At 63.5% G+C, this 57,530-nt stretch carries 47 protein-coding genes, 1 tRNA gene and 5 pseudogenes (1 of these 53 running past the window's edge); 24 read left to right on the top strand and 29 right to left on the bottom strand.

Annotated features, from left to right (window positions below; genetic code table 11):
- The 3 genes from treS to PQR02_RS18970 form a co-directional block, all read right to left on the bottom strand.
- Positions 1-1,146, bottom strand: partial view of a maltose alpha-D-glucosyltransferase gene (gene treS / locus PQR02_RS18980; protein ID WP_408234069.1) — the beginning only. The gene continues 2,328 nt to the left of window position 1, outside the view; the window shows 1,146 of its 3,474 coding nt (coding positions 1-1,146); its start codon is at positions 1,144-1,146; its stop codon lies off the left edge, out of view.
- A complete protein-coding gene (locus tag PQR02_RS18975) occupies positions 1,143-4,598 on the bottom strand; it encodes a maltotransferase domain-containing protein (RefSeq protein ID WP_408234066.1) in 3,456 nt (1,151 codons plus the stop codon). Before PQR02_RS18975 ends, treS begins: the two co-directional genes overlap by 4 nt.
- A gap of 441 nt (positions 4,599-5,039) precedes the next feature.
- Positions 5,040-5,702: a DUF1345 domain-containing protein gene (locus tag PQR02_RS18970; RefSeq protein ID WP_408234063.1), complete on the bottom strand. Its 663-nt coding sequence runs from the start codon at positions 5,700-5,702 to the stop codon at positions 5,040-5,042.
- Between the two features lie 378 nt (positions 5,703-6,080).
- Between PQR02_RS18970 and PQR02_RS18965 the strand changes: the two genes are divergently transcribed.
- The 4 genes from PQR02_RS18965 to PQR02_RS18950 all read left to right on the top strand — a co-directional run bounded on the left by PQR02_RS18965 (position 6,081) and on the right by PQR02_RS18950 (position 10,821).
- The gene (locus tag PQR02_RS18965) at positions 6,081-6,707 is read left to right on the top strand and encodes a sugar dehydrogenase complex small subunit (protein WP_408234060.1); all 627 of its coding nucleotides are present in this window, start codon (positions 6,081-6,083) and stop codon (positions 6,705-6,707) included.
- A 113-nt stretch (positions 6,708-6,820) separates the two neighbouring features.
- Positions 6,821-8,422 (top strand): GMC family oxidoreductase, encoded by a 1,602-nt coding sequence (locus tag PQR02_RS18960; RefSeq protein ID WP_408234057.1) that lies wholly within the window; start codon positions 6,821-6,823, stop codon positions 8,420-8,422.
- Between the two features lie 20 nt (positions 8,423-8,442).
- Entirely contained in the window at positions 8,443-9,885 is a 1,443-nt protein-coding gene (locus tag PQR02_RS18955) for a c-type cytochrome (protein WP_408234054.1), read from the top strand.
- Positions 9,886-10,083: 198 nt separating this feature from the next.
- Complete coding sequence (locus PQR02_RS18950) at positions 10,084-10,821, top strand: metallophosphoesterase (protein WP_408234051.1); 738 nt, start codon at positions 10,084-10,086, stop codon at positions 10,819-10,821.
- 34 nt (positions 10,822-10,855) lie between these two features.
- On the opposite strand, the gene PQR02_RS18945 is transcribed toward PQR02_RS18950, so the two are convergent.
- Positions 10,856-11,557, bottom strand: a complete 702-nt coding sequence (locus tag PQR02_RS18945) for an RES family NAD+ phosphorylase (RefSeq protein WP_408234048.1) — start codon at positions 11,555-11,557, stop codon at positions 10,856-10,858.
- Positions 11,554-11,991 (bottom strand): MbcA/ParS/Xre antitoxin family protein, encoded by a 438-nt coding sequence (locus tag PQR02_RS18940; protein ID WP_408234046.1) that lies wholly within the window; start codon positions 11,989-11,991, stop codon positions 11,554-11,556. Before PQR02_RS18940 ends, PQR02_RS18945 begins: the two co-directional genes overlap by 4 nt.
- Positions 11,992-12,103: 112 nt before the next feature.
- Here PQR02_RS18940 and PQR02_RS18935 point away from each other — a divergent pair, with 112 nt between their 5' ends.
- On the top strand, positions 12,104-12,688 hold the full coding sequence (locus tag PQR02_RS18935) for a hypothetical protein (RefSeq protein ID WP_408234043.1): 585 nt from the start codon (positions 12,104-12,106) through the stop codon (positions 12,686-12,688).
- A gap of 85 nt (positions 12,689-12,773) precedes the next feature.
- Here PQR02_RS18935 and PQR02_RS18930 read toward each other — a convergent pair whose 3' ends face one another.
- Positions 12,774-13,625 carry a LysR family transcriptional regulator gene (locus tag PQR02_RS18930; protein WP_408234040.1) on the bottom strand — a complete coding sequence of 284 codons (852 nt, stop codon included), beginning with the start codon at positions 13,623-13,625 and terminating at the stop codon, positions 12,774-12,776.
- Between the two features lie 100 nt (positions 13,626-13,725).
- On the opposite strand from PQR02_RS18930, the gene PQR02_RS18925 reads away from it, so the two are divergent.
- Positions 13,726-14,109, top strand: a complete 384-nt coding sequence (locus PQR02_RS18925; protein ID WP_408234037.1) for a tautomerase family protein — start codon at positions 13,726-13,728, stop codon at positions 14,107-14,109.
- A 349-nt stretch (positions 14,110-14,458) separates the two neighbouring features.
- Positions 14,459-17,251: a winged helix-turn-helix domain-containing protein gene (locus PQR02_RS18920; protein WP_408234034.1), complete on the top strand. Its 2,793-nt coding sequence runs from the start codon at positions 14,459-14,461 to the stop codon at positions 17,249-17,251.
- A 320-nt stretch (positions 17,252-17,571) separates the two neighbouring features.
- Here the strand turns inward: PQR02_RS18920 and PQR02_RS18915 are convergent.
- The 6 genes and pseudogenes from PQR02_RS18915 to PQR02_RS18890 all read right to left on the bottom strand — a co-directional run.
- Positions 17,572-17,850, bottom strand: a pseudogene (locus PQR02_RS18915) (MerR family transcriptional regulator); the annotation flags it as partial.
- 20 nt (positions 17,851-17,870) lie between these two features.
- A complete protein-coding gene (locus PQR02_RS18910) occupies positions 17,871-18,257 on the bottom strand; it encodes a hypothetical protein (RefSeq protein WP_408234031.1) in 387 nt (128 codons plus the stop codon).
- A gap of 295 nt (positions 18,258-18,552) precedes the next feature.
- A complete protein-coding gene (locus PQR02_RS18905) occupies positions 18,553-19,053 on the bottom strand; it encodes a hypothetical protein (RefSeq protein ID WP_408234028.1) in 501 nt (166 codons plus the stop codon).
- Positions 19,054-19,180: 127 nt separating this feature from the next.
- Positions 19,181-19,603 (bottom strand): ACT domain-containing protein, encoded by a 423-nt coding sequence (locus PQR02_RS18900; protein WP_408234025.1) that lies wholly within the window; start codon positions 19,601-19,603, stop codon positions 19,181-19,183.
- Between the two features lie 172 nt (positions 19,604-19,775).
- Positions 19,776-20,204 (bottom strand): VOC family protein, encoded by a 429-nt coding sequence (locus PQR02_RS18895; RefSeq protein ID WP_408234022.1) that lies wholly within the window; start codon positions 20,202-20,204, stop codon positions 19,776-19,778.
- 290 nt (positions 20,205-20,494) lie between these two features.
- The gene (locus tag PQR02_RS18890) at positions 20,495-21,289 is read right to left on the bottom strand and encodes an SDR family NAD(P)-dependent oxidoreductase (RefSeq protein WP_408234019.1); all 795 of its coding nucleotides are present in this window, start codon (positions 21,287-21,289) and stop codon (positions 20,495-20,497) included.
- A 218-nt stretch (positions 21,290-21,507) separates the two neighbouring features.
- Between PQR02_RS18890 and PQR02_RS18885 the strand changes: the two are divergent.
- Positions 21,508-22,343, top strand: a pseudogene (locus tag PQR02_RS18885) (TOBE domain-containing protein).
- 60 nt (positions 22,344-22,403) lie between these two features.
- On the opposite strand, the pseudogene PQR02_RS18880 reads toward PQR02_RS18885, so the two are convergent.
- The 4 genes and pseudogenes from PQR02_RS18880 to PQR02_RS18865 all read right to left on the bottom strand — a co-directional run bounded on the left by PQR02_RS18880 (position 22,404) and on the right by PQR02_RS18865 (position 24,925).
- Positions 22,404-23,111: pseudogene (locus tag PQR02_RS18880) on the bottom strand (ATP-binding cassette domain-containing protein).
- Between the two features lies 1 nt (position 23,112).
- Entirely contained in the window at positions 23,113-23,721 is a 609-nt protein-coding gene (gene modB / locus PQR02_RS18875) for a molybdate ABC transporter permease subunit (RefSeq protein ID WP_408234173.1), read from the bottom strand.
- 99 nt (positions 23,722-23,820) lie between these two features.
- Positions 23,821-24,162, bottom strand: a pseudogene (modA, locus tag PQR02_RS18870) (molybdate ABC transporter substrate-binding protein); the annotation flags it as partial.
- Between the two features lie 58 nt (positions 24,163-24,220).
- On the bottom strand, positions 24,221-24,925 hold the full coding sequence (locus tag PQR02_RS18865) for a phosphatase PAP2 family protein (RefSeq protein ID WP_408234016.1): 705 nt from the start codon (positions 24,923-24,925) through the stop codon (positions 24,221-24,223).
- A gap of 376 nt (positions 24,926-25,301) precedes the next feature.
- On the opposite strand from PQR02_RS18865, the gene PQR02_RS18860 reads away from it, so the two are divergent.
- Together PQR02_RS18860 and PQR02_RS18855 are read left to right on the top strand one after the other, a co-directional pair.
- Positions 25,302-26,486 (top strand): extracellular catalytic domain type 1 short-chain-length polyhydroxyalkanoate depolymerase, encoded by a 1,185-nt coding sequence (locus PQR02_RS18860; RefSeq protein WP_408234013.1) that lies wholly within the window; start codon positions 25,302-25,304, stop codon positions 26,484-26,486.
- A 119-nt stretch (positions 26,487-26,605) separates the two neighbouring features.
- Positions 26,606-26,782: a DUF3563 family protein gene (locus PQR02_RS18855; protein ID WP_408234010.1), complete on the top strand. Its 177-nt coding sequence runs from the start codon at positions 26,606-26,608 to the stop codon at positions 26,780-26,782.
- A gap of 162 nt (positions 26,783-26,944) precedes the next feature.
- Here PQR02_RS18855 and PQR02_RS18850 read toward each other — a convergent pair whose 3' ends face one another.
- The 6 genes from PQR02_RS18850 to PQR02_RS18825 form a co-directional block, all read right to left on the bottom strand.
- Positions 26,945-28,444, bottom strand: coding sequence for a cryptochrome/photolyase family protein (locus PQR02_RS18850; RefSeq protein ID WP_408234007.1), 1,500 nt, complete (start codon positions 28,442-28,444; stop codon positions 26,945-26,947).
- 208 nt (positions 28,445-28,652) lie between these two features.
- The gene (locus PQR02_RS18845) at positions 28,653-29,072 is read right to left on the bottom strand and encodes an organic hydroperoxide resistance protein (protein ID WP_408234004.1); all 420 of its coding nucleotides are present in this window, start codon (positions 29,070-29,072) and stop codon (positions 28,653-28,655) included.
- A gap of 199 nt (positions 29,073-29,271) precedes the next feature.
- Complete coding sequence (locus PQR02_RS18840) at positions 29,272-29,724, bottom strand: MarR family winged helix-turn-helix transcriptional regulator (protein ID WP_408234001.1); 453 nt, start codon at positions 29,722-29,724, stop codon at positions 29,272-29,274.
- A 169-nt stretch (positions 29,725-29,893) separates the two neighbouring features.
- Positions 29,894-30,703 (bottom strand): BPSS1780 family membrane protein, encoded by an 810-nt coding sequence (locus PQR02_RS18835; protein ID WP_408233998.1) that lies wholly within the window; start codon positions 30,701-30,703, stop codon positions 29,894-29,896.
- Positions 30,694-31,689: a homoserine kinase gene (locus PQR02_RS18830; RefSeq protein WP_408233995.1), complete on the bottom strand. Its 996-nt coding sequence runs from the start codon at positions 31,687-31,689 to the stop codon at positions 30,694-30,696. Before PQR02_RS18830 ends, PQR02_RS18835 begins: the two co-directional genes overlap by 10 nt.
- A gap of 183 nt (positions 31,690-31,872) precedes the next feature.
- On the bottom strand, positions 31,873-32,268 hold the full coding sequence (locus PQR02_RS18825) for a hypothetical protein (protein WP_408233992.1): 396 nt from the start codon (positions 32,266-32,268) through the stop codon (positions 31,873-31,875).
- 200 nt (positions 32,269-32,468) lie between these two features.
- Between PQR02_RS18825 and PQR02_RS18820 the strand changes: the two genes are divergently transcribed.
- Positions 32,469-33,995 carry an AMP nucleosidase gene (locus tag PQR02_RS18820; RefSeq protein ID WP_408233989.1) on the top strand — a complete coding sequence of 509 codons (1,527 nt, stop codon included), beginning with the start codon at positions 32,469-32,471 and terminating at the stop codon, positions 33,993-33,995.
- 87 nt (positions 33,996-34,082) lie between these two features.
- On the opposite strand, the gene PQR02_RS18815 is transcribed toward PQR02_RS18820, so the two are convergent.
- The 3 genes from PQR02_RS18815 to PQR02_RS18805 all read right to left on the bottom strand — a co-directional run bounded on the left by PQR02_RS18815 (position 34,083) and on the right by PQR02_RS18805 (position 36,092).
- Positions 34,083-34,613: a chromate transporter gene (locus tag PQR02_RS18815; RefSeq protein WP_408233986.1), complete on the bottom strand. Its 531-nt coding sequence runs from the start codon at positions 34,611-34,613 to the stop codon at positions 34,083-34,085.
- Complete coding sequence (locus PQR02_RS18810; protein WP_408233983.1) at positions 34,610-35,179, bottom strand: chromate transporter; 570 nt, start codon at positions 35,177-35,179, stop codon at positions 34,610-34,612. Before PQR02_RS18810 ends, PQR02_RS18815 begins: the two co-directional genes overlap by 4 nt.
- A gap of 169 nt (positions 35,180-35,348) precedes the next feature.
- Positions 35,349-36,092 (bottom strand): LOG family protein, encoded by a 744-nt coding sequence (locus PQR02_RS18805; RefSeq protein ID WP_408233980.1) that lies wholly within the window; start codon positions 36,090-36,092, stop codon positions 35,349-35,351.
- Position 36,093: 1 nt separating this feature from the next.
- Between PQR02_RS18805 and polA the strand changes: the two genes are divergently transcribed.
- The 3 genes from polA to PQR02_RS18790 all read left to right on the top strand — a co-directional run bounded on the left by polA (position 36,094) and on the right by PQR02_RS18790 (position 41,304).
- A complete protein-coding gene (polA, locus tag PQR02_RS18800; RefSeq protein ID WP_408233977.1) occupies positions 36,094-38,835 on the top strand; it encodes a DNA polymerase I in 2,742 nt (913 codons plus the stop codon).
- Positions 38,836-38,993: 158 nt separating this feature from the next.
- A complete protein-coding gene (locus PQR02_RS18795) occupies positions 38,994-40,349 on the top strand; it encodes an NAD(P)/FAD-dependent oxidoreductase (RefSeq protein WP_408233974.1) in 1,356 nt (451 codons plus the stop codon).
- Between the two features lie 82 nt (positions 40,350-40,431).
- Complete coding sequence (locus tag PQR02_RS18790; protein WP_408233971.1) at positions 40,432-41,304, top strand: dienelactone hydrolase family protein; 873 nt, start codon at positions 40,432-40,434, stop codon at positions 41,302-41,304.
- 53 nt (positions 41,305-41,357) lie between these two features.
- Here PQR02_RS18790 and PQR02_RS18785 read toward each other — a convergent pair.
- A pseudogene (locus PQR02_RS18785) lies at positions 41,358-42,212 on the bottom strand (sulfurtransferase); the annotation flags it as partial.
- A 178-nt stretch (positions 42,213-42,390) separates the two neighbouring features.
- On the bottom strand, positions 42,391-43,497 hold the full coding sequence (locus tag PQR02_RS18780) for an aromatic ring-hydroxylating oxygenase subunit alpha (protein WP_408233968.1): 1,107 nt from the start codon (positions 43,495-43,497) through the stop codon (positions 42,391-42,393).
- A 286-nt stretch (positions 43,498-43,783) separates the two neighbouring features.
- On the opposite strand from PQR02_RS18780, the gene PQR02_RS18775 reads away from it, so the two are divergent.
- The 4 genes from PQR02_RS18775 to folE2 all read left to right on the top strand — a co-directional run bounded on the left by PQR02_RS18775 (position 43,784) and on the right by folE2 (position 48,061).
- A complete protein-coding gene (locus PQR02_RS18775) occupies positions 43,784-44,092 on the top strand; it encodes an exodeoxyribonuclease VII small subunit (protein ID WP_408233965.1) in 309 nt (102 codons plus the stop codon).
- Complete coding sequence (locus PQR02_RS18770) at positions 44,089-44,970, top strand: polyprenyl synthetase family protein (RefSeq protein ID WP_408233962.1); 882 nt, start codon at positions 44,089-44,091, stop codon at positions 44,968-44,970. The genes PQR02_RS18775 and PQR02_RS18770 overlap by 4 nt, the downstream gene beginning before the upstream one ends.
- 87 nt (positions 44,971-45,057) lie before the next feature.
- Complete coding sequence (dxs, locus tag PQR02_RS18765; protein WP_408233959.1) at positions 45,058-46,965, top strand: 1-deoxy-D-xylulose-5-phosphate synthase; 1,908 nt, start codon at positions 45,058-45,060, stop codon at positions 46,963-46,965.
- A gap of 289 nt (positions 46,966-47,254) precedes the next feature.
- Positions 47,255-48,061: a GTP cyclohydrolase FolE2 gene (gene folE2 / locus PQR02_RS18760; protein ID WP_408233956.1), complete on the top strand. Its 807-nt coding sequence runs from the start codon at positions 47,255-47,257 to the stop codon at positions 48,059-48,061.
- 85 nt (positions 48,062-48,146) lie between these two features.
- On the opposite strand, the gene tsaD is transcribed toward folE2, so the two are convergent.
- Entirely contained in the window at positions 48,147-49,175 is a 1,029-nt protein-coding gene (tsaD, locus tag PQR02_RS18755) for a tRNA (adenosine(37)-N6)-threonylcarbamoyltransferase complex transferase subunit TsaD (RefSeq protein ID WP_408233953.1), read from the bottom strand.
- Positions 49,176-49,297: 122 nt separating this feature from the next.
- On the opposite strand from tsaD, the gene PQR02_RS18750 reads away from it, so the two are divergent.
- The 6 genes from PQR02_RS18750 (at position 49,298) to PQR02_RS18725 (ending at position 56,128) form a co-directional block, all read left to right on the top strand.
- The gene (locus PQR02_RS18750) at positions 49,298-50,515 is read left to right on the top strand and encodes a BaiN/RdsA family NAD(P)/FAD-dependent oxidoreductase (RefSeq protein WP_408233950.1); all 1,218 of its coding nucleotides are present in this window, start codon (positions 49,298-49,300) and stop codon (positions 50,513-50,515) included.
- Between the two features lie 68 nt (positions 50,516-50,583).
- Complete coding sequence (rpsU, locus tag PQR02_RS18745) at positions 50,584-50,796, top strand: 30S ribosomal protein S21 (RefSeq protein WP_408233947.1); 213 nt, start codon at positions 50,584-50,586, stop codon at positions 50,794-50,796.
- A 224-nt stretch (positions 50,797-51,020) separates the two neighbouring features.
- The gene (locus PQR02_RS18740; protein ID WP_408233944.1) at positions 51,021-51,467 is read left to right on the top strand and encodes a GatB/YqeY domain-containing protein; all 447 of its coding nucleotides are present in this window, start codon (positions 51,021-51,023) and stop codon (positions 51,465-51,467) included.
- Positions 51,468-51,546: 79 nt separating this feature from the next.
- Positions 51,547-53,412, top strand: coding sequence for a DNA primase (dnaG, locus tag PQR02_RS18735; protein ID WP_408233941.1), 1,866 nt, complete (start codon positions 51,547-51,549; stop codon positions 53,410-53,412).
- A gap of 92 nt (positions 53,413-53,504) precedes the next feature.
- A complete protein-coding gene (gene rpoD / locus PQR02_RS18730; protein ID WP_408233938.1) occupies positions 53,505-55,892 on the top strand; it encodes an RNA polymerase sigma factor RpoD in 2,388 nt (795 codons plus the stop codon).
- A 148-nt stretch (positions 55,893-56,040) separates the two neighbouring features.
- A tRNA-Ile gene (locus tag PQR02_RS18725) sits at positions 56,041-56,128 on the top strand.
- 625 nt (positions 56,129-56,753) lie between these two features.
- Here the strand turns inward: PQR02_RS18725 and PQR02_RS18720 are convergent.
- A partial coding sequence (locus PQR02_RS18720) for a galactose oxidase-like domain-containing protein (protein ID WP_408233935.1) occupies positions 56,754-57,530 on the bottom strand: 777 nt, incomplete at its 5' end.

Raw genomic sequence — 57,530 nt, 5'->3', positions numbered from 1 at the left:
TGCGAGGCGGCGGCGAATGCCGAGATTCAGGCGTGCGCGGCGATCGCTCGCGTACGTATTCCACAGATAGTCGCGCTCGGAGTCCGTGACCATCTCCAGCGTCAGTTCGTCGTGATTGCGCAGGAAAATCGCCCACTGGTTCGACTCGGGAAGGTCCGGTGTCTGCTTCATGATGTCGGTGATCGGAAAGCGGTCCTCGCTCGCGATCGACATATAGATGCGCGGCATCAGCGGGAAGTGGAACGCCATGTGGCATTCGTCTTCGTCGCCGAAGTACTCCTTCACGTCTTCCGGCCACTGGTTCGCTTCGGCGAGCAGCATCCGGTTCGGATACTCGGCGTCGATGGTCGCCCGGATCTTCTTCAGCACCGCATGCGTTTCCGGCAAGTTCTCGTTGTTGGTGCCCTCACGTTCGACCAGATACGGCACGGCATCCAGACGCAACCCGTCGATACCCAGGTCGAGCCAGAAGCGCATCACCTGCAGCACTTCTCTTAGCACCGCCGGGTTGTCGAAGTTCAGGTCGGGCTGGTGCGAGTAGAAGCGGTGCCAGTAGTACGCGCCCGCCACCGGATCATGCGTCCAGTTCGACGGCTCCGAGTCGATGAAGATGATCCGCGTTTCCGGGTACTTCTTATCGGTATCGGACCACACGTAGTAGTTGCGATGATTCGAACCTGGCTTCGCGCGGCGCGCCCGCTGAAACCACGGGTGCTGATCCGACGTGTGATTGATGACCAGTTCGCTAATCACGCGGATGCCGCGCGCGTGCGCTTCCTGAATGAAGCGTTTGACGTCCGAAATCTGACCGTAGTCCGGATGCACGCTGCGATAGTCGGCGATGTCGTAGCCGTCGTCACGCCGTGGCGACGGATAGAACGGCAGCAGCCAGATCGCGTTCACGCCGAGTTCGGCGATGTAGTCGAGCTTCGCGATCAGGCCGGGGAAGTCGCCTACGCCGTCGTTGTTCGCATCGAAGAACGATTTGATGTGCACCTGGTAGATGATCGCGTCCTTGTACCAGAGCGGATCGTCGCTCAAGGCCGCCGGCTTGCCGCGCCGCTGCGAGCGTGCTTTGGCCGCGCTGCCCGTGGCTGCGCCCGTGTGCCCCGACGACGTGGTTTGGGCTGGATCGTCACGCTTCATATCGCACCTTCCGTTGGGGTTGGGTTGCCAGCGTCCGCGTGATAGGCGCTGTCGGAATCGCTGTCGGCTTCATCCGGGCGCTCGGCGGGCAGGCCGCCGAGCGGCGCGATACGCCAGATCGAGAAGGGCCGGCCCGACCCGAGTCGCACGTGCTGCCAGCGGCCATGCCATTCGAAGCGCGCGCCGGTCATCTGGTCGGTCACTTCCAGCGCGCCATGATCGTGCAGATGCCAGCGCTGGAACGTGTCCCACGACAGTTCGATATCGGCGCCCTGTTCGTTGAACGGATCGAGGTTGATCGCGACGACGATCACGTTGTCGCGCGCCTCGGTCGCTTTCTCGAAAAGCAGGATGTGATCATTGTGCGCGGTGAGGAAGGTCAGGCCGAGATGCGTCTGCAGCGCCGGGTTCGAGCGTCGAATCCGGTTCAGCGCCGTAATCTCGCCGACGATGTTGCCCGGCCGGTTCCAATCCCACGCGCGCAACTGGTACTTCTCGGAGTTCAGATATTCCTCGCTGTTGGGCAGCGCGGCGGCCTCGCACAGTTCGAAACCGCTGTACACGCCCCACAAACCCGCCAGCGTCGAAGCGAGCGCCGCGCGAATCAGAAAGCCCGTGCGTCCCTGCGATTGCAGATGGCGCGGGTTGATGTCCGGCGTGTTGACGAAAAAGTTCGGCCGGTAGAAATCACGCGCGCCGGTTTGCGTGAGCTCGGTCATGTACTCGATGAAATCGCGCTTCGACTCGCGCCACGTGAAGTACGTGTACGACTGCGAGAAGCCGATCTTGCCGAGCCGGTTCATCATGCGTGGACGCGTGAACGCTTCGGCGAGGAAGATCGTGTCGGGATAGCGCGCGCGCACGTCGGCCATCATCCATTCCCAGAACGGCAGCGGCTTGGTGTGCGGATTGTCGACGCGGAAAATGTGCACGCCTGCTTCGATCCAGAACAGGATCACGTCGCGCAGCGCGAGCCACAGGTCGGGCTTGGCGTCGTGCGCGTAGAAGTCGGGATTGACGATGTCCTGGTACTTCTTCGGCGGATTCTCCGCGTAACGCAAGGTGCCGTCCGGGCGCCACGCGAACCACGTCGGATGCTCCTTGAGCCACGGATGATCCGGCGAGCACTGGATCGCGAAGTCGAGCGCGATTTCGAGGCCGTGCGCATGCGCGGCGGCGAGCATCACCTTGAAGTCGTCGAGCGTGCCCAGTTGCGGATGCACGGCGGTGTGGCCGCCTTCGGCCGCGCCGATCGCGTATGGACTACCCACATCGCCCGGCTGTGCGTTCAGCGTGTTGTTGCGGCCTTTGCGATTCGCGAGGCCGATCGGATGGATCGGCGGGAAATACAGCACGTCGAAACCCATCTCGCGGATGCGCGGCAGTTTCGTCGTCACGTCCGCGAAGGTGCCGTGGCGCGCTTCGTCGTCGCTCATCGAACGCGGGAAGATCTCGTACCAGCTCGCGAAACGCGCGGCGGTGCGGTCCGCGTCGATCTTGTAGATCACCGGATCGCGGCTCAGGAACGGCCGGTGGCGCGCGGCGGTCATCGCCTTTGCGGTGGTCGGCGCGAGGATCAGCGCGAGCCTGGTGGCGGCGTCGGACTTCGTGAAGAGCTTGACGATCTGTTCGAGCGGCTCCTTCACCGCACCTTCAGTCGTCTCCACTTCGGCGAGCACCAGCGCGAACAGATGCGCGGCTTCCTCGAGTTCGAGTTCGACGGTCTGGCCCGCCTTCAGCTTCTTCTCGACGTGCTCGACGAGCGAAGCGAAGTCGTCGCGCCACGCGATCACGCTGAATTCGTGACGGCCGAGCCGTTCGAGTGGAATGCGCGCGTGCCAGATGTCGAGTCCGGCGGGCTGCGCGGGACTCATCAACACTTCGTGCCAGGCGGTTTCGTCGGCGGCGCGCCAGATCACGGCCGCGGCGATCTTGTCGTGACCTTCTGCGAAAATCGCGGCGCTGATTTCGACCCGCTCGCCCACCGTGCGCTTGGCCGCGAAGCGGCCGTTGTCGACCGAGGGCATCACGCTTTCGATCGCCACGCGCGGCGCGTTGATCGCCTCCAGCACGGTCTTGCGGCCACTGCGCTTGCTGTTGGCCTTGTCGATGGGCGGCGCGAGGCGGATCGGCTTCTCCGTCACCGCGCGCAACAGGCGCACCGCGCCAGGGGCGAGCGTGAACGGCGTCAGTCCGGATGGCGCGGCGTGGCCCGGCGCATCCAGCGGCACGAAGCGCGTGAAGTTGCCCGGCGCGCTCGCGAGAAAGCGCGCGGGATCGACGCGCACGGGCGCGCCGAGTTCGGGATTGATGGCGATCAGCACGGCTTCTTCGGCCTCGCGCAGGTCCGGCTGATCGGCGCGCAACAGGACGGCGGCGGGTGCGCCGGGCCCGCTCAGCGGGCGCAATTCACCATTGGCGTGCAGCGTCCTCGAATGGCGCGCGACCTCGTTGGCATGCGTGATCCGCTCCGTGAGATCGAATTTCTTTGCCTGGACAGCGAGCGCGAATTGCGACGCGTCGCCGCGCGTTTGCGACATGGGTTCGGCGATCCCGTATTCGAAGCCCATCGGCATCATCCAGCCGGTGCCGAGCGCAACCGAGGTGAAGAGCGCGCGCCGGTAAGCCCGTTCGACGATGGCGGCGTCGTCGTGGGAGTCGCCGAACTCGGCGGCCAGACGCGTGCCATAGGGCGCTTCAGGAAAGGTGATCGGCGCGCCGATGCGTGCGAGCGCGGCGTGCTCCTCGACCATCCAGCTCGCACGGAAGTCCCACCAGCGCACCGACGAGAACACGCTGTCGAAGCCCGCGCTCTCCAGCCCGGCCAGATCGTCGCGCGCGAGACCGGGGGTTGCGGCGAGCAGGCGCACGTCGGGATGCTTCGCGCGCAGCGCTTCGCTGAGTTGGCGCCAGACGGCGGCCGGCACGCGATGCGGCGAATCGAAGCGGAAGCCGCCCACGCCCGCGTCGGCCAGCGCCAGCAGCTGCTGCGTCCACCAGGCGGTGAGCGCTTCGCGGCTGCCGGCGTCGTTGAAGTTCGCATACGCGACGTTGTCCTCGCGATGCACATGGCGCGGATCGAGCCGCGCCTCTGCGGACTCGAACGGATGGAACCAGTCCGCATGCCCGGCGTAGAGCTCGCCGTCGGCGGCCATCCGGTCGATCACCAGATCGACCAGCAAAGTGAGACCGTTCTGCCGGGCGGCGTCCGCGAGCGTGCGGAGCGCGTCGAGCGCGGGCTGGCGCGCGTCGAACACCGGATGCAGCCGGGCGTGGCTGCCGACCACCTGTCCGTGGCCTGCCTGCCCCGGCTCGAAGAGGCCGCCGATCAGCGCGTGATCGAAGCCCAGCGCGGCCGCATGAGCGAACTGCGCGGGCCATGCATCGAGCGGCCCCACCAGGAGTGAATGAAAAAAGTAAATCCGCGGCGCATACCCGTTTGGAGGTTCCATCGGTGGTTTCCAGATTCGTCCTGCTGCGGTGTGGATGCAGTTGGCATGCGATCGCAGCGCTCATTGGGCTTCCAGAGCCGGCTACCGCGCGTTGCATCAGCGAAGGCGCGTACTGGTCAATGTAGTGCAAAGATCGTCACGCCGCTGGCCAGTCGAGGGTGTTTTGACGCCAGACTTCGCCTGCGTGGGCCGGGCGAAGCTATTCGGGAGCAGGAGCAAGCGTTGTGCCAGTCGGTGGCTGGAGCGGCTCGAGGGGAGGGCGGGCGAGTGCCGCGAAGGCAAGCGCGCCGGGTATGGACGACGAGACCTCGGCACGATGGCGCCGCTCCCGTGTGTAAAACGGGGGGCGGACGTCGTGCGGGTTTTACAACGGGCGCGGGCGAGGCGGCGTGATGACCGCAAAAGGCGAACTGGTGCGCGGCCCTGGCGGGGCCGGTAGCGCTATGACCCCAGCAGGCCCGCCGCGATGTTCACGCACAAGCCCAGGATGGCGACGTTGAAGTAAAACGACAGAATGGACTGCGCGAGCGCGGCGCGGCGAATCGAACGCGAGCGCAATACCACATCCGAGGTTTGCGAAGCCACAGCGATGGTGAACGAGAAATACAGGAAGTCCCAGTAGTTCGGCTGGAGCTTGTGATCGGGAAACAGCAGGGCGGTCTCTGCGGCGTCGGCATCGTAGTGGAGTCGCGCGTAGTGCAGCGTGAAGATGGTCGGAATCAGAGCCCAGGCGCCGATCAGCGTGAAACCTGTCAGCAGGTAATGCCCTGCACTCGACGCCCCAGCGGTTCCTTTCGCCGATGCCAGTTCCAGCACGATCGCCGCAATGCTCGCAATGGTCGCGACACAGATCACGAAGAGCACGACGCCCGCGTTTTCATCGTCACGTATCGCGTATTCGCGGACCCGATGTTCGTCGGCGAGGGCCATGTGCACCCAGATCATCAACAGGTAGCTCCAGATGGCGGCGTCCCAGCCGATTAGCGCGCGCGCCATCGCGCTGACATGCCAGGGCACCAGCAGCGTGACCACGCAGCCGATAACGAGGCCGAGCATCGTGCGCGGCCGATTGCGAAGAACCTGCGGGTAGTATTTCGTGAGCATGGAACCGGGAGTGAGCGTGGAGTGAGCGCCATCGGTGTCGCGGATTCTACTCGTGCTTCGGTGAGCATTTGTCGAACCGGCGAATCACAAGCTATAGTCTTGCGCAGCGGCCTTGCGCGCCGCTTTCAGTTGAAAGGCGATTGGCAGGCAACGGGCCGTCGTCCTGCGCTTTGCGCTGTGAAGGCCGTCGCAAGGCAGTGATCGGCAAGCTGTAATGCGTCTCGCACCCGTCAGCAGGCGCACACCGCGCATTGCGCACGTAAGACCGTTCGAGCGGCGTCAAACCTGGTTTGGGGAAGAGCAATCGAAGCAGCGCGCGAACAGCGTCACGACGAAGCAGCGCTGCCAGTTGAGAATGACTCACCATCTGGAGTCCCGATGACAGATGTTCCCGAGGACCACGGTGCGCTCCACGCAGTGACGCATCCGGCCGGATTATCGTCATCCGTTTCGCCTTCAAGGCAGTTTTCACGTTCCGCCACGTTTTCAGCTCCGCGCAGAGCATGGGTGCTCGGCGCATGCGCCGCCGCCGCGGCGCTCGCGTTTGCCGGCGCTGGCCGTCCGCTCTCGTGGATCGCCCCGGCCTTCGCCGACGCGCCGCCTGCAGGCGGTGGCCTCGACGCCTTCCTTGCGCTCTCGCAGCGGCTTACCGGCCGCAACGGCTTCGACACCGTACTCGGCAAACGTGTGTACGACGCCCTCGCCAAATCCGACAGCCAGTTCACGCAGAACGTCGCCGTGCTCAACACGTGGCTGCAAGGTCATGGCGGCGTACCGTCCGATACCGTCACGCAGGCTTTGCAGGCCGAGCAGCCGGCCCTCGCGAAAGCCGTGAGCGCGATCATGCGCGCGTGGTATCTCGGCCTCGTCGGTGACATGCCGCATGTGGACGTGGTCGCGTATGAAAAAGCGTTGATGTTCGAACCCGTCAAGGACGTGCTGACCGTTCCGTCCTATTGCCGCGACGTCCCGTTCTACTGGACGCGTAAGCCATTGAGCGCCTGAAGGAAGTTCCTCTCGCGCGTGCCGCCTTGTCGGAGGGAGCCGTTCGATGACGCGCTGCCACGCGATATGGCAAGCAACGATAAGCCAGCATAACCATCGTGTAGAGGGCAGCCATGGCAAACACAAATTCGGCCGATGTCGTGGTGGTCGGCTCGGGCGTCGCGGGCGGACTGGTCGCGCATCAGTTGGCGCTGGCCGGCGCGTCGGTGATCCTGCTCGAAGCCGGGCCGCGTATTCCGCGCTGGCAGATCGTCGAGAACTTTCGCAACTCGCCGGTCAAGGCGGACTTCGCGACACCGTATCCGTCGACGCCTTATGCGCCGCATCCCGAGTACGCACCCGCCAACAACTATCTGATCCAGAAGGGCGACTATCCGTACAACGCGCAATATGTGCGGCTCGTGGGCGGCACGACCTGGCACTGGGCCGCCGCCGCGTGGCGGCTGCTGCCGACGGACTTCCAGTTGCACAAGCTGTATGGCGTCGGGCGCGACTGGCCGTATCCGTATGAGACGCTGGAGCCGTGGTATTCGGCGGCTGAAGCGCAACTCGGCGTGTCCGGCCCGGACAACTCCATCGATCTCGGTTCGCCGCGCTCGAAGCCTTATCCGATGAGCCAACTGCCGCTGTCGTACATGGATCAGCGTTTCAGCGATGTGCTCAACGCACAGGGCTTCAAGGTCGTGCCGGAGCCCGTGGCGCGCAACAGCCGTCCCTACGATGCGCGGCCCACCTGCTGCGGCAACAACAATTGCATGCCGATCTGTCCGATCGCCGCGATGTACAACGGCGTCGTGCATGCGGAGAAGGCCGAGCAGGCTGGCGCGAAGCTGATCCCCGAAGCGGTGGTGTATCGCGTCGAAGCGGACAACAAAGGGCTCATCACGGCGCTCCACTACAAGGACCCGAACGGCAATAGCACGCGCGTGAGCGGCAAGCTGTTCGTGCTCGCCGCCAACGGCATCGAAACGCCGAAGCTGATGCTGATGTCGACCTCCGAAAAATTCCCGCAGGGCGTCGGCAATAGCTCCGATCAGGTGGGACGCAATCTGATGGATCATCCCGGCACGGGCGTCACGTTCCTCGCCAACGAGCCGCTGTGGCCGGGCCGCGGGCCGATGGAGATGACGTCGATCGTCAACTTCCGCGACGGCGCGTTCCGCTCCGACTACGCGGCCAAGAAGCTGCATCTGTCGAACGGCGTGCCGACCATGGGCGTGACCGCCGATCTGCTGAAAAAAGGCCTCACGGGCGCCGAGCTCGACCGGCAGATTCGCGATCGCGCGGCGCGCACACTGAACATCAACAGCTTCCACGAGCATCTCGCGGAGCCACACAATCGCGTGGTGCCGTCGGCGGATCACAAGGACGCGCTCGGCATTCCACAACCTGAGATCTATTACTCGATCAACGACTACGTGAAAAAGAGCGCTGCCGATACGCACGAACAGTATGCGCGGATCGCGGCGCTGTTCGGCGGCACGGAGATCTCGTTCGACGACACCTTCGCACCCAACAATCACATCATGGGCACCACGATCATGGGCGGCGATCCGGCGGATTCGGTGGTGGATGCGGACTGCCGCACGCACGATCATTCGAATCTGTTCATCGCCAGCAGCGCCGTGATGCCCACGGCGGCCTCGGTGAATTGCACGCTGACGATCGCGGCCTTGTCGCTGAAACTGGCCGACAAGCTCAAGCGCGAAATCTGAGCCCCGATCGGAGAGCCACCATGAAGAAGAACACCTCTCGCGTGCCGCCGGAAATCGCGCTCGTGCAGACCACGCGCCGTCGCCGCATCGGCGTTGCGGCGCTGGCGGCGGCGTTCTCGCTGGCCGCGCTGTATGTCGCGTGGCATGAGGCGAACGGACCGGACGCTCGACCGGCTGGCGAACTACCGATCACGCAAGCCCGCGCCGACGCCGCGTCACAACCGGCCGACATTGCGTCGCAGCCGGCCGGCGCCGCGGCCATGCCCGCCGGCGCAAACCGCAGCGCTCTGGTCAAGCGCGGCGAGTACCTCGCGCGAGTCGGTGATTGCGCCGCCTGTCACACCGCGGACAAGTCGCGCCCGTTCGCGGGCGGGGTGTTGATCGACACGCCGTTCGGCACCATCGTGACGCCGAACATCACGCCCGACCCCGACACCGGCATCGGCCAATGGAGCGACGCCGATTTTCTGCGTGCGATGCACGAGGGCATCGGCAAAGGCGGCGAGCGGCTCTACCCGGCCTTTCCGTACGCGGAGTACACGCGCGTCACCGAGCAGGACGTGCTCGCCATTCGCGCGTATCTGAACACGCTCACGCCGATCCACTACACGCCGCCCTCCAATAGCCTGAAATTTCCGTTCAACCAGCGCTGGCTGATGGCGCTGTGGAACCTGTTCAATTTCACCGAGGCCCGCTTCGTTCCCGATCCGAAGCAAAGCGCCGAGTGGAATCGCGGCGCGTATCTGGTGACGGGACTCGCGCATTGCGAGGAGTGCCATACGCCGCGCAATTTCATGCAGGGGTTGAAGTCGAGCGCGCGTTTCTCCGGCGCGGTGCAGGCCGGCTGGCGTGCGTTCAACATCACGCCGGACAAGATCAGCGGCGTGGGCGACTGGAGCAATGACGAGCTTGCCACGTATCTGGCGACCGGGGCGGCGGCGGGCCGCGCGAATGCGGCCGGCCCGATGGGCGAAGTGGTCGCCGACAGCACGCAGTACGTAACGCCGTTCGATCTGCGTTCGATCGTCACGTATCTGCGCACGGTGCCGCCGGTCAGCGGCGGCGAGTCGCGCCCGCGCCATCAGTGGGGCAATCCCGCCGACGACGTCACCGCGTTGCGCGGCACCGCGATCCACGGGGTGAACGGCGCGCAACTCTTCGTGGCCAATTGCGCGACCTGCCATAGCTGGACGGGCCAGGGCGTGGGCGCGAGCGCACCGGGCGCGTATCCGTCGCTGATTCACAATTCGACGGTCGGCGCGAGCGACGCCAGCAATCTCGCGCTGGTGATTCTGCACGGCGTCAGCCGCACGACCGCGCATGCGGACGTGCTGATGCCTGCATTCGGCGGCCAGCTCACCGACGAACAGGTGGCCGCCGTCACCAACTATGTGACGCGGCAGTTCGGTAATCCACAGTCGACGGTGACGGCCGAGCAGGTCGGCAAGCTGCGCACCCCGTAGCCAGCGCCACTGCGGATGCCGCCGCCCATGCCACTGCGCACGCAGCAATAGTCCTCGCGAAGGCAGTGTGTTTCCGGTAAAGGCATCCCCGAAACACACCTGTTTCGCGTAGTTTCGCGTCGTTTTTGCGTTGCAAGCAGCCAGGATACGATAGGCACCGCGCATACGCACCCGCAGTCGCAGCATTATCATGAGTAAATGGCTTCCGTACTCGTCAACCCCGTTCAGCATCATGCCGCCAATGCGACCGGCCGCGATTTCGTGGTCGGCGATCTGCACGGCTGCGTTGATGCATTGCGCTATCTGCTGCGCCTGATCGCGTTCGATCCGGAGCGCGACCGGCTCTTTTCGGTCGGCGATCTGGTCGATCGCGGCGAGCATTCCGAGCAGGCGCTCGCGCTGCTCGACAAGCCGTGGTTCTTCCCCGTGCTCGGCAATCACGAAGACACGCTGTGCGCGGTCGCCGACGGACTTTTGCGGCGCGAGTGGTGGTTTGGGATTGGCGGCGCGTGGGCCGTGAATGTGCCCGACGAACGCTTGCGGCACTACGCAGAACGTCTGCGGACCTTGCCGCTCGCGCGCGTGGTCGGCAGTGGGAAAGAGCGCTTCAATATTCTGCATGCCGAATTTTTCGGCACCGACGCCGATCTGGACGCCGGCAATTTCTCGCTGGAAACCCGTGAGCGGATGCTCTGGGGACGCGACCTGGCGGTCGGCAACTACGATCCGGCGCAGCAACGCGGGCTTTCGCTGACCTATTGCGGCCATACGCCGATGCGCGACATCAAGCAGATCGGTTCGCAGGTCTTCATCGACACCGGCGCGTTCGGCCCCGGCGGCAAGCTGACGATCGTGCAGCCCGAAGCGTTGCTGCGCTGGTCGATTTCGGTCGACGAGGCGCGTGCCGAAGGAGCGGCGGCGCTGGCTTTACCCTGAGCGCGTCCGGCACCGCGCTCGTTCATCCCGTTCATCAGCCGACCTGGCTGAGTTCGAACACAATGTCCACGCTTGTGCCATTCCAGTTGTATTCCAGATACGCCGCATGGTGGCAGTCGCGCAGCAAGGCGGTGCGGAACGCGGCCAGGCACTCGCCTCCGGCATCGCGCACGGAAGGATACGCGATGCCCGGCGCACCCGCCTCGCGCACCGTGCGGCCGAGCGATTGACCCGCCAGATAATCGTCCGGCGACAACACGGCGAGATCGAGCGAAGGGTCGTCGCGCAGATCGACCACATTGCCTTGCGCGGCCACCGTGTAGAGCCGCATTTGCTGGCGCATCGGCGGCTCGGCGGTCGCTTCCAGAAATTTCCCGGTGTGATAGCGCGTCTCGGCAATCGCGGTGGCGCGCGAGCGGGCGCAATAGAACACGCCGTACGTGCCATCTGAAAAGCGGCTGCCGAGCGGATTCAGATGCGTCAGCGCGGCCATGATCGGTCCATAGCCGGGGCCGAAGCGGCGCTCTTCGCGCGGCACCAGATCGAGTTCGCCGATTTCGGTGCGCAGCCGGTCATTGGTCATGGCTTCGAGCGCGTACAGCGCGTCGAAGTCTTCGGGCGAGGCGACCCGGTCGAACAGATTGACGGCGGGAAAGCGCGTAGGAATCACACGATACGCGGGCGACCAGTCGAGCGGCGCGGTGGGCCAGCGGTCCTGCCAATGCGGTTGTGTCACGCCCAGCCGCCTCGCATCGCGTCGAGATACTGGCGCACGGCCACGAGATCGCTGATGTTGCCGGCCAGCATGCGGTCCAGCGCGCGGCGGCCGCCGAACGGCGGCGCGCTGTTGGGGCGCTTGATCCAGGTGTCGGCGGCGTTGGGCTGCGGCAACAGAATCTGCAACGCTTTGTAAATGCCGAGCAGCAGCGACAGGCGTTCGAGCGTGTCACGCCCGAGGCGGGCCGTTTCAGGCGTCTTTTTCCAGTTGAAGAAGGTGGAGCGGCCCGGCGAGCCGAGCAGCACGATCTGCTCGTCGGCGTTCAGGTCCCAGTCCTGCGCGATGTTGAAGAACGCGCGCAATCCCGCCGCAGACATCTCCGAAAACGTGGGTTCCGAAATGGGCCGGCGAATCGGCGCTTCGGACGGGTTGAGGCGGGCAGCGTGAGTCATGACGGATAAGTCCCTATGTGTACTTGAATGTTATATTAGTCTAAATGTGGATTATTGCAAGGGAATATAATCCCCGGCTCGTTATGCAGGTGAAGAACAGGAGAAGCAGGAGATGGGGATTCGATGGGTGGCAGTGGCGCTTGCCGCGTGGTGTGTGTCGGCAGCGGCGATGGCGGCGGGTTATGCGGAAGTCTGGAATCCGCCCGAGGCGAGCGGGCATGTGGCGAAGCATGCAACCAAGAAGCCGGGCGCTGGCGTCAAGGCCGGGTCGGAGCACGGGGCAAACGCTGGGTACGGGGCGCCGCGAGTGGCGTCGGCCGCGGCAGCGGGACATGGCAGCAAATTGGCGGCTCACGGCGGCGTGAGGAAGGTCGCGGCGAAGAGTGGAGCGGCGCACGGCGCCAAGGCGCCCGCTACGGCCAACAAGCCCAAGGCGAAAGCCGCCGTGATGGCGCTGACCAAAAAGCCGCATGCGCAACTTGTCCGGACCCAGTCCGGGCAAGGCAAGGTCGGGCCCGCTGATCTCACCCAGCCGCGCGCCACTCATCCACACGTGACCAAGGTCGCGGCGAAACCAGCTGCGGTGGGCAGCGCGAATGCGCCGGCCATGTCCGCAAACGTTAGCGCCGGTTCGGCCGACGCGGCCACGAATCCGGCCACTGTCAGCGGCGGGTCGCTGCCGCCGCTCATCCACTGACCTTGGCCCGTGCAGCGTGTGGGTCTCAGGGCTTGCTGCGCGGCGGGCTCTAAAGGCCGCGTGGCTGGCTACCCTTCCGACAGCTTCAGGCGCTTGCCAACCCATTCGCCATCAAACGCAAGGTCTCCATCGAGCGCGGATCCCTCACCCGCGAATGCAGCGTTACACGCGACTCCGGCAGCGCCGGCAAGCCCAGCCGCGCGCCGACATCGAGCAAGCCGCGCGGCGCAACTCTGCGCGCCAGCGGCGACACGGCCAGCCCCGCCGCGGCCGCCGCGCCGACCGCCGCCACGCCACCGCCGACGAACACCTCCTGCCACGCAATCCCCGCTTCAGTCAGCGTGCGCAGCGCGATGTCGCGCACGTTGCACGGCGGACTCAGCAGCGCCAGCGCCAGTGGCTCGCCGACCCTCGGCAGCCACGCCGGGGTCGCAAGCCAGCCGAGCGGTTCGCTGAACAGCACTTGCGCGTCGTCACGCGGCGGTTCCTCGGCGCCATAGCGGATGATCACCGCGTCGAACCGGCGCTCGTCGAATTGCGCGAGCAGCGCCGCCGACGTCCCCATGTGCAACTCGACCATCAGACCAGGATCGTGCGCGTTGAGCCGGCCGAGCAACTGCGGCAAATCGGGCCCCGCGACATGCTCGCTGAGCCCCAGCACGAGCCGCCGCCGCTCCACCGACAGCGAACCCAGCGCGCGCTCGTGCGCGTTCAGCAACTCGCGTGCGGCGCCGAGAAACGCATTTCCGTCGACGGAAAGACGCACGACGCGCGGCGTGCGCTCCAGCAACTGCGTGCCCAGATGCGCTTCCAGCCGCTTGAGTTTCAGGCTCACGGCTGATTGCGTGGTATCGAGCGCGTCCGCGGCGCGCGTGAAACTGTGCAGGTCGGCGACCAGCACGAAGGCCCGCACCGCATCGAGATCGAGGACTTTCATTTCATTTGAATATAGATGAAATATCGGGAGATATCTGTTTATTATGGATGAGCGTGCCTATGCTGTGGTTATCTAATCACCGCAACGAAGGAGTTTCATCATGCCGATCACCCGAATCGCATTGCGCGCCGGCAAGCCGGCCGAATACCGGAAGGCATTGACCGATGGCATCCAGCGCTCGCTGGTGGCCACGTTCAACGTGCCGAAGGACGACCAGTTCGTGCTGGTCACCGAATACGAGGCCGGCAATCTGATCTACAACGGGCAGTATCTGAATATCGAGCGCAGCGACGATTTCGTCGTGATTCAGCTCACGGTCAGCAATACGCGCACGATCGACCAGAAGAAAGCGCTGTATCGGCGGATCGTCGACGAGTTGGCGGAGTCGCCAGGGCTGCGACGAGAAGATGTGTTCATCAATCTCGTCGAGGTTGAGAAGGAGAACTGGTCGTTCGGCAACGGGATTGCGCAATATGCCACGTGAACGAATGGTTGAGGCTGAGCGGCATTGGCGCACGTGACTCTAAACACGAGTGGGCAGTCGAGGGGACACTGGCCGACTGTCCTCGGACGAGGGCAGTCGTGCGTGGCGAAGCGCATGCTACAGGTGCTCCGTTCTGCTCTTAACTAATCCATGTTCACGTTGCATGCCTGTATCACCGGACCGGGGGATCTCGATCGCCAGCGACATGCCGCGTACCGCGTCGTGCTCGTCGGCGAAAGCTACCGCGTTGAGCTACAGAAAAGCGTATCGTGCACGATAATAAAAGCATCCACTGAGACACTTGGAGACTCCTGCGGCGGTCGTTGTGGGCGGGCCGGAGGGGACAATCATGGATGCATCTTCCTATGGTACCGATCGCCCATGGAGCGTATCGCTGATCCAGACCAAAATGATCCCGCCCCGTCTTCCGTCTGGCTGCGTGCAACGGCACGCGTTGCTTGAGCGGTTGCATGAACGACCACCGCGCAGCATAACCGTCGTGACCGCCCCTGCGGGTTTTGGCAAGACCACATTGCTTGCGGGATGGAGAGAAGCGCTGCTGGCGCAAGAACATCCGGTTGCCTGGCTCAGTCTCGACGAAGAAGACGATGATCCGCAGCTGTTCGGTGCCTATCTGGTGGCGGCACTCGCCCGGGCCTCCGCAGAGATTGCTGGCGAGGCGCAACAGCTCCTGAACAAAGATGCGCTGACTCCCATCAAAACAGTCATTTCAGTACTCCTGAACGGGATCGCTGCATGTGGGCGGAGCGTATTCCTCGTGCTCGATGACGTCGACCGTCTGACCGCGACACCCGTTCTTGCGATTGTGTCCCGTCTGCTGCGCTACGTCCCCGAAAACATGCACGTGCTGCTCGGAGCGCGCGGTGAACCGGCCTTGATGGTCGGTCAGCTTACGGCTCCAGAGAAGCTAATGCGTATCAATGCGGACGATCTCCGTTTTTCGATTGACGAGGCGCAGGCGTTTTTTGACCAGACAGGGACTGTGCCGCTCGACCGAACCAGTGTCGAGTTGCTGAACGAGGCGACTGAAGGGTGGGTGGCCGGCTTGCAGCTGGCTTCCCTTGCACTGAGCCAGGCGGGCGATGTGGCCAAGGTCGCCAGTCATCTGGCCGGAGCCAGCTCCGGGATCGATCGTTACCTGAACGATACGGTGCTGGCACATTTGCCGCCGCCGATGCTGAAATTCCTGATGTACACGTCGATTCTCGAACGGCTCAGCCCCGCCGTGTGCGATGCCATCATGGGAGGTGGAGGTGGAGGCGGAAGCGGAAGCGGCGAGAAGCTCGACTGGCTCGAGCGGCATAACGTGTTCATCCGGCCGCTAGATGAAACACGAGACTGGTACCGCTATCACGCACTGCTGTCCGAGGCGCTTCGGCGCCGCCTTATCCGCCTGATGCCACAACAGGTACCTTTACTGCATCACCGGGCGAGCCAATGGTTTGCAGGCTCACGTCTGTGGCCCGAGGCCGTCCGGCATGCGTTGGCCGCGGGGGAATTCGAGCAGGCGGCACAGTGGGCTCAGAACTGTGCGATCGAGATGCTCGAACGCGGTGACCCGTTCGCGTTGCTGGGTTGGATCGGGAAACTTCCACCGGATGTCGTCCAGGGACGGCTACGTTTGCGCCTTGCGAAAGCGTGGGCGTTCGCGTTCTCTTTTCAAACGTCTCGCGCATCGAGGGAGATTGATGCTGTTGCCGACGAATTAAATCGGGCGCGTCGCGATGATGGTGACATGGCAGAAGAAGCTGCATTGGCGGAGATCAACGCGGTCAGCGCGGTGGTTGCCGGTGTGAATGACAACAGCGAACGTGCGCTTGAGCTGTGGCGTGCCGCTGAGGCCTCGTTGGCGCCCGCCGCACCTTGGGTAAAGGGTTACGCGCAATCAGCGCAATACTTTGGGTTGATGTACAGGGGCGGGTTTGACCAGATACGTCGCATATGGGAGATCGCGAACGAGCGAGTGGACCAGAGTCAGGAGCCGAACTACTCAGATATATGTCGAGACACGGCATACGGTTATGCCGCACTCATACATGGCGAGCTGGCCGCAGCAAGGCAAATTCTTGAGGCGACTTTCCAGCGCGCCGAAAAGGCTTTAGGCTTTTTATCGCCGGGCGCGACCTGGGCGGCCGCTTGCCTTGCCTCGCTCTACTATGAGTGCAACGAACTGCCTGAAGCACGGAAGATGATCGCGGGTCGTACGACCATTGCGTTGGAGACCACTCCACTAGGTGCGCTGACGCGACATGTGCTTTCTGCGGGCCGCCTTCTGTGGCGCGACGGCGAGTCGGGTTCGGCGCTGGCGATTCTCGAAGACGGTCGGCAAGTCGCGATAGAGCGACAGTGGCTACGCCTCAAGTTGGCATGTGACGCTGAGGCCGTAAGATTGCTCCTTGACGCGGGTGACGTTACCAAGGCCAGACGGATCGCCGACGAACTGGGCGCAAGCATGCCAATGATGTGCGAAGGGCGGATGGGGTCCGCTGTGGAAACCTGGGCAAGCTATTGCCTTCTGCAGGCCCGCGTTCTGATTGCTGAGGACCACGCCGATGAGGCCGTCCCTCTTCTTGAACGTTCGCTGGAAACTGTGGAACCTATCGGCTTGCGTTTTCATGAGACGGTTATTTCCGTGCTACTTTCCCGCGCATTAGAACAATGCGGAGCTTCTGAAAGGGCGCTTGTCGCGCTCGGACGAGCGCTATGCATCGGAAGGGCGAGTGGCATGATTAACAGCTTCGTGGATGAAGGGCAACCGGTGCGCGTGTTACTGCAACGGTTTCGCCAGGTCTTAGGGGACGTCTCTAACGTCGAAACGGCCTATGTCGACAGATTGCTGGCAGTTTTCGGCGACCGTTGCGGATCAGCTGCGGCATCGTCCCCGTCTGTCAAGTCCGTGCCGATGTCGTCGGATGTTCTTAGTGTGAGGGAGTTGGAGGTACTCACGTGCGTTGCCCGCGGCCTTTCGAATAAGGAAATCGGCCGGTCGTTGAAACTGGCACCCGAGACGGTCAAGTGGCATTTGAAAAACATCTTCGAGAAGCTCGATGTAAGTTCACGAATTGAAGCGGTACAGAGAGTTTTTGGATTCGGGGATAGAGAGGGCCGTGCGGCCATGTAGGGGTCGCATTTAGAAAACGGAAAATAATCTGACCGGTCGCTGCCGTCCGCGGAATCGAGCGCAAAGTTCTGTCGTAAACAGGTGGGGCTCTTGCCTGTCAGGCTCGCGCGTTGGCGGATTGCGTTTGCCTCTTCTGGTGTCAACCCGAGAGAACCTAGAAACGCCAAATGCGAGTCGGGGTTCTCTGCCTCGAACTCGGCATGCCACCGATCCATATCGGCGTCATCAAAGCCGGCACCACGCAACATCGCAACCCATGCGACCTTTCCACGCGTGTGTCCTCGACGACGAAACGACGGTTGTGCTAGCAACGTGGCAAGCGCTTTCTGGCGGTGTCTAAGACGGGCGACTTCCTCCGTCAGTACCATCAAATGCGTTTCAAGGATCTGGGCGGCTGCATCTCCCTCATTCGCGAGCGTCTCCCGTATCGCGGCTAACGGCAGCCCGGCGGCCCGGTAAGCGCAGATCGCGCGCAGTCGCTCGCGTTGCGTCTCGTCGTAGAGCCGATAGCCCGCGGAATTGCGTCCGGACGGTACCAGCAGACCGAGCGCTTCGTAGGGAAGGAGCGAGGAGCGCGCGAGCCCTACCTCGCGAGCCAGTCGTCCGAGAGTCAGTCGTGTTATGACGGCAAGGGAAGTCGATCGGGTGCGAGAAAGCGATAGCGCGCATCGAAGCAGGCCAGCAAATCAGGCGAATAGTGCGCGGCGATAAGCGTGCGGCAATCGCCTGAAAACGCCGGTGCGCGCGCGAGAAAGTCCTCGAACGACAGCGAGGGATCCGAAGCTCCGGCGCGCGCCATAAGCCGGATCAGCGCTTCCGTCATTGTACGGTGGTATCGATCCGGTACGCCCAGGTGTGTGGCGTATCGCGCGATGCCGGCACAGGTCCGCTCAATGGCCTCGTCCAGTGCGAAGCGCTGCAAGTGAATCCACGCCACGCGCAGATGGTTGCGGTGATTGAACGCAGACGGTGGCAGCCGGCAGGCGAGGAAGGCTTCGAGGAACATGCCGTCGGTGAAATCGCGGGTAGTTTCCATCTGGATCGAAAGGATGTTTGTTGAACATGATCTCGATCGTGAAGGTGACTACGGTAGTAGGGTCAAGCGCATTTACGTTTATTTGAACGGAGTTTGTCGTTCTGAGTCGCCAGCTTCCTGGTCGCCCAAGGGCTGCCACCCAGCGGCTTTCTGGCGCGATCTGGCCTCGAACTACAAGAGCCGACCGGCGCCTGCGCTGCGTCCAGCGACCGGGCGCGACGGTCGCCTTCCCTGCACAGAGCCGACGACTGAACGTCGCGTTTGCTCAAGGAGCGAGTGGCGCTTCCTTGCCGAATCCGGAAGTTGAATGCGGTTCACCGAGACAAGCGTCGGCAACATCGACGATCGGCTCGCTGTCGGCGTGAGCTTGAGGAAACCGGTCAACGCACCTGATTTGAGTGAAGGTCCACCACGTTCCCGGTGGATCGTGCCCGAGCCACATCACAATGGCTGCGACCTTGGTTCGCAACCCCCATTGCCGCCAGTCAGCACCTGTTGGCGAAAAGTTTCCGTGAATATCCGTGTACAGGTTGCGGTCCAACCCATACTGCTTCAGATAGGGCGGATTGAGGCGCTCCTCGAGCGTAGCCGGCTCGCCATGCGCGATGCCGGCTTGCGCCATTGCCTCGTTCCGGTGGAAATCACTCACTGCATAGCCGATCACCGACAGTTCGAACAGCAATGCCCCGCCAACTGTCATGCACGTCACAATAATGCACAGCGAGAGCGCCCAAAGTACCCGCCTTCTGGTCGTCGGTGTCTTCATCACTATCGACCTCCTCCCGTCGTCGGGATTCGGTGCCATGCGGCGCTTCGTTCGCCACTCCAATGGCCGCTCGCCTTTGTCGCAACAGCCGACAACCAGGCCGTTTCACCGTCCGGTACGCGGTGCTTCAGGCCCTTTGTAGAATGTCGATCGCCTTGTCGGCATCGCCCAACGAGTCGACCGCGAGATAAGCAATGAACTGCGTGCCGAGTACAGCGGCCGAGACGCCGCGGAGGTTGATCCCCCCGTCCGCCAACACTTGGGTCAACTGTGCGATGATGCCCAGCTGATCCAGACCCATTACGCGCACAGAGTGAAGGCTCGGGGTAACGCTGAACCCCACCTGGGTGGCGGCACGGATCGCACTATCTCCCTGTAGCGGAGCAACAAATACGACCCCCTTACCCGATGTCTCGGGCGTGCGACGTGCCACGACGAACTGCAAGTCGACACCGGCATCCCGCAAGACGTTTAATACCTTCGCAAGGCTGCCCGGCTTGTCGTCGATGGTAGCCGCCCAAACATCGATACGTTCCACGCTCAGTTCCATGGCAGTCCCTCCCGCCTAACGAACCTCATAAGAAAAATCTACTTCACGAACGGCACGCGAGCAAGGTAGGCAGCGTAACGCGACGACCTCATCAGCCATTCGCACGAAAGTCGTGCGCTGCTCACCGGCTAGCTCAGCGACCGAACGCGAGACTTGCCGCAGTGGGCCACCGTCATTTCTCTGCTCGCATCGATGGCGTAAAGGTGATTCCTACCAGCAACCCTTCCGGGCCAATGAAGCGACTGACTGTCTGGCCCCACGGCTCGCTCCTGTTCCTGACCAGCATTCGATACCCTCGTGATTCGCGTTCTTCCGTAGCCGCTTCGACGTTGTCGACGTCGAACTCAATCCAGGCTTGCGGGATCGGCACGTCACGAGGCCACGAATCCGTGCCGAAGCACGACTGAGCGGCCTGCGGGAGCGGCCACAGGGCGAAACTGTTTGTCCCTTTTAGACTCTCCGTATGGAGGTAGCCGTCTTTCTCCTCCTTGAAAGGGATACCGAAGGCCTGACAATAGAGCTCGCGGCTTGCACGCGCTTCAATCACAATCGGGCCAAAACCTGCAATGAACAAGGCACGGGTACGTGCGATCTCTTGCATGGCTTCTCCTTTGCCGGGAACGAGCGGCTCCATGAGCAACGAACATGTCTGCCCGCACCTATCGCATTTCGAGCTGATGTCGCGGCCTGTCTTCAGGTAGCGCGGGGCATGGATGAGTGTAGGCTGGTTTCAGATGGCCGGAACGCGGACAAGTTCGTTTCGACGACACGGCCGCCGCCGGCCGACCCCGAGCGAACAACGCTACCTGCTCGCTTGGAGTCTGCTACCCGCGAGGTGGATGGTGCATCTCTTCAAAATCAGGCAAGCCTTCCTCAAAAAAAGCCCACCCGTCACGCAATCGTATCGATCACTCCGCCGTCCACGCGCAGCGCAGCGCCCGTGGTCGCCGAGGCTTGCGGCGAGCAGACGTACACGACCATGTTCGCCACTTCCTCGGTGCTGGCCGGCCGCTGGATGATCGAACTGCTGCGATGTTCCCGCACGAATTCGGTGGCGACCTGTTCGACGGTTTTGCCCTGCTCCTTTGCGGTGTCTTCCACCATCGAGCGGAAGCCGTCCGATAGCGTCGGTCCGGGCAGCACCGCGTTCACCGTCACGCCGCTGCCGGCCGCCTGCTTGGCGATGCCGCGCGCGATGCTCAACTGCGCGGTCTTCGAGAAACCATACGCGAGCATGTCCGCCGGAATATTCAACGCCGACTCCGACGAGATGAACACGACGCGCCCCCAGCTGCGGTCCATCATCCCCTTCAGGTAGTGGCGCGTGAGCCGCACGCCCGACATCACGTTGATCTCGAAGTAGCGCTCCCAGTCATCGTCCCCGGTGGTGAAAAGGTCGCCCGGTCCGAAAACGCCGAGGTTGTTCACGAGGATGTCCGCTTGCGGCACGGCTTGCGCCAGCGCATCGCAGCCCTCGCGCGTGCCGAGGTCGCCGGCGAATCCCTGCAAGCTCGCTTGCGGCGCTAACTTGCGGATGGTTTCGATGGCGCGGTCCACCGCTTCCTGTTTGCGTCCATTGACGATGGTCCGCGCCCCCGATGCGGCAATGCCGGTGGCGATCGCCAGTCCGATGCCGGCCGTGGATGCGCTGACGATAGCGGTCTTGCCCGATAGATCGATGTTCACTGTGCTGCTCCTTGTTGAAGTCGCGGCGAACCGGCCGCGGCCGGTCGTGCCGAAAAGCGCAAAGGGCGAAGTGTTCGAAGCGTCGAACTGAAAGTATCCCATCTATCCGGTTGTCCGTTTTCGCAGCAGGCGGCGCGCGGCGGGCGCGCGCGGTCGCTCGCATGCGCGTCGTTATAATGATTCGCTGTCCTTTCCCGGAGCTCCGAGCGCTCCTCGCCATGACATCCGACCACACCGATCCTGGCAACGAATCCCTCGAACTCGGCGGCTCCGTCTGGTTTCAGGCCGGCGCGCGCACGCTCGGCGGCGCGCCGCGAATCGCGCTGCTCGCGGCGATCGGCGAAACCGGCTCGATCACCAGCGCGGCGAAAGCGATCGGCATGAGCTACAAAGGCGCGTGGGACGCCGTCGACACGATGAACAACCTCGCCGGCGAGCCGCTCGTCGTGCGCCTGACCGGCGGCAAAGGCGGTGGCGGCACCACGCTCACGCCGCGCGCGATCAAGCTGATCGAGACGTTTCGCGCGGTCGAGCGCGAGCATCGGCGTTTTCTCGAACGCGCGGGCGCGGCAATCGAAGGTTTCGCGACGGATTGGGATCTGATCGGCCGCATCGGCGTAAAGACCAGCGCGCGCAACCAGTTCTACGGCACGGTGTCGACGATCACGCGCGGCACGGTCAACGACGAAGTCTCGCTGACGCCGCCTGGCGGCCACACGATCGTCGCCGTGCTCACGCATGAGAGCACCGAGACGCTGGGCCTCGTCGAAGGCGCGGCGGCGTTCGCGTTGATCAAGGCGTCGTGGGTCGTGCTGCTCTCGAGGACGCAAGCGGCGCGCCGCTCAGGCTGTCGGCGCGCAATCAGTTGCGCGGCACCGTGCAAAGCGTGAAGCGCGGCGCGGTGAATGCCGAGGTATCGCTGGCGCTTGCGGGCGGCGCGGTCGTGACCGCGGTCGTCACCAATGAGAGCGTCGATGCGCTCGATCTCGCGGAAGGCTCGAATGCTGTCGCGGCGTTCAAGGCATCGAGCGTGATACTCGGGGTGAAGGATTGAGCGCTGGACGAACGCCGGCGGCACAAGCGGACGCCGACCAGCGCCGCATGCCCGTCCACGTCAGGGCGCGCTCGGCGCGTAGCCGGCGAACGGCTGATTCTCGCGCACGCAGCCGTCGCTGACTTGCACGACCTGATCGCCGAACGCGGCGACATCCTCGGGATCGGGCGTGATCAACACCATCGGAATATGGAGTCGCGTTTGCCGCTCCGACAGCTCGTTGCGCATGCGCTGGCGCAATGCGCTGTCGAGTGCGGAAAAGGATTCGTCCAGCAACAGCAGGCGCGGTTGCGTGACGAGCTACCGCGCCAGCGCCACGCGCTGCTTTTGTCCGCCCGACAACTGCACCGGATGATTGTCCGCGACGCTCTTCAGTTCCAGCGCGCGGAGCCAGTAATCGACTTGCGGATGCGGATGCGCATGCCGCGTGCGCGGATTGAGCCAGCCCCGCTGCAAGCCGAAGCCGATGTTTTGCCGCACGTTCAGATGCGGAAACAGCGCGTAGTCTTGGAAGAGGTAGGCGATCTTGCGCGCCTGCGGTTTCAGATCGACACCGCGCGCGCTGTCGAACAGCGCGTCGCCATGCAGCGTGATCGCGCCTTCGTCGGGGCGCAAGAGACCGGCGATCGCCTGCAAGGTCAGACTCTTGCCCGCGCCGGACGGGCCGAACAGCACCAGGCGTTGCGTGGTCGCCCTGAACGACACGTCGAGCGTGAAGCGGCGCTCGGCGCTCCCGAAGGTCTTGCGGATGTCGACGGCGAGCGGCATGTCAGCGCGAACTCAACAGCGTGTGCTGCGGCACCAGACGGCCCGCGAGCAGCAGGATCACGACGCACGTCACCGAGGTCCGGAGCACGAGGAAATTCGCGGTGCTGTCTTCGCCGGCCTGCACGGCCGAGTAGACCGCCACCGAGAGCGTCTGCGTGCGGCCCGGCAGATTGCCCGCGATCATCAGCGTCGCGCCAAATTCGCCGAGCGCGCGCGCGAACGCCAGCAGGCCGCCGGCGAGAATGCCGCGTGTGGCGAGCGGCAGGGTCACGCGAAAGAACAGCGCTATTTCACTGACGCCGAGCGTGCGTGCGGCCCGCTCGAGTTGCGGATCGACGGATTCGAACGCGGCGCGCGCCGATTTCAGCACCAAAGGAAACGCCACCACCTTCGAAGCGATCACCGCGCCCTGCCACGTGAACACCAACTGGATATCGAAGCGGTCGAGCCCCGCGCCGATCACGCCGCGCCGGCCGAGCAGCACGAACAGGTAGTAGCCGAGCACCGTGGGCGGCAGCACGAGCGGCAGCATCAGCAGCGAATCGATTACATCGCGCGCGCGGCAGCGCCAGCGCGACAAACCGAAGCCCGCCGCGACACCGAACACCAGATTGGGCGCAGTGGCTCAGCCCGCCACTTTCAACGACAGCAGGAGCGGAATCCAGGCCTGTTGCATGAGCGTGCGCGATCCCGGTGACGTGAATGCGCGTTAGTGCGCGGGCCTGAAGCCGTACTTCGCGAGCACCGCCTGGCCGGCCGGCGAAAGCACGAAGTGCATGAACGCCTGGGCGTCGGCGGCGTGACGGCTGCCTTCGACCTGTGCGATCGGATACGTAATCGGCGTTTGCGTCGACACGTTCAGCGCGACCTTGACCTTGTCCGGCATGACCGCGGCGTCGGTGCTGAACACGAAGCCGGCGTCGACCTCGCCGCGCGCCACGTAGTCGAGGCTCTGACGCACGTTCGACGCCAACACGGCCTTCGCGCTCACCGCGTCCCACACGCCGGCGGCCTGCAGCACGCCCTGCGTATAACGGCCGACCGGCAACGATACTCATGCCGATGATTCAGCCACGCTAATGAAGCATGTGTGAAGCAGCGGGAACGCGTCAGACTTTGGACGTTTGCGGCGGCGCGAGCGTGTTGAGCGTCTGCGAGAGTGGCTCGATCGCGGCCGGGCGGACATCGCGCACGGCCTTCCACTTCGCGCGAATGAACGGCCTGTCGTGGCCGGACACCTTCAATGCGATGTGCGTGACCCAGCGCTGGGTCGGCACGTGCACGCCGTGCATCAGCACGGCGAGAACCAGCATGCTGACGGCGACGGATAAAGCCGACAGACGGCCCGGCTCGATATTCCACGCCATGCGCACGAACAGCAATGCGGCCAGCGCACCGGTCAAGCAACCGGTGACGGCCTCGGACGGTGAGTGAGCGCTCAGCACGACGCGCGACAAACCCACGGCGATACCTGCAGCCAGCCCGACCAAAACGCCGAGCAGACGAATCGCCGGGCGCGCCGGCAGCAGCATCAGAAACAAAGCGACCGGATAGACGGCGGTAGACAACATGGCATGGCCGCTGACGCCGGTGAAATCCAGCTCGCGCACGCCTACACCCCAGCCGAGGAACGCCAGCTTGGTCACGGTGACGACGCCGATGGCCGCGCCGAGCAACAGCAGCCAGCCAGCCGCCATGCGCCACGAGTAGCCGAGCGCCAGCCAGAGGGCGACGGCGAACGCGAGCGGCAGAGTCATGCCGGCCCCGCCGAGACTGGTGATCGAATACCACAGATGAATAGGTAAATCGGGCATGGCAGGAGTGAGTGCGACCTGGGGTCGCGTAGCATCAGGTTGGTGAATAAATCAACGCGCGCGGCGCGAAGCGTCGACGCGGAGTAAGCCCGCGCATCCATTGATTCATCCGCCAGTATAGACGGGTGTGACAGTGCGGTCTCGCCGCGCGCGGCGCAGTTGGGCCGCCGCGCTGGCCAACGGACGCTGGCTCGCGAACGCGCTTGCAGCGGTTTGACGCCAGGGAGGCTACGAGGTTCGCCCAGCGGAAATTTAGAGTGGGGTGCTCTTCCAGGACGGCAGCATCGCATGCGGATTGATGTTATTGTGCATTGCACAAGAAGCATCGCTGCATTTTATCGAACAATCCTGTCCCTTTTTGCGAGGTCATTCGCCGATGGCAAAAAGTCTATCGAAAATCTGGCTGCGCGGTCTGAAGCGCTTGCTCGCCATTCAAACCGAGCACGCCCAAAAAACCACCAAGCGCATCACGGCGCGGCCCACGCGGGCGGCCACCACCAAGCCGTCCGCCAAGGTTCATCCGGTCAAACCGACGGCTGCGCTGCGCACCCCTGTGAAGCGCGAGGTGCCGCGCGCCGCCGCCCGCGAGTCGCGGGTGCGCCCGCGCGCGTCGGCGTGGACCAGCGGTTCGTGGACCCGCTCGTTCCATTCCGCGCCGGCAGCGCCGGGGCGGCTCGTCAATCATCTTCAATACGGGTTGTATGTCCCGACGGGTCATGCGCTCGAGGCGATGCCGTTGGTCGTGATGCTCCACGGCTGCACGCAATCGGTCGACGAATTTGCCGAAGGCACGCGGATGAACGTGCTGGCGGATCGCTACGGTTTTGCGGTGGTCTATCCGGAGCAGTCGAAACACGCGCACTCGCACCGCTGCTGGCACTGGTACGACGCCGGCGAAACCGCCGGCGGGGCTGAGGCGCTCGCGGTGGTGTCGCTGGTCGATGCGCTGGTGGCGGAGCATGGATTCGATCCCGAGCGCGTGTATGTCGCCGGAATCTCTGCCGGGGCGGGGCTGACGGGGCTCCTGGCCCTCAAATATCCAGGACGTTTTGCCGCGGTCGCGCTCCATTCCGGCCCGGCTCTCGGCGAAGCCCGCTCGGGCATTACCGCGATGGACGTGATGCGGCGCGGCGCTCGCCGCGAGCCGGTGGCGCTCGCCGACGAGGTGGTCGACGTGGCCAACTACCCCGGCATGCCGGCGCTCATCATCCACGGCGACGCAGATCACGTTGTCGCGCCGGTCAATGCCGACCAGCTTGCGGCGCAATTTCTCCGCCTGAATCGGATCGTCGATGCAAACGGCGCACGCAAATCCGGCGAAGTGCGGGAAGAGCGCAAGGGCGGTGTGGTGACGCGCGATCACGTGCGCAGCGGGCGCCGCGTAGTGCGTCTGTGCCGCGTGCAGGGGCTCGCCCATGCTTGGAGCGGCGGTGACGACGCGGTGCCGTTTCACTCCGCCAAAGGTCCGGACGCAAGCGCGATGGTGTGGGAATTCTTCAAGCACCAGCGCCGCACAGGCGCTACCCGGACCGCTGAAAGTGCCGCCGCAGCGGCCTCCTGAGGGCGACGGCGAGATTGGAGCAACACTTCGAAATGAACAGTGGCGTGATCCTAGGGTTTTCCCTATAATAGGGGTTATCACCTAGGCGTTAACGCCTGAATTCATTGCCGAGGTTCTTCATGTATCTGCTTAGCCGCCTGTTTCTGCTTCTGACCAAGTCGCCCGACCAACTCGCGAAAGAACGCGCTGATGCCTACTTGGCTGAGGCGACCGATCTGTACGATCTCGAATTCCGCATGCGCAAGCTGGACCAGGAAGTTAATGTCCGCCAACCGTCGTGGATGAGCCAGCACTAAGCTGAGCAACCCAAAACATCGGCGCATAGTGAAACGCCGGCGATGCGCCGGTCAGGCTGTCATCGAGAAGAAGTGTTCATCCGGCTTCAGACCGCCGGATTCAAATGCCACAGCGCGTGATTCAGCACCTGCCGGTGCCGATCAAATGACGTAAGCGAGCGCTCACTTGCCGAAACGGGCCAGTGTACGCGCGCGCGCTTCTGCGTGATCGACAATTGGCCGCGGATAGTCCTTACCCAACTCCACACCGAATTCCGCGAGCCGCTCGGCGCCGGCCAGCCACGGCGCGTGAATCCACTTGGCCGGCAGCTTCGCAAGCTCGGGCAAATAGCGTTTGATGAACCGGCCCTCGGGATCGTATTTCTCGGATTGCGTGATCGGGTTGATGATCCGGAAATACGGCTGCGCGTCGCATCCCGTCGACGCCGCCCACTGCCAGCCACCGTTATTCGCCGAAAAGTCGAAGTCGTTCAGTTGTTCGGCGAAGTAGCGCTCGCCGAGCCGCCAGTCCACGCCCAGATCCTTCACCAGAAAACTCGCCGTCACCATCCGCAGACGGTTGTGCATGTAGCCGGTGCGGTTCAGTTGCAGCATCGCGGCATCGACCAGCGGGTAGCCGGTGCGGCCATCGCACCACGCGGCAAATGCCTCGTCGGCCTGCGGGCCTCGCTCCCAGCGCAGCCGGTCGTACTCTGCCTTGAACGACGCGCCACTCGCGAGGCGCGGATGGTGCGCGAGAATCGTGAAGTAGAAATCGCGCCAGATGAGTTCCGACAGCCAGACGGCCGCGCCTTGCCCGTCGGGTTGCAACGACATCTCGTGGGCAAGGCGCGCGAGCGTGCGGATCGAAACCGTGCCAAAGCGCAGATGCATCGACAGATAGCTCGGGCCCCTGGCGGCCGGGAAGTCGCGCCGCTCCGCGTAGCTGTCGATGCGGGTCGTGAAATCGTCGAGCAGACGTTGCGCGCCGCTCATGCCCGTGGGCATCTGCAACTCCGCGAGGTTGCTCGGCGCGAAGCCGAGTTGATCGAGCGTCGGCAATTGGCGGTTCAGGTTCGGCGGTGGCGCGTCCAGATGTTTCGCGTAGGTTTCCACCGGATACGGTTTCAGATCGAAAGCCGTCACTTGCTTGAGCCATGCGTTCTTGTACGGCGTGAACACCGTGAACGGCTTGCCCTGGCCGGTCACTATTTCGTCGCGTTCGAAAATCACCTGGTCCTTGAACGTCAGCCACTGGCGCCCGGCTTCGGCGAGCCGCTGATGCACTGTCTCGTCGCGCTCGATCGCGACCGGCTCGTAATCGTGATTCGCGAATACCGCGTCGACACCGAGTTGCTCGGCGAGTTTGGGCACGAGGTCGGCCGGATCGCCGTGCAGCACGATCAGGCCGCCGCCGTTTGCACGCAATGCGTCGTCCAGTTCGCGTAGCGCCGCGAGAATGAGTTCGATGCGGCGGTCCTGCACCGGGGTGTCCGAATGGCGAGCCTCCCAGGCGTCGATGAGCGGTTGCAGGATCGTCGTATCGAACACGAACGTGCACCAGACGCGCTCGCAATGCTTGAGCGCGTAGTAGAGCGCGGCGTGGTCCGTGCTGCGCAGGTCGCGGCGAAACCAGACCAGGCCGGTGTCGAAGGTGTCGTTCAGGCGGCGGACGCGTGTCATCGGGGTGGTCGGTGAGGTGAGGGGTTTGCCACCGTGGATTGCAAATTGAAAGCGAGGGCGGCGCGGACCGGAGACGCAGATTGCGTGCCGCGTTCACCCATGCATCAGCGCCCGCCCCTATTTTGCAGGGTGCGGGCGCTGGTTGCGGCGGGCGGCGGTTCTGCCGCAGCGCTGCGGCGATTCATCGGTGCTTCATCGATACTGCCGCTTACGCAATATGCAGACGCACCGCGACGTTGTTGCGAGTAGCGTTCGAATACGGGCACACCTCATGCGCCGCGTCGACCAGTTCCTTGGCCGCGTCAGCGGGCAGGCCCGGCAGCGAGATGCGCAGGTCGATGTCGAGCGCGAAGCCGCCTTTGTCGTTCGGACCGATGCCCACTTGCGCGGTCACTTGCGTGTCGGCCGGCAATGTCTGCTTCTTCTGGCCTGCGACGAATTTCATCGCGCTCAGGAAACACGCCGAATAGCCAGCCGCGAACAGCTGTTCCGGATTGGTGCCCACTGCGCCATTGCCGCCCAGTTCACGCGGTGCGGCCAGCTTGACGTCCAACGCATTGTCCGACGATACGGCGCGGCCGTCGCGGCCACCGGTGCTCGTTGCGCTTGCTTTGTAGAGGATGTTCACGGTGTTGCTCCTTGTCTGGGTTGTGCTGGATCGACTGCGGTTGTCAGGGTCTGCATGCTTGCCGCCGTTTGCTTGCCGCCGGTCTGGCGGTGCGCTATCGGAGCGGCATGTCGTTAAGATAGTACACAAATAATTTGTGTGCAAACTAATTTTTGTATCGACACGATAGCTTGCCTTTTGCAGCAGGCAGGCGGGCGGGCTATTGATCCATGTAGTCGTTGAGCGTGGCGCGCAGGCGGGTCAGGTCGTCGCGCAGACGCAGCAGGAATTCCGGCGTCTGCTGGGTCGCGCAGAAGATTTCCGCGGGCACTTCGCGCGCCTGGCGCTTTAGTGCCGTGCCGGCCTTGGTGAGCCGGATATAGACGAGCCGCTCATCGTCGACGCCACGCACGCGTTCCAGCAGGCCTTGCGTTTCGAGGCGCTTGAGCAGCGGCGTGACCGTCGCCGAGTCGAGATTCAGGCGCGCGGCCATGTCCTTGACGGTGACGTCGTCGCCCTCCCACAGCACCAGCATCGTCAGATATTGCGGATACGTGAGGCCCAGCTTCTCGAGCAACGGCTTGTACGCTTTCGTCATGGCAAGCGAGGTCGAGTAGAGGGCGAAACAGAGTTGCTCGTCGAGCGTGAAGGGCAAAGTGGGGCGCTGGGTCATGGTGCATCTCGCGTAAAAAGAGCGTGCAAATGGATTGCGTGCAAACCATTGTGCCGCAATTCACTGCGGCTTGACGAGTGCTGCTGGGGATCGGGCGAAACGCAGACGCCGGGCGCCGCGTGTGGGAACGAGCGCGGGCGCCAGAACGGCGCCCGCGCCTGAGCAGCATTCAAGCCGCCGGGGTGGTCGGCAGGTCCGGTGCCGTGGGCGTTTGCACGCCGAAGCAGCCGCGATAAGTCGCGTAGAACGAGCAGTACAGCATGGTCGTGACGATCATCGTGGCGGGCATCAGGATCGCGAACGCGAAGTCGGCCGCGCCCAGCGCCTGCATCAGCGCGGACAGGCCGATCGATACCGTTACCGCAACGGCGAACCACAGCGCGCCGAACACGATGAACGCGCCACGATTGCGCCAGCAACTGACGACGCTAAAGAACATCGCCTTCACGGGCGGCACGTCATGCCACGCGACGAGAATCGGCGAGAACCAGAAGATCATGGCCACCGGAATATAGAACACGAGGGCCGCGATCACCGCGAGCGGAATGTTGCTGTTGGCAATTGCCTCCTGATCCATCGCGCCGCCGCCGCCGAGCATCACCTTCAGCAGCATGCCGCCGTCGGCGAGCGCCGAGCCGGCCAGCACGAGCCCCATCGCGACGACATACAGCACGCCGAGCACCAGCAGCCGCCTCGCGACCAGCGGGCCGTACGAATGAAAGCCGTCCACCAGGATGGTCGGGAACACCGGCTTGCCGGCGATCGTGTTGCGGCACGCCGCCATGAAGCCAACCGCGACGCCCGGAATGAACGCCAGCGGCAGCACGCCGCCGATCACCGGAATCTGCGACACGAGCGTCATGACCAGCAGATAGGTGAAGAACAGCGTGAGGAATGCGAGCGGGTTCTTGCGGAACAGCCAGATACCCTGCCGGAACCACACGTAGCCGGTTTTCGCGGGGACTTCGATCAGTTGCATGGGGTATGGATGCCTGGATGTGCAACGCCGGACAGGCGTTCGCGCAGAATGCGCTCGAAATGGCCGGGGTCGTGCGGCTTGAGCAACTCGGCCGCGCGCGGCAAATGAAAATCATACAGGCGCGAGACCCAGAACCGGTACGCGCCCGCTCGCAGCATATCGCCCCAGTGGCGGTTCTCTTCGCGGGTGAACGGGCGCACGGTCTGATAGGCGCGCAGCATGGCTTCGGTGCGCGCATCGTCCAGCTTGCCGGTGGCGAGGTCGACACACCAGTCGTTGACCGTCACCGCGACGTCGAACAGCCACTTGTCGCAACCGGCGAAATAGAAGTCGAAGAATCCGCCAAGGCGCACTTCATGGCCGGTGTCCGGCGCGGCGTGCGCGAACATCGCGTTGTCGCGAAACAGATCGGCGTGGCAAGGGCCCTCGGGCAGCGCGGCGTAATCGGCGGACGCGAAGAAGGCTTCCTGATACGCAAGTTCGGACGATAGCAGGTCGCGCTGCGCGCCTTCAAGAAACGGCAGGATGGTCGGCACGGTTTCCTGCCACCACGGCAGGCTGCGCAGATTCGGCTGGTAGCCCGTGTAGCCGCGTCCGGCGAGGTGCATGCGCGCCAGCATCTGCCCGACTTCGATGCAGTGCTCGACGCCCGGCGACAACTCCGGCGCGCCTTCGAGCTTGGTCACGATGGCCGCGGGCTTGCCGAGCAGCATGCCGAACAGCGCGCCGTCCTCGCGCGGCATCGGGTCCGGCACCGGCACGCGGTGCGAGGCCAGGTGGCGCATGAGGTCGAGGTAAAACGGCAGTTGTACGGCAGTCAGCTTTTCGAAAATCGTCAGGACGTATTCGCCGCGCGTCGTCGTCAGAAAGAAGTTGCTGTTTTCAATGCCGGACGAGATGCCACGAAACTCGACGACATCGCCGAGATCGTAGTGACGCATCCATTCTGCTAGTTGGGGTTCGTTGACAGCGGTGAAGACAGCCATGCGGGAAACGTCGGATCAGGTTGGTCGGGCTGGCGCGATGCGGCCAGTGCGATATGTGGCAAATGCGGTGCTGAAAAACGATGCTGAGCGCTGACGCTCAAGGCCGCGCAGCGAACGCGGCAGGGTGGCGCCGCATCGGGTGGGAAGCGCGGCGGCCACATCGGGCCGCCAAACCGACAGGCATCAATAGTGCAGATTCACCGACGGATAGCGCGTGCTTGGGTGGCCGTTGTCGTGCACGGTGGGCGACGTGTCGAGCGGCGCGCTCATCTGGTAGCGCGTGCCGAGATTCGAATGCACGTTGATTTCAACCGGCTTGCCCTTGTCGCGGTATTCGGTGATTTCAGTGCCGTTGCCGCTGCGCTCGTAAAAGCTCGGCGTGCGCGGTACGTTGATTTCGACCTTCGAGCTGGCCTGGGCGGCCGGACGATTGATCTTCACCAGATCGGGCAGACCGGCCCGTTCATTGGCGGACTGGGGTGCGTCGGCGGGCGGAGTGTCATCGACAGGCTGGGCAGCCATCGCGGCGTTGCCAAAGGCGAGGACCAGTGCAACGGCGACGGGAAGGAGCGGCTTCATGGTGATTCTCCAATATGGTGCCCCGATTCTAGCAAATCCAGCCTGGTGATCGGGCGCGGCGGCCTTATTTTGCGCCGCTTTCACGCGAAGCGCCCGCAATCTTGCGAACAGTGTGGCGGCATGTGTTGCAGGCACCGCCAGGTGATTTGGCGAACCCGTGTTCCGTGGTAATGTCGTCTCATCAATAGGGGCGAATGATGATGAACAACGATACCAATCAACGCGCGGTGCAGACTCCCGCCAACAGCTTCCCAACCGAATCGTTCGACGACGCGACCGAGGCTGTCACCCGCCTCTCGGCGATCTACGAAGCGAACACCTCGTTTCTGCGCGATGCGTTTGCGCGCTATCGCCGCAACGAAAAGTTCGAGCGCCGCGTGCGCGCCTGCTATCCGTTCGTGCGCGTGTGCACCGAAGTCAACACGCATGTCGACTCACGCCGCTCGTACGGTTTTGTCGCCGGTCCGGGCGTGTTCGAAACGACCGTGACGCGGCCCGATCTGTTCGGCGACTACTATCGCGAGCAGTTGCGTCTGCTGGCGAAGAACCATCATGTGCAGATCGAGGTCGGCGTGTCGGACCAGCCGATCCCGATTCATTTCGCGTTCGCCGAGGGCATTCATCTCGAAGGCGATCTGGACCGCGAGCGCCTGTTCCTGATGCGCGATGTGTTCGATACACCGGACCTCGCACTGCTCGACGACCGCATTGTCAACGGCACGTATGAGCCGGCGCCGGGCGAGCCGCATCCGCTCGCGCTGTTCACGGCGGCGCGCGTCGATTTCTCGCTGCATCGGCTGAAGCACTACACGGCTACATCGCCCACGCATTGCCAGAATTACGTGCTGTACACGAACTACCAGTTCTATATCGACGAGTTCGTCAAACTCGGCCGCACGATGATGGCTCATACCGACGACGCCGAACTGCGCGCCTATCGCTGCGAATACACGTCGTTTGTGGAGCCCGGCGACGTGGTCACGTACAACGAGAATCTCGGCGAACAGTCGCAGGAAGGCACGGCGCCGCCGCGTCTGCCGCAAATGCCCGCGTATCATCTGAAGCGCGCGGACGGCAGCGGCATCACGATGATCAACATCGGCGTCGGGCCGTCGAACGCGAAGACCATCACCGATCACATCGCCGTGCTGCGTCCGCATGCGTGGATCATGCTCGGCCACTGCGCGGGTCTGCGTAATACGCAACGCCTCGGCGACTACGTGCTCGCGCACGGCTATGTGCGCGAGGACCACGTGCTCGATGCCGACCTGCCGCTGTGGGTGCCGATTCCGGCGCTCGCCGAAGTGCAGGTGGCGCTGGAGCGCGCAGTCGCGCAGGTCACGCAGCTGGACGGTGTCGAGTTGAAGCGCGTGATGCGCACGGGCACGGTGGCGAGCGTGGACAATCGCAACTGGGAGTTGCGCGATCATCGCGAGCCGGTGCAGCGGCTGTCGCAAAGCCGCGCGATCGCACTCGACATGGAAAGCGCGACGATCGCCGCGAACGGCTTCCGCTTCCGGGTGCCTTACGGCACCTTGCTATGCGTGTCGGACAAGCCCCTGCATGGCGAATTGAAGCTGCCGGGCATGGCGGATCAGTTCTACCGCGCGCAGGTCGATCAGCATCTGCAGATCGGCGTGAAGGCGATGGAGATATTGCGCACGAACGGGTTGCATCGTTTGCATAGTCGTAAGCTGCGCAGCTTCGCTGAAGTGGCGTTTCAGTAAGCGCGGCGTTGGCGGGCAGTTCGTGCGTGCCGGTGTAATGCGTCTGAGAGCGGCCCTGGTTCAGCCGGCTTACGTTAGAGAGTCGCGTTAGAGCTGCCCGAACCCCGTGAGCCCGATCAAACTGCCAGCAGCCAGCAGCCACAACGGATGAACCCGCGTCTTCAACGCCATTACGGCGGTGAACACGGTGATCGCCCACGCAATCGCGGTGGGGTTCGACGCTTCGGCGATCAACGCCGCGCTCGCCGCGATGATGCCGGCCGTCACCGGCATCAATCCCAATTGCGCGTAGCGTCGCCACGGACGGTCCTTGAAGCGGTCCCACGCGTGCAGCGCGATGATCGTCACGAGCGATGACGGCCCGAACTTGGCCACCGACGTCACCAGCATTCCCGCCCAGCCGGCCACATGCCAGCCGATCAGCGTGACGATCATCAGGTTCGGGCCGGGCGCGGCCTGCGCGAGCGCGAATAGCGCGCTGAATTCGCTGGCGGGCATCCAGTGATGCACGTCCACCACCTGACGTTGCATCTCCGGAAGGATCGTATTGCCGCCGCCGAACGCGAGCAGCGAAAGCTGACTGAAGATCGCGGCAAGCGAAACAAGCGTGTCGTTCATCGTGCGCTCCTCGCTGCGAGGTAGATGCTGAGCGGCGTCAGCACCAGCATGGTCGGCAGAAGCGGCAGCCGCAGGATCGCAATCGCGACGAAGCCGAGCGCGGCGATGAGTGCGGCGAGCGGCCTGTTGCGCAACGGCAGCACGATCCTGACGGCCATCGAGATCAAAAGGCCGGCCGCGGCCGCGGCGAGACCGGCGAACAGATGGCGCACGTGCGGGTCGTTTTGCGTGTGTTCGTAGACCACGCCAAGGCCGATCACCACCAGCGAAGGCCCCGCGATCAACCCAAGCAAGCCGGCCAGCGCGCCGGGCACGCCGCGAAAACGCATGCCCATCGCGACTGAAAGATTGATTACGTTGCCGCCCGGCAGGAATTGGCACAGGCCGAGCAGGTCGGTGAATTCCTCGGCGCTCAGCCAGCGGCGCTGTTCGACCAGCGTGCGGCGCGCGAGCGGCAATGCGCCGCCGAATGAGATCAGCCCAAGGCCGAGAAAGCCGCCGAAAATTTCGCGCAGCGTCGGTGTGGGCGCAAGTGAGGCCTCGGGGGATGAAAGATTGTGGTCCATGTCGCTTACTAGCTTCCAGTTCAAGCTCAGGAGGTTAGCGCCGAACCGGCGGCGAGCAAAACGGTTTTTGCGCATGACCGCAAGCGCGATGCGAAGGGCACGGTGAAACGAAAGCGGGCAGCCCGAAGGCTGCCCGCCAGAATCAACGTACCGGGTTCAGTGCATCACATCACAGGTAGAACATCCGGTCCTCATCCGACTTGGCCGGATGAGGCTCGGCTTCTTCACGGTCTTCGTAGAACTTCAGCACCGCTTCGAGCACCTGGTCCGGATCGTCGATCACCTGCATCAGGTCCATGTCGGTCGGATTGATCAGGCCCATCGGCGTGAGCGAGCTCTTGAACCAGGCAAGCAGGCCTTCCCAGAACTCCGCGCCGACCAGGATGATCGGCACATGGCGCGACTTCTTGGTCTGGATCAGCGTGAGCACTTCGGCGAGTTCGTCCAGTGTGCCGAAGCCGCCCGGCATCACGATCACCGCGTCCGAGTTCTTCACGAACGTGACCTTGCGCGTGAAGAAGTGGCGAAAGCGCAGCGAGATGTCCTGCCATTGGTTGCCCGATTGCTCGTGCGGCAGTTCGATGTTCAGGCCGACCGAAGGCGCCTTGCCCGCATGCGCGCCCTTGTTGGCCGCTTCCATGATGCCGGGGCCGCCGCCGGAGATCACCGCGAAGCCGGCGTCCGACAGCTTGCGCGCAATTTGCGTAGCGAGTTTGTAGTACGGCGAATTAGGTTTCAGGCGCGCCGAACCATAGATGCTGACGGCCGGGCGAATCTCCGAGAGGTACTCGGTCGCCTCGATAAACTCTGCCATAATCGTGAACATCTGCCACGATGCGCGGGCCTTCTTGGCCGTTGCGCGCTCTTGATCTGCGAGTGATCGCAGACTCGGAATCACTTTTCTCTTAGTCATAATGCCTGAAGAACGAAGCCTTGAAGGTAAGACCCTGCTATTGGTCGACGGTTCGAGTTATCTGTACCGGGCCTACCATGCGATGCCTGATCTGCGCGGCCCCGGGGGCGGTCCGACGGGTGCGCTCTACGGGATGATCAACATGCTGCGGCGCATGCGCAAGGAAGTCACAGCAGAGTATAGCGCGTGCGTGTTCGACGCCAAGGGCAAAACATTTCGCGACGACTGGTATCCCGACTACAAGGCGAATCGTCCGTCGATGCCGGACGACCTGTCGCGCCAGATCGAGCCGATTCATGTGGCCGTGCGCGCGCTCGGCTGGCCGCTGCTGATGATCGAAGGCGTCGAGGCCGATGACGTGATCGGCACGCTCAGCACCGCGGCGGAACGGCGCGGCATGAACGTGATCGTGTCGACTGGGGACAAGGATCTGGCGCAGCTCGTGTCGGATCATGTCACCCTCATCAATACGATGACCAACGAAAAGCTCGACCGCGCCGGAGTGATCGCCAAGTTCGGCGTGCCGCCGGAGCGCATCATCGACTACCTGTCGCTGATCGGCGATACCGTCGACAACGTGCCGGGCGTCGAGAAATGCGGGCCGAAAACCGCGCTCAAATGGCTCACGCAATTCGACTCGCTCGATGGCATCGTCGCACATGCGGACGAGATTAAAGGTGCGGTAGGAGACAATCTGCGGCGTGCGCTCGATTTCCTGCCGATGGCGCGCAAGCTCGTCACCGTCGAGCGCAATTGCGATCTGACCGACCATATCGCGTCGATCGAGGAAAGCCTGCCAAGCCGGCCCGAATCGCGCGAGGAACTGCGCGACGTATTCACGCGCCACGGCTTCAAGACCTGGCTGCGCGAAGTGGAAATCGCGGACGCGGTGGAAGGCCCGGAAACCGACGTGCCGCCGGCCCTGTCGGTGGATCACGAGCGGCACTACGACACCGTGCAGACGTGGGAGCAGTTCGACGCATGGCTCGAAAAAATCAACGCGGCTGAACTGACCTCGTTCGATACCGAGACCACCGCGCTCGATCCGATGACGGCGCAGATCGTGGGCTTGTCGTTGTCGGTGCAAGCCGGCCGCGCCGCTTATGTGCCGCTCGCGCATCGCGGCCCGGACGCGCCCGTGCAACTGCCGCGCGACGAAGTGCTCGCGAAGCTCAAGCCGTGGCTGGAAAGCGCGGAACACAAGAAGGTCGGTCAGCATCTGAAGTACGACGAACAGGTGCTGGCGAACTACGGCATCGAAATGCGCGGTATCGAACACGACACGCTGCTGCAATCGTACGTGCTCGAATCGCATCGCACGCACGACATGGACAGCCTCGCGCTGCGCCATCTCGGCATCAAGACGATCAAGTACGAAGAGGTCGCGGGCAAGGGCGCGCAGCAGATCGGCTTCGACGAAGTGGCGTTGGACAAAGCCGCCGAATACGCGGCGGAAGACGCCGACATCACGTTGCGTTTGCATCAGGCCTTGCATCCGCAGGTGATGGCGGAGAAGACGCTCGACTACGTCTACCGCGGGATCGAAGTGCCGACCTCGCGTGTGTTGCGCAAGATGGAGCGCACGGGCGTGCTGATCGATGCGGAAAAGCTGCGTCAGCAAAGCAGTGAAATCGCCACGCGTTTGATCCAGCTCGAAGGCGAGGCGTACACGCTGGCCGGCGGCGAATTCAATCTGGGCTCGCCTAAGCAGATCGGCCAGATTTTCTTCGAGAAGCTGGAGCTGCCGGTGGTGAAGAAGACCCCGAGCGGCGCGCCGTCCACCGACGAAGAAGTGCTGCAGAAGCTCGCGGAAGACTATCCGCTGCCGAAGATCCTGCTCGAGCACCGTGGTTTGTCGAAGCTGAAGTCGACCTACACGGACAAGCTGCCGCGCATGGTCAACGCGCAAACGGGCCGCGTGCATACGAATTACGCACAGGCCGTGGCGGTGACGGGGCGTCTCGCGTCGAACGATCCGAACCTGCAGAACATACCCGTGCGCACCGGCGAGGGCCGCCGGATTCGTGAAGCGTTCATTGCGCCGCCGGGGCACAAGCTCGTTTCGGCCGACTACTCGCAGATCGAATTGCGCATCATGGCGCACATTTCCGGCGACGAATCGTTGCTGCGCGCGTTCTCGCAAGGGGAAGACATCCACCGCGCCACCGCGGCGGAAATCTTCAGTGTCACGCCGCTCGAAGTGTCGAACGATCAACGGCGCGTGGCCAAGGTCATCAACTTCGGCCTGATCTACGGCATGAGCGCGTTCGGTCTCGCGTCGAATCTCGGCATTACGCGCGACGCGGCCAAGATGTATATCGACCGCTACTTCGCGCGTTATCCGGGCGTCGCGCGCTATATGGACGAAACGCGTCTGAGCGCGAAGGCCAAGGGCTACGTCGAAACGGTGTTCGGCCGCCGCCTGTGGCTGCCGGAGATCAACGGCGGCAACGGCCCGCGCCGCCAGGGCGCCGAGCGCGCCGCGATCAACGCGCCGATGCAAGGCACGGCCGCCGACCTTATCAAGCTGTCGATGATCGCGGTGCAGAAGTGGATCGAAGACTCGAAGATCGGCACGCGCATGATCATGCAGGTGCACGACGAACTGATTCTCGAAGTGCCGGACGCCGAATTGTCCGATGTACGCAAGCGCCTGCCCGAGTTGATGTGCGGGGTCGCCGACCTGAAAGTGCCGCTGGTCGCCGAAGTGGGCGCCGGCCTGAACTGGGAGGAAGCGCATTGACGCGCGGGTGACAACGCGCGATATCGTCGTGCGCATGTCACACATGCGAATTGATGGCTTGTGACAATCCGTGCTGCTCGCGGACAATCGCTGAAACACGGCGCGCTGGCTGCGCGCCGTTTGCGACGCATAATTCATCGGCAAACACGGAGAGTGCAATGCATCGATTTATCGTCGTTGGCGGGGGTGCGGGAGGGCTGGAACTGGCGACCCGGCTGGGTGATCGCTATGGAGCCGGGAAAAGCAAGAGCGGCGCGCGGGCGCAGATCACGCTCGTCGACCGTAATCCCACGCATATCTGGAAGCCGCTGTTGCATGAAGTGGCGGCCGGCAGCATGGACCCGTTCACGCAGGAACTCGAATACGCGGCGCAAGCGCGCTGGCATGGCTTCGAGTTTCAGCAGGGCGAGCTGACCGGGCTCGATCGCACGAACAGGCGCCTGACGCTCGGCCCCGTGCTCGACGAAGACGGCGCCGAGCTGCTGCCCGAACGCGAGCTGGAATACGACACGCTGGTCGTCGCAATCGGCAGCACCACGGCGTTCTTCGGTGTGAAAGGCGCGGCGGAATTCTCCCTTGCACTCGACACGGTCGGCCAGGCCGAGCGGTTCCGCAAGCGTCTGATCGCGGCCTGTATGCGCGCCGAGCATCAGGTGCATGAGCCTGTCGAATCGCGACCGGGACCCGGCACGTCGACATCTGGTGAGCCGCGCATCCAGGTGGCGATTGTCGGCGGCGGGGCAACGGGGGTCGAACTGTCGGCGGAATTGCGCAACACCGCGCAGGTGCTGTCCGCGTATGGTCTGCATAAGCTCGATCCCCGGCATGACGTCGGCATCGTATTGATCGAAGCGGGGCCGCGTATTTTGCCGGCCTTGCAGGAGCGCGTCTCGACGGCGACCGCCGAACTGCTCACCAAGCTCGGCGTGAAGCTGATGATCGGCGAAACGGTGGCCGAGGTCGCGCCCGGCATCATCCGCACCGCGAGCGGGCATACCGTGCGCGCGGATCTGACGGTGTGGGCGGCGGGCATCAAGGCGCCGCCCGTCTTGAGCCAGCTCGACGGCCTGACGGTCAACCGGCTGGGGCAGCTCAACGTGCGCCGCACGCTGCAAACCGAAATCGACGACAACATCTTCGCGCTCGGCGATTGCGCCGCGTGTCCGTGGCCGGGCAACGAGCGCAACGTGCCGCCGCGCGCGCAGGCGGCGCATCAGCAGGCGAGCTTCTTGCTGAAAGCGTTGGCGGCGCGGCTCGACAACAAGCCGCTGCCGGAATTCACTTATCGCGACTTCGGCTCGCTGGTGTCGCTCGGGCACTTCAGCGCGGTCGGTAACCTGATGGGCGGGGTGATCGGCGGCAACATGCTGATCGAGGGGCTGTTCGCACGCTTCATGTACATGTCGCTGTACCGGCTGCATATCGCGGCGCTGCACGGCTACGCCCGCATGGTGCTCGACACCTTCGCGCACTGGCTGCGTCGCTCCACATTGCCGCGCGTCAAGCTGCACTGACGGCGCAGGCGACGGTTGATTCTGCAACAGGATGCGGGTGAGGCGTATCCTGTTGCCTCCAACAATCAATCGAGGAGCGCGCATGCTGAAACCCGAAATCGATAGCCTGGTTCCCCACGTTCCCTTCAATCGGCGCACCTTCATCAAGGCCGCGCTCGGCTCCGGTTTTGCGGCGGCCGTGCTGCCGGTCTCGGCGCAAACCATCCATACGGATAGCGACGGCCTCGAAGCCGGTGAAATTGCCGTGCATTCGGGCGGCACGCTGGTGCCGGCGTATCGCGCGCAGCCCAAGGGCAAGACGCATTTGCCGGTGATCATCGTGATCCATGAGGCGTTCGGTGTGCACGAGCATATCGCCGACGTATGCCGCCGTTTTGCGAAGCTCGGCTATCTGGCGATTGCGCCGGATCTGTTTGTCCGCGAAGGCGATCCGATGGTGTACCCGACTATCCAGCAGCTCAGCACGCAGATCCTCGACAAGGTACCTGACGAGCAGGCGCTGGCCGATCTCGACGCGACCGTCGCATGGGCGGGCGAGAATGGCGGCGATCTGAACCGGCTCGGGGTGAACGGTTTCTGTTGGGGCGGCCGCATCGCCTGGCTGTATGCGGAGCACAACCCGCGACTCAAGGCGGCGGTCGCATGGTACGGGCGCGTGGGCGGCGACCATACCGCGACCACGCCGGCGAATCCGCTCGACCGGGTTGGCGATCTGCATGCGCCGGTGCTGGGGCTCTACGGCTTGCAGGATCAGGGCATCCCGCAAGCCACGCTCGAGCAGATGAAGCAGGCCATCGCGCAAGGTCAGCAGGCGGGCCGTGGCTCGCAGTTCGTCGTGTACGACGATGCTGGCCACGCGTTTTTCGCGGATTACCGGCCGACCTATAAGAAGGCCGATGCAGAAGATGGCTGGCGCCGTACGCTAGTGTGGTTCAAGCAGCATGGGGTAGCTTGAGGCGCGTAGCCTGAAGCTTTCCGCCGGGCTGTCACGATGCACGATAAAAAGGCCGTCGCAACCGGCCGCTTCGGATCGGAACTCCATTCGCTCCACGAGCCCGCATACAGCGCCGCGCCATGCAGGCCCGCAATCTCCATGGCCAGAACGTTCACGCACGCCGTCACGCCCGAGCCGCATTGCAGCACCACATGCTCCGGCGGCGTATCGCCGAGCAGCGCATGAAATTCCTCGCGCAGCGTATGAGCCGGCTTGAAACGTTCTTCGGCGGTGAGGTTGTCCTTGAAGTAGCGGTTGAGCGCACCCGGAATGTGGCCGCCGACGCGATCGAGCGTCTCGTTCTCGCCGCGATAGCGGTCGGCCGCGCGCGCGTCGACCACCACGTGCTCCTTCGAGCCGAGATTGCGCTCGACCGTCTGTGCATCCACTGTGACGGAGAGCGGCGCGCCGGCCTTGAAGTCGCCCGTATTCTGGGCCGGCACGTCTTGCGTCAACGGCTGACCGGCGGCTTGCCATGCGGGCAGGCCGCCGTCGAGCAGCGCCACGGCGTCGTGTCCGAGCCAGCGCAGCAGCCACCATACGCGAGCGGCGTACATGCCGCCTTGCGCGTCATAAGCGACCACTTGCTGGCCCTGCTTCAGGCCGCGCGACTCCAGCGTCTCGACGAGGCGGGCACGATCCGGCAGCGGATGCCGGCCGTTCGCGCCGTTCTTCGGGCCGGACAGATCGCGATCGAGATGCAGGTAATGCGCGCCTGGCAAATGCCCGGCCAGATAGGCTTTCTCGCCCGCTTCGGTGTCGGTCAGATCGAAACGGCAATCGATCACGAACACGCTGCCCGGCGCGGCGGCGAGCCGCTCGGCGAGATTGGTCGCGGAGATCAGGGTGGTGTAGTGAGTGTGGGGCATGGCGTCTCCTCGATACGGGCGATGGCGGCTCCGTTCGGGCATGTGGCGCCGCGAACGGATGGCCGGGCTATCTTGTTAGTCTAAACAAAAAAAGACGGGTCGAAGCCCGTCTTTCCATGCGTCGGTACTGCTTGTGCGAGAGCCCGGACCAGTGTCCGGCCGAGCGGATCGAGCGCGCTCAGATCGCGCCGAGCTCGCGCCGCAAAAACTCGTGGAAGTGCTGCATGCCATCTTCCATTGGGCTCTGATACGGGCCGACCTGCGATTCGCCGCGTTCCATCAGCGCGCGGCGCCCGGCGTCCATACGCTCGGCGATCTCGTCGTCTTCGCGGGCCGTTTCCATATAGGCGGCGCGCTCGGCTTCGACGAAATCCCGTTCGAACAGCGCGATTTCCTCAGGGTAATAGAACTCGACCACGTTGGTGGTCTTCTGCGCGCCGCGCGGAATCAGCCACGACACCACCAGCACATGCGGATACCACTCGATCATGATGCCGGGGTAATACACCATCCAGATCGCGCCGAAGTCGGGCGGATTGCCGCCGCGGAAACGCAGCACCTCGTCGTGCCACTTGCGATAGGTCGGGCTGCCCGGCTGCTCCAGGTCTTTATGCACGCCAACCGTCTGGACGCTATACCACTCGCCGAACTCCCACGTCAGGTCGTCGCAATTGACGAAGCTGCCGAGGCCCGGATGGAACGGCGCGACGTGATAGTCCTCCAGATAGACCTCGATGAAGGTCTTCCAGTTGTAGTTGCACTCGTGCACTTCGACGTGATCGAACATGAAGCCCGAAAAATCGAAGTGTTTCCTGGTGCCGAGGCGCGCCAGGTCGCGCGCCACGTCGCGGCCCTGTGCTTCGAACAGCAGACCTTGCCAGTTTTGCAGCGGCGTGGCGCCGAGATTCAGGCAGGGGTTGTCCGCGAAATGCGGTGCGCCGAGCAGCTGGCCGTTCAGGTCGTACGTCCAGCGATGCAGGGGGCAGACGATGTTCTCCGTCTGGCCGCGACCGTTGAGCATGATGGCTTGCCGGTGGCGGCACACGTTCGACAGCAGTTCGACTTGCGACTGCTGGTTACGGACGAGCACGCGCCCCTCGCTTTCGCTGGGCAAGGCAAAATAATCCCCCGCTTCGGGCACCATGAGATCGTGGCCGATGTAACGAGGACCTTTCTTGAAAAGGGTTTCGATTTCGCGCGTTAAAAGCGCTTCGTCAAAGTAAGCCGTGACTGGCAGCTGGCTGTGAATAGACCGCAACTGCAATGCATTGCTCAGATTGGACATTCCCACTCCCGTGAAGACGTGAAAGCAGTGAACAACCCAACCATCGAAGATTCGATTTAGGGAGCCCGCGATTATACCCGTTTCCCCTGTGTCGGGGCGCTTAAGTCCCTGATTCGGGTCAAAAATGTCAGGAAAGTTCGGGATTTTCGCCGCAGACCGATCGTTTTTTTTCTGCGAGACTTCAGGGGCGGCGCGCGATGCGCACGCGCGACGCAGGCCGGCGAGCGGATCGGAAATGTCGCTTTTGCCGTAGAATGTCCGACTTGTTTTAATTTTGCGACTATTCATGGCGAAGACCGCGTCAAAAGATGTTGCTGCCGCGCCAGCCGAAGGCGTCGATACCACGCCGCTGCCGGAGAATTACGAAGCCGCGCAGGCCGAGCTGGAAGAGCTGGTGGCGCGCATGGAAGGCGGCAGCCTTAGTCTCGAGGAGTCGCTCACCGCGTACCGGCGCGGCGCGGCTCTGGTGGCGTTTTGCCAGCAGCAGCTCGAAAAGGTCGAGCAGCAGGTGCGCGTGCTCGACGGCGAGACGTTCAAGCCGCTGCCCATGAATACCGCAGGCACAGCCGCTACTGACAGCGGGGACGACCTATGACATTCGAACAATGGACGCGTGCGGTGCTCGAACGCGTCGAAGCGGCACTGGAACATTACCTGCCGGGCGCGGCCACCGAGCCCGCCCAACTGCATGAGGCCATGCGTTACGCGGTGCTGGGCGGCGGCAAGCGGGTTCGCCCGTTGCTGTGCCACGCCGCCGGCGAGCTGACCGGCGCGCGCGCCGAGTGCCTCGACGCGGCAGCGGCGGCGCTGGAAATGATTCATGTGTACTCGCTCGTGCACGACGACATGCCGTGCATGGACGACGACGCATTGCGGCGCGGCAAGCCCACGGTCCACGTCCAATATGACGAAGCCACGGCGCTGCTGGTCGGCGACGCGCTGCAGTCGCAGGCTTTCATCGCGCTGACTTCGGACGTGCTGGCCGCGCCACAGCAGGCTTCGCTCGTGCGTGAGCTGGCGCTTGCGAGCGGCTCGGTCGGCATGTGCGGCGGCCAGGCCATCGATCTTGCTAGCGTCGGCCACACGCTGACGCGCACGCAACTCGAAACGATGCACCGGATGAAGACCGGCGCGTTGCTGCGCGCCGCTGTGCGCATGGGCGCGCTGGCGGGCGAAGCGCCGGACGCGGAGGCGATGCGTTCGCTCGACGTGTATGCGGGCGCTGTTGGACTCGCGTTTCAGGTCGTCGACGACATTCTCGACGTCACGACCGACTCCGCGACGCTCGGCAAGACCGCGGGTAAAGACGCGAAGGACGGCAAGCCGACCTACGTGTCGATTATCGGGCTCGACGCGTCGCGGGCGCTCGCGGCCCAGCTGCGCAGCGACGCTCACGCCGCGCTTGCGCCATTCGGCGCGCGCGCGCAGCGTCTTGCCGAATTGGCCGACCTGGTGGTGAACCGGGTTAGCTGAACGCGAAAGCCCGCCGCCGCGCACCTTTTCTCCCCGGGGTGCATGTATGAAGTGCGGGCGCGTAAGTTTTCCTACAATGGAACGACGATGTACGACTTGCTGAAAACCATCGACGACCCGGCAGCCTTGCGCCGCCTCGATCGCCGCCAATTGCAACCGCTTGCCGACGAGTTGCGTGCCTTCGTGCTCGACAGCGTATCGCAGACGGGCGGCCATCTTTCGTCCAACCTCGGCACGGTCGAGTTGACCATTGCTCTGCACTATGTGTTCGACACGCCGCATGACCGGATCGTCTGGGATGTCGGCCATCAAACCTATCCGCACAAGATCCTGACGGGCCGCCGCGACCAGATGCACACGCTGCGTCAACTGGGCGGCATCTCGGGCTTCCCGAAGCGTGACGAGTCCGAATACGACACGTTTGGCACCGCGCACTCCAGCACGTCGATTTCGGCCGCGCTCGGCATGGCGGTCGCGAGCAAGCTGCAGGGTGACAACCGCATGGGGATCGCGGTGATCGGCGACGGCGCGATGACGGCCGGCATGGCCTTCGAGGCAATGAACAACGCCGGCGTCGAAGACGACGTGCCGCTGCTGGTGATCCTGAACGACAACGACATGTCGATTTCGCCGCCGGTCGGCGCGCTCAATCGCCATCTCGCGCGGCTGATGTCGGGCCGCTTCTACGCGGCCGCCCGCGCGGGCGTCGAACGTGTGCTGCGCGTCGCGCCGCCGATGCTCGATCTGGCTCGCAAGCTCGAAGAACACGCGAAGGGCATGATCGTGCCGGCCACGCTGTTCGAAGAGTTCGGCTTCAACTACATCGGTCCGATCGACGGTCACGATCTCGATTCGCTGATCCCGACGCTGCAAAACATCAAGGAACTGCGCGGTCCGCAGTTCCTGCACGTCGTGACGAAGAAAGGCCAAGGGTACAAGCTGGCCGAAGCCGATCCGGTCCTGTACCACGGCCCGGGCAAGTTCAATCCGGCTGAAGGCATCAAGCCGGCCACCACGCCGTCGAAGAAGACCTACACGCAGGCGTTCGGCGAATGGCTGTGCGATGCCGCCGAACTCGACGCACGCGTGGTCGGCATCACGCCGGCCATGCGCGAAGGCTCGGGCATGGTCGAGTTCGAAAAGCGCTTCCCGGACCGTTACTTCGATGTCGGCATTGCCGAGCAGCACGCGGTGACGTTCGCCGGCGGCCTGGCCGCGGACGGCATGAAGCCGGTGGTGGCGATCTACTCGACCTTCCTGCAACGCGCGTACGATCAATTGATCCACGACGTCGCGCTGCAAAACCTGCCGGTGGTGTTCGCGATCGACCGCGCGGGTCTGGTCGGCGCGGACGGCGCAACGCACGCGGGTGCTTACGACCTCGCGTTCATGCGCTGCATCCCGAACATGACCGTGATGGCCCCGTCCGACGAAAACGAATGCCGGCAGATGCTGTACACCGCGCTGCAGCAGCCGAACCCGACGGCGGTGCGTTATCCGCGCGGCGCCGGCACGGGTGTCGCAACCGTCAAGCAAATGGCCGCCTTGCCGATCGGCAAGGGCGAGATGCGTCGCGAAACGTCGCAGCCCGCGGGCAAGCGCATTGCGATTCTCGCGTTCGGCACGATGGTCGCGCCGTCGCTGGCGGCGGCCGAGCAACTGGACGCCACGGTCGCGAACATGCGCTTCGTGAAGCCGCTGGACGCCGGGCTGGTCCGTGAGCTCGCGGAGACACACGACGCCATCGTCACGGTCGAAGAAGGCTCTGTGATGGGCGGCGCGGGCTCGGCATGCGTCGAAGCGTTGCTCGAAACCGGAATCATGCGACCCGTGCTGCAACTGGGCCTGCCCGACCGGTTCATCGATCATGGCGACCCGGCCAAACTGCTTGCCGCGTGTGGCCTCGACGCCACCGGCATCGTCAAGTCGATTCGCGAACGCTTTCTGGCGAATGGCGTGGTCGGCGGTCAATCGTCGGTGAAGCGCGTCGCGTAAGGCTTCGCCGTCCGTCATGCCGCCGCGATGCGGTGGCGGCCGCCATCACCCACTCCCACTTGAAGCGATGGGCCTTCGGGCCCATCTTCCAACGCCGGCAGGGGCCGGCGTTGGCCGTTGCATGCACCGATCTGCACGGCCGCCGCTGAGAGCTCCCAAAACCTGTCGTTGCGTGACAGCCCCCAAGGGGCAACTCCCCGATCTCCCAAGGGACTTCCTTCGGGGCAGGGGCTCGCTTGGGCGCGGAAAACTTGGGACAGCCCCGGCGTTTTCTTGAAAGGACAAAAAGATGAATCAGATGAATCCCGCCTTTGTGATGCCCGACGTGCAAAGCACGCCCGACACCCGTCAGATCCCCATCCAGCGGGTTGGCGTCAAGGGCGTGCGTCATCCGTTGACGGTGCGCACACAAAGCGGCGAGGTGCAGCCGACTGTCGGCACGTGGAATCTCGACGTGCATCTGCCCGCTGAGCAGAAGGGCACGCACATGTCGCGTTTCGTCGCGCTGCTCGAAGAGAACAAGGCGCCGCTCGAACCGGTCACGTTCCGCACCATGCTGGCCGCGATGCTCGAAAAGCTCGAAGCCGAAGCGGGCCGCATCGAGGTGTCGTTCCCGTACTTCGTGAACAAGACCGCGCCGGTCTCGGGCGTGCAAAGCCTGCTCGACTACGAAGTCACGTTGACCGGCGACACCCGCAACGGCGCGACGCGCCTGTTCCTGAAGGTGCTGGTGCCGGTCACGAGCCTGTGCCCGTGCTCGAAGAAGATCTCGCAGTACGGCGCGCATAACCAGCGTTCGCACGTGACGATCAACGCTGAGCTGGTTGGCGACGTGGCGGTGGAAGAACTGGTTCGGATCGCCGAGGAAGAAGCGTCGTGCGAACTGTGGGGCTTGCTCAAACGCCCCGACGAGAAGTTCGTCACCGAGCGTGCGTATGAGAATCCGAAGTTCGTCGAAGACCTCGTGCGCGACGTCGCGCAGCGTCTGAATGGGGACGAGCGGATCGTCGCGTATGTGCTCGAAGCCGAGAACTTCGAGTCGATTCACAATCACAGCGCATATGCGGTGATCGAGCGGGATAAGCGCGCGGGTTGATGCGCGCGCGTCGCCGGTCCGGTGATTGACGCCAATGAAAAGCCGCTTTGACAGGCGGCTTTTTTACGGCTTCGGAATTTTCAGTTCAGCGCGCGAGAGAGGTCAGATCCCAGCGTGGCTTCACCGTGAAAGCGTAGTCCTTACCCGATTGCTCGGGCCAGCGCTGCAATCGCAGCGCGCCGGCCAGCGCGATCATCGCGCCGTTGTCCGTGCAGAGCGACAAGTCCGGGTAGTGCACGTAGAAATTGCGCTTCTTCGCGGCGGCGGACAGCGCGTCGCGCAGTTGCCGGTTCGCGCCCACACCGCCGGCGACGACCAGCCGGTTGAGCTTGGTCCGCTTGAGCGCGGCCAGCGATTTCGCCGCCAGCACTTCCACCGCTGCGTCGACGAACCCGCGCGCCAGATCGGCTTTCGCCTGCTCGCAGATGTTGGCGCCGCCGAGTTTTTTCGCGTGCGTGAGGACCGCGGTCTTCAGGCCGCTGAAGCTAAAATCGAGGTCGCCGGAATGCAGCATCGGGCGCGGCAGCACCACCGCGCCGGGCGTGCCGAATTCCGCCATGCGCGAGACTTCCGGGCCGCCCGGATAACCGAGGCCGAGCAGCTTGGCGGTTTTGTCGAACGCTTCGCCGGCGGCGTCGTCAAGGGTTTCGCCGAGTGTTTCGTAGACGCCCACATCCGTCACGCGCATGAGTTGCGTGTGACCGCCGGACACTAGCAGCGCGACGAACGGAAACGGCGGCGGCTCATCCACCAGCAACGGCGACAGCAAGTGCCCTTCGAGGTGGTGGATGCCGATGGTCGGCTTGTCCCACGCCATTGCCAGCGAATTGGCGACGCTCGCGCCGACCAGCAGCGCGCCCGCGAGCCCCGGCCCTTGTGTGTAGGCAATGGCATCGATGTCGCCGCGTGCCACGCCGGCGCGCGCCATCACCTCTTCGAGCAGCGGCAGCGCGCGCCGGATGTGATCGCGCGACGCCAGTTCCGGCACGACCCCGCCGTACTCCCGATGCATCGCGATTTGCGAATGCAGCGCGTGCGCCAGCAGCCCGCGCTCCGTGTCGTAGAGAGCGAGACCGGTTTCGTCGCAGGAGCTTTCGATGCCGAGTACGAGCATGATGGTTGGGTTTGAGCGGACGCGCGAATGACAGGCACGGCGGCGCCCCAAATGAAAAGGCCAGCCTGAAAGTATAGCAGTGCGGGCAACGCGCCGCAGACGCACGGGTACAATGCGGCCCCATGGAATCCTTCGATATCGCGGTGATCGGCGCAGGCGCGGCCGGCATGATGTGCGCGGCGGTGGCCGGGCAACTCGGCCGTCGCGTGGTGCTGATCGACCACTCGCAGCGTCTCGCGGAAAAGATCCGCATCTCCGGCGGCGGCCGTTGCAACTTCACGAACCTGTACGCGGGGCCGGCCAACTACCTGTCGGCGAATCCGCATTTCTGCCGCTCGGCGCTCGCGCGCTATACGCCGCGCGACTTCATGGCGCTGCTCAAGCGCCACCATGTGACGTGGCACGAGAAGCACAAGGGGCAACTGTTCTGCGACCAGTCGAGCGACGCGGTCATCAACGTGCTGAAGCACGAGTGCGACGCCGGCCGCGTGGCATGGCGCACGCCGCTGTCGGTCGAGGCGGTGCGTCAGGACGCGCACGGCCGCTTCACGCTGGACACGCTGTCGGGTCCCATCACCACGCGCGCGCTCGTGATCGCGACGGGCGGCCTGTCGATTCCCAAGATCGGCGCCACGGATTTCGCCTACCGTCTTGCCAAGCAGTTCGGCCACAAGCTGATCGACACCCGTCCCGCGCTGGTGCCGCTGACCTTCGCGCCGGCCGATTGGGCGCCGTTCGCGCCGCTCTCCGGCGCGTCGCTCGAAGTGCAACTGGCAACCGGCAACAAAAAGACCGGCGCCGAGTTCAACGAGGATCTGCTGCTCACTCACCGCGGCCTGTCGGGCCCGGGCGTTCTGCAAATCTCGACCTACTGGCAACCCGGCGAACCGATTTACATCAACCTGCTGCCGGAGCGCGACGCGACGGACGCGCTGCTGGCAGCGAAGACCGGCACGAAGCGCCAGATCGCCAATCTGCTGTCCGAATGGGTGCCGCAACGGCTTGCCCACGTCTGGCTGGAAACTCACCGGATTCCCGCCGAAGCCCGCGTGGCCGATCTGCCGGACAAAACGCTGCGCCGCATCGGTGAGGCGCTGTCGCGCTGGACCCTCACGCCGAACGGCACCGAAGGCTATCGCAAGGCCGAGGTGACGCGCGGCGGCGTGGATACGCGCGACCTGTCGTCGTCGACGATGATGAGCGCGCGCGCGCCTGGGCTGTATTTCATTGGCGAAGCAGTCGACGTGACCGGTTGGCTCGGCGGCTACAATTTCCAGTGGGCGTGGGCCTCGGGTGTGGCGGCCGGCCAGGCGTCCGCGGAGTATGCACAGGGGGCTTGACGGCGCAGTAGCTTTGTGAGAAAGCTCTGCTATACTCCTGAACCTTTACAAAGTTCCGTTATTGAAAAATGACGATCCTCCGCGTAAAAGACAACGAGCCGTTTGAAGTTGCCATGCGCCGGTTCAAGCGCACCATGGAGAAAACCGGCCTACTGACCGAACTTCGCGCTCGCGAGTTTTACGAAAAGCCTACGGCCGAGCGCAAGCGCAAGAAGGCCGCTGCGGTCAAGCGTCATTTCAAGCGTCTGCGTGGCCAGATGCTGCCAAAGAAGTTCTACTGATTCTGGCGTTGCCGCGGTTCCGGTCGATCGGAGCGGCGACATCCAACCGGTGACGGCACGCGAGATGCCATCACGGAAAACACGGCCCTTCGGGCCAGTCGGCAGGGTCGCATCCACTACGCACATTGCGCCAACCCGCTTGAGGAAGCAGTCCCCAAGCGGGTATTCGTGTTGATGCTGTCGACCCGGCCGATTTTTCAACTTTCAACGCATTCAGGTGAGTGATGAGTCTCAAGGACCGGATCAACGACGATATGAAAGCTGCCATGCGGGCGCGCGAGACCGAGCGTCTCGGCACGATCCGCCTGCTGCTCGCCGCCATCAAGCAACGCGAAGTCGACGAGCGCGTGACCCTCGACGACACCGCGATCACCACGGTCATCGACAAGATGATCAAGCAGCGCAAGGACTCGATCAGCCAGTTCGAAGCCGCCGGCCGTACGGATCTGGCCGACAAGGAAAAGGCCGAGCTGGCAATCCTGTCCGCTTACATGCCGGAACAGATGTCCGAAGCGGAAATCGTTGCCGAAGTCCAGGCAGCGGTTGCGCAAACCGGCGCGGCCGGCCCGCAGGACATGGGCAAGGTGATGGGCGTGCTGAAGCCGAAGCTGGCTGGCCGTGCCGACATGACCGCCGTGTCGGCGCAAGTCAAAGCCGCGCTCGCGAAGTAATGTCCGTTTTGTCCGGCCTGCGCGCGCCGTCGCTCGACCGCGCGCGCAGCGTTGAGCTTTTTAGGTAGCGTCATTTACTGTGATTCCACCGTCATTCCTGCAGGACCTGCTCAACCGCGTCGATATCGTCGACGTGGTCGGCCGGTATGTGCAGTTGAAAAAGGGCGGCGCGAACTTCATGGGGCTGTGCCCGTTTCACAACGAGAAGAGCCCCTCGTTTACGGTTAGTCCGACTAAACAGTTTTACCACTGCTTCGGCTGCGGCGCGCATGGGACGGCCATCGGTTTTCTGATGGAGCACGTGGGCTCGTCGTTTCCGGAGGCGGTCAACGAGCTGGCGCAATCGGTAGGTTTGACCGTGCCCAACGAGCCGTCGCCGGGTTATGGCGGCGGTTCCGGCGGCTATGCGCCGGGGGCTTCCAAGGCCGTCACCACGGCGCTTTCCGATGTGATGCAGACCGCCTGCGACTTTTACCGCAAGCAGTTGCGCGGCGCGCCGAGCGCGATCCAGTATCTGAAGAAGCGCGGCTTGACCGGCGAGATCGCGGCCCGTTTCGGCCTGGGTTATGCCCCGGACGGCTGGCAGAGTCTCGAAGCGGCCTTTCCGAATTATCGCGACGATGCGCTGGTAGAGTCGGGTCTCGTGATCGTCAGTGAAAAGTCCGATGCACAGGGGCAGAACCGTCGCTATGACCGCTTTCGCGAGCGGATCATGTTCCCGATACGCAACGTGAAGGGGCAGGTGATCGGCTTCGGCGGCCGCGTGCTGGATGGCGGCGAACCGAAATATTTGAATTCGCCCGAAACGCCTCTATTTAACAAAGGCAGCGAACTGTACGGGCTGTTCGAAGCGCGTCTGGCGATTCGCGAACAGCACTACGTGCTGGTGGTGGAAGGCTACATGGACGTGGTCGCGCTGGCCCAATTGGGGTTTCAGAACGCGGTCGCCACGCTCGGCACGGCCTGCACGCCGGTTCATGTGCAGAAACTGATGCGCCAGACCGACACGGTCATCTTCAGTTTCGACGGTGATTCGGCGGGCCGGCGCGCCGCGCGTCGCGCGCTGGATGCGTGCCTGCCGCACGCGGCGGACAACCGGACCATCCGCTTCCTGTTTTTGCCCTCCGAGCACGACCCGGACAGCTACGTGCGCGAGTTCGGTACCGAGGCGTTCGCCGAGCAGGTCGAACGGGCGATGCCGCTGTCGCAGTTCATGCTCAATGAGGTGCTGACCGGCAAGGAGCTGGATCAGCCTGAAGGCAAGGCCCGCGCGCTGTTCGACGCCAAGCCGCTGCTACAGGCGCTGCCGGCCAATGCGCTGCGCGCGCAGATCATGCATATGTTTGCCGACCGGCTCGATGTGCCGTTCGAAGAGGTCGCCGCGCTTTGCGAGGTCGATTCGCGCATCGCGGCCGCCGCGCGTCTCGCGCCGGCCCGCAAGGACCGCCGCAGCGTGACGGGGATCGAGGAAAAGACGTTGCGCAATCTTGTGATGTATCCGCGCACGGTGGCGGTGCTCGATGAGGACGCCGAACAGGCGTTGCTCAGCGTGACCCGCCACGGCGAGTTGTTCGAAGAAGTGACGACGCACGCACGGGCGCTGGGCGATTCGGCGGAGTTTCAGTTGCTCTCCGACCTATTGCGAAACGGCGCAAACGCCCCAACTTTCGAGGAAATCTTTCGCAAAATTCTAGACTATGATGAAAATGTCCGGGATTTGCTGCTGAAAGACCCGGAGGACCCGGCCATCATCGAGGAGCGGCGCGAGCAGGAACGGATCGTCGGCGAGGAATTGAAGGCTGCGATCCTGAAGATGCGGTACGACGCTTATTGCGATCGGCTTGAGCAGCTTTCGCGGCAATCCCGGCATACGCCGGAAGAGTTTGCGGAGCTTTCGGAATTGAATCGGAAACGGGCTGACATGAAGCGTCAGCTAGGTCTGTAAGGGAGAGGCCAGAAACCTGGGTGGTATAATAAAAGGTTTCTAGCGGTTTGTTTTTTCACGGGTTTTCCTAGCAAAGGCGAAAAGGCGATGCGATGGCAAAGACTACAGGCGGAAATCACGCAACCGGCACACGCTCGAAGGAGCCGACCAGAAAGGTCACCGAGGCCAGGCTAGCTTCTTCCGCCCGAAAAACGTCTGCTGTCAGTGTTGCACCGGCTGCCGGGAAGAAATCTTCGACCACTTCGGCGGTGAAAGCGGATTCAGTCGGGGCGGCGAAAGCCGTGTCGCAGGCTGCGAAGCGGTCAAGGGTCAGAAGCGCAAGGGAAGCGGCTGCCGCGCAGGACGATGCGGTAGTGCGCGAGACTCCAGTATCCACGGTTCTGCCGGCTGTTGTCCACCAGCCGCGGGTCGAGACTACAGCCGGTACGGCGAACTCCATGACGAAAAAGCTGAACGAAGTACCCGTCGATGACGATGCAACCCAGGCCGAAGACACTCCCGCCGCTGCACCGGGCAAAGTGGAAAAGGTCAAGGCTCGCGATCGTCGTGCAAAGGAAAAAGCGCTGCTGAAAGATGCATTCGCGTCATCGCAGCCGGGCACGGTGGAGGAACTCGAAGAGCGCCGCTCCAAACTGCGCGCGCTGATCAAGCTCGGCAAGGAGCGCGGCTTCCTCACGTACGCTGAAATCAACGACCACCTCCCGGACAATTTCACCGAGACCGAGGCGATCGAAGGCATCATCAGCACGTTCAACGACATGGGCGTGGCCGTCTACGAGCAAGCCCCCGACGCTGAAACGCTGCTGCTGAACGACAACGCGCCCGCCGCTTCGTCCGACGACGAAGTGGAAGAGGAAGCAGAAGTTGCGCTTTCCACGGTCGACTCCGAATTCGGTCGCACCACCGACCCGGTCCGCATGTACATGCGTGAAATGGGCACGGTCGAGCTGCTCACGCGCGAAGGCGAGATTGAAATCGCCAAGCGGATCGAAGACGGCCTGAAGCACATGGTGATGGCCATCTCCGCGTGTCCGACCACGATCGCCGACATCCTCGCGATGGCCGAGCGCGTCGCGAACGAGGAAATCCGCATCGACGAACTGGTCGACGGTCTGATCGACGCCAACGCGGAAGACGCGGACGGCTTCTCCGCGCAAGAGGCGGAAGCGATCGAGAGCGAGGACGAGGCAGTCGAGGAAGAGGACGAAGAAGACGAGGAAGACGACGACGGTACCGCGCAAGCCACGGCCAACGCCGCGCAGATGGAAGCGCTCAAGCGCGCGTCGCTCGAAAAATTCGCGATGATCAGCGAATGGTTCGACAAGATGCGTCGCGCGTTCGAGAAGGAAGGCTACAAGTCCAAGTCGTACCTCAAGGCGCAGGAAACGATCCAGAACGAGCTGATGACGATTCGCTTCACCGCGCGTACGGTCGAGCGCCTGTGCGATACGCTTCGCGCGCAAGTGGACGAGGTGCGTCAGGTCGAGCGTCAGATCCTGCATACGGTGGTCGACAAGTGCGGGATGCCGCGTGCGGAATTCATCGCGCGCTTCCCGGGCAGCGAAACGGATCTCGAGTGGGCCGACAAGATCGTCGCTGAAGGACACGCGTATAGCGCGATCCTCACGCGCAACATTCCGGCAATCCGCGAACAGCAGCAACGTCTGCTGGATCTGCAAGCGCGTGTCGTGCTGCCGCTGAAGGACCTGAAGGAAACCAACCGCCAGATGGCGGCCGGCGAACTGAAAGCGCGCCAGGCGAAGCGCGAAATGACCGAGGCGAATTTGCGTCTCGTGATCTCGATCGCGAAGAAGTACACGAACCGTGGTCTGCAGTTCCTCGACCTGATTCAGGAAGGCAACATCGGCCTGATGAAGGCGGTGGACAAATTCGAATATCGTCGTGGCTACAAGTTCTCTACGTATGCGACGTGGTGGATTCGCCAGGCCATTACGCGTTCGATTGCCGACCAGGCGCGCACGATCCGGATTCCGGTTCACATGATCGAAACGATCAACAAGATGAACCGCATCTCGCGGCAGATCCTGCAGGAAACCGGCCTCGAGCCGGATCCGGCAACGCTGGCCGAGAAGATGGAAATGCCGGAAGACAAGATCCGCAAGATCATGAAGATCGCGAAGGAGCCGATCTCGATGGAAACGCCGATCGGTGACGACGACGATTCGCATCTGGGCGACTTCATCGAAGATACGAACACCGTCGCTCCGGCCGACGCCGCGCTGCATGCCAGCATGCGCGATGTCGTGAAGGACGTGCTCGACTCGCTGACGCCGCGCGAAGCGAAAGTGCTGCGCATGCGCTTCGGCATCGAGATGAGCACTGACCATACGCTCGAAGAAGTCGGCAAGCAGTTCGACGTGACGCGGGAGCGGATTCGTCAGATCGAGGCCAAGGCGTTGCGCAAGCTGCGTCACCCGAGCCGGTCGGATAAGCTGAAGTCGTTCCTCGAGGGGAATTGATCGAGGCCGGTCGTTCGTGGCGGATGATGTTGCGGTTGAAGGGGCTTCCCGGTTGTTTCGCGCAAGCGAAGCGGTTGCCGAGGCCCCTTTTTCGTGTAGTATGTCGGCCAACGAATGGGCCCGGCCTTCACGACCGGGTCTTTTTCTTGGGCCGGACGCCGTGTTGGTTGCAGGCAGCGGACTCATAATCCGCCTCCGAAAGGACATCGTCGGTTCGAATCCGACCCGGCCCACCAAGGTTTACTGAGCGTTTTCAGTCGCTTAGGGTTTTCCGCAAATGCGAAGTGTTTCCGCAAACGTAGTTGCACTCGCCTCAAGTTGACCCCATAAAAGCTGTAGCGGCGTTGCGATTTAGATCCGCCCGGGTTGCCTGCGACAAATCGGCGCCAGCAATCATAAGCGTACTAGACTCAGTACGTCAGGTCCGGGTATCGCCCCCTTTCCAATAGCCTCCCTCTTGTGGAGGCTATTTTCTTATGTGCGTATGGGCGTTACGATCGATTCCTGTCGGATCAACGCCGACATTCAAGACCCGGCAGAACGAGCTTAGGTTGTAGCGACTCGGCGGGCCGCCGCGACGGCGCGTATCGCTGAGCAGGGACCGGCTTGTCAAAGGGGGTGCAAAAGACGCTGCGTTGTCCGCGTGGTCATGGCAATTGATACACCGGGCAGCAATGTCAGGCAGCATGCGATTGTCGTCGCGTAAGTGCGCTACAAGCGCGCGCTGCCCGCTAAAAATCTCATATCCCAAGTCCATGGATCGACATGAAGCCGCGCCATTTGCCCCGGGTTTGACAGCAACCAAGAACAGGGCCGTCACCACGCGTATTGTGATGGCGGCCCGATTTAAGGCGCGCGCCATTAGTGGATTTGAATAGTGCTTGAGACGCTCGGTACTCCGTTCGTGTCGAGGGCGAATAACATGTAATAGCCGGGCACGGCGACTCCGGAATCGCCCGGAATATTCAACACATATTGGCCTGCCCTGCTCGGGCTAAAGGGTAACGGAATGCGTCGCTGCTCGTTGTTGAGCGAATGGGTTACCGACGATAGGCGCATCAGCACGAAGGCTTTAACCGTCCTGTCAGTGCTCACGGAGATCGACGAGCCGAGACTCGCGCTGGTGGGGGCCGACAAGATCTTAGGGCGTGACGCCAGTGAGCCGTCCGGATTGAAAAGATATGGCGGCGTCAGTATTTCGACGTCAGCGTGGTTGGTCGAACATCCCCCGCACAACCCCCCACCGCCGCTTAAAACGCGCCCGTCCGGCAAAAGCAGCGCGATACTGTGATAAGTGCGCGGCACACCTTGTTTCTGAAGCAGCGTAAACGTTTCAGTCTCGGGGCTCCAGATCTCTGGCGTCAGAACCGCCCCGTCGTCAGAGAAAGGCTGGGCACGGGTTTGACCGCCAACCACGACGACTTGGCCGCTCGGTAACGCAACGCTGTTGGCAAACGCGCGCGGATAGTTCATTGGAGCTATCGTGTGCGGGTTCACCGCTAGGTTGGTGCTATCTATAAATATTAATGTCGCGTTCCTCGTCGCGTCGGCGTCTTCGTAGCTAGGCGCACCACCGACCGCGAGGATTTTGCGGATGTCATACATGACCGCGTTGCCGTTCATCGCGTCCTTGTCCCG

The organism is Paraburkholderia sediminicola, assembly GCF_046026895.1.
Lineage (GTDB): Bacteria > Pseudomonadota > Gammaproteobacteria > Burkholderiales > Burkholderiaceae > Paraburkholderia > Paraburkholderia sediminicola_C.
The sequence above is the reverse complement of the archived record's forward strand: the minus strand, read 5'-3'. Positions and strand labels throughout refer to the sequence as shown.

Coding starts and splice junctions, on each gene's coding strand:
- PQR02_RS18975 (WP_408234066.1), bottom strand. CDS start 4,598: ATGGAACCTCCAAACGGGTATGCGCCGCGGATTTACTTTTTTCATTCA.
- PQR02_RS18970 (WP_408234063.1), bottom strand. CDS start 5,702: ATGCTCACGAAATACTACCCGCAGGTTCTTCGCAATCGGCCGCGCACG.
- PQR02_RS18965 (WP_408234060.1), top strand. CDS start 6,081: ATGACAGATGTTCCCGAGGACCACGGTGCGCTCCACGCAGTGACGCAT.
- PQR02_RS18960 (WP_408234057.1), top strand. CDS start 6,821: ATGGCAAACACAAATTCGGCCGATGTCGTGGTGGTCGGCTCGGGCGTC.
- PQR02_RS18955 (WP_408234054.1), top strand. CDS start 8,443: ATGAAGAAGAACACCTCTCGCGTGCCGCCGGAAATCGCGCTCGTGCAG.
- PQR02_RS18950 (WP_408234051.1), top strand. CDS start 10,084: ATGGCTTCCGTACTCGTCAACCCCGTTCAGCATCATGCCGCCAATGCG.
- PQR02_RS18940 (WP_408234046.1), bottom strand. CDS start 11,991: ATGACTCACGCTGCCCGCCTCAACCCGTCCGAAGCGCCGATTCGCCGG.
- PQR02_RS18935 (WP_408234043.1), top strand. CDS start 12,104: ATGGGGATTCGATGGGTGGCAGTGGCGCTTGCCGCGTGGTGTGTGTCG.
- PQR02_RS18930 (WP_408234040.1), bottom strand. CDS start 13,625: ATGAAAGTCCTCGATCTCGATGCGGTGCGGGCCTTCGTGCTGGTCGCC.
- PQR02_RS18925 (WP_408234037.1), top strand. CDS start 13,726: ATGCCGATCACCCGAATCGCATTGCGCGCCGGCAAGCCGGCCGAATAC.
- PQR02_RS18920 (WP_408234034.1), top strand. CDS start 14,459: ATGGATGCATCTTCCTATGGTACCGATCGCCCATGGAGCGTATCGCTG.
- PQR02_RS18910 (WP_408234031.1), bottom strand. CDS start 18,257: ATGTTCCTCGAAGCCTTCCTCGCCTGCCGGCTGCCACCGTCTGCGTTC.
- PQR02_RS18905 (WP_408234028.1), bottom strand. CDS start 19,053: ATGAAGACACCGACGACCAGAAGGCGGGTACTTTGGGCGCTCTCGCTG.
- PQR02_RS18900 (WP_408234025.1), bottom strand. CDS start 19,603: ATGGAACTGAGCGTGGAACGTATCGATGTTTGGGCGGCTACCATCGAC.
- PQR02_RS18895 (WP_408234022.1), bottom strand. CDS start 20,204: ATGCAAGAGATCGCACGTACCCGTGCCTTGTTCATTGCAGGTTTTGGC.
- PQR02_RS18865 (WP_408234016.1), bottom strand. CDS start 24,925: ATGCCCGATTTACCTATTCATCTGTGGTATTCGATCACCAGTCTCGGC.
- PQR02_RS18860 (WP_408234013.1), top strand. CDS start 25,302: ATGGCAAAAAGTCTATCGAAAATCTGGCTGCGCGGTCTGAAGCGCTTG.
- PQR02_RS18855 (WP_408234010.1), top strand. CDS start 26,606: ATGTATCTGCTTAGCCGCCTGTTTCTGCTTCTGACCAAGTCGCCCGAC.
- PQR02_RS18850 (WP_408234007.1), bottom strand. CDS start 28,444: ATGACACGCGTCCGCCGCCTGAACGACACCTTCGACACCGGCCTGGTC.
- PQR02_RS18840 (WP_408234001.1), bottom strand. CDS start 29,724: ATGACCCAGCGCCCCACTTTGCCCTTCACGCTCGACGAGCAACTCTGT.
- PQR02_RS18835 (WP_408233998.1), bottom strand. CDS start 30,703: ATGCAACTGATCGAAGTCCCCGCGAAAACCGGCTACGTGTGGTTCCGG.
- PQR02_RS18830 (WP_408233995.1), bottom strand. CDS start 31,689: ATGGCTGTCTTCACCGCTGTCAACGAACCCCAACTAGCAGAATGGATG.
- PQR02_RS18825 (WP_408233992.1), bottom strand. CDS start 32,268: ATGAAGCCGCTCCTTCCCGTCGCCGTTGCACTGGTCCTCGCCTTTGGC.
- PQR02_RS18820 (WP_408233989.1), top strand. CDS start 32,469: ATGAACAACGATACCAATCAACGCGCGGTGCAGACTCCCGCCAACAGC.
- PQR02_RS18815 (WP_408233986.1), bottom strand. CDS start 34,613: ATGAACGACACGCTTGTTTCGCTTGCCGCGATCTTCAGTCAGCTTTCG.
- PQR02_RS18810 (WP_408233983.1), bottom strand. CDS start 35,179: ATGGACCACAATCTTTCATCCCCCGAGGCCTCACTTGCGCCCACACCG.
- PQR02_RS18805 (WP_408233980.1), bottom strand. CDS start 36,092: ATGACTAAGAGAAAAGTGATTCCGAGTCTGCGATCACTCGCAGATCAA.
- polA (WP_408233977.1), top strand. CDS start 36,094: ATGCCTGAAGAACGAAGCCTTGAAGGTAAGACCCTGCTATTGGTCGAC.
- PQR02_RS18795 (WP_408233974.1), top strand. CDS start 38,994: ATGCATCGATTTATCGTCGTTGGCGGGGGTGCGGGAGGGCTGGAACTG.
- PQR02_RS18790 (WP_408233971.1), top strand. CDS start 40,432: ATGCTGAAACCCGAAATCGATAGCCTGGTTCCCCACGTTCCCTTCAAT.
- PQR02_RS18780 (WP_408233968.1), bottom strand. CDS start 43,497: ATGTCCAATCTGAGCAATGCATTGCAGTTGCGGTCTATTCACAGCCAG.
- PQR02_RS18775 (WP_408233965.1), top strand. CDS start 43,784: ATGGCGAAGACCGCGTCAAAAGATGTTGCTGCCGCGCCAGCCGAAGGC.
- PQR02_RS18770 (WP_408233962.1), top strand. CDS start 44,089: ATGACATTCGAACAATGGACGCGTGCGGTGCTCGAACGCGTCGAAGCG.
- dxs (WP_408233959.1), top strand. CDS start 45,058: ATGTACGACTTGCTGAAAACCATCGACGACCCGGCAGCCTTGCGCCGC.
- folE2 (WP_408233956.1), top strand. CDS start 47,255: ATGAATCAGATGAATCCCGCCTTTGTGATGCCCGACGTGCAAAGCACG.
- tsaD (WP_408233953.1), bottom strand. CDS start 49,175: ATGCTCGTACTCGGCATCGAAAGCTCCTGCGACGAAACCGGTCTCGCT.
- PQR02_RS18750 (WP_408233950.1), top strand. CDS start 49,298: ATGGAATCCTTCGATATCGCGGTGATCGGCGCAGGCGCGGCCGGCATG.
- rpsU (WP_408233947.1), top strand. CDS start 50,584: ATGACGATCCTCCGCGTAAAAGACAACGAGCCGTTTGAAGTTGCCATG.
- PQR02_RS18740 (WP_408233944.1), top strand. CDS start 51,021: ATGAGTCTCAAGGACCGGATCAACGACGATATGAAAGCTGCCATGCGG.
- rpoD (WP_408233938.1), top strand. CDS start 53,505: ATGGCAAAGACTACAGGCGGAAATCACGCAACCGGCACACGCTCGAAG.